Source organism: Hydrogenophaga sp. IBVHS1 (assembly GCF_002127265.1).
Taxonomy (GTDB): Bacteria; Pseudomonadota; Gammaproteobacteria; order Burkholderiales; family Burkholderiaceae_C; genus Hydrogenophaga.
On sequence record NZ_NFUU01000003.1, the window covers coordinates 278,900 to 335,595 of the forward strand.

48 protein-coding genes (1 of these 48 cut by a window edge) are annotated in these 56,696 nt (G+C 66.8%); 22 read left to right on the forward strand and 26 right to left on the reverse strand.

Features of this window, described 5'->3' with window-relative positions:
- The 4 genes from CAP37_RS19170 to CAP37_RS19185 all read right to left on the reverse strand — a co-directional run.
- On the reverse strand, window positions 1–6,438 hold the 5' portion of the coding sequence (locus CAP37_RS19170) for a DUF6603 domain-containing protein (RefSeq protein ID WP_086125972.1). The gene continues 4,278 nt to the left of window position 1, outside the view; 6,438 of the gene's 10,716 nt are visible here — the first part of the coding sequence; its start codon is at window positions 6,436–6,438; its stop codon lies off the left edge, out of view.
- Window positions 6,439–6,454: 16 nt separating this feature from the next.
- The gene (gene tssD, locus CAP37_RS19175) at window positions 6,455–6,946 is read right to left on the reverse strand and encodes a type VI secretion system tube protein TssD (RefSeq protein WP_086125975.1); all 492 of its coding nucleotides are present in this window, start codon (window positions 6,944–6,946) and stop codon (window positions 6,455–6,457) included.
- Window positions 6,947–6,979: 33 nt separating this feature from the next.
- On the reverse strand, window positions 6,980–7,597 hold the full coding sequence (locus CAP37_RS19180; protein WP_086125977.1) for a hypothetical protein: 618 nt from the start codon (window positions 7,595–7,597) through the stop codon (window positions 6,980–6,982).
- A 244-nt stretch (window positions 7,598–7,841) separates the two neighbouring features.
- Window positions 7,842–8,831 (reverse strand): MerR family transcriptional regulator, encoded by a 990-nt coding sequence (locus CAP37_RS19185; RefSeq protein WP_086125979.1) that lies wholly within the window; start codon window positions 8,829–8,831, stop codon window positions 7,842–7,844.
- A 43-nt stretch (window positions 8,832–8,874) separates the two neighbouring features.
- Between CAP37_RS19185 and CAP37_RS19190 the strand changes: the two genes are divergently transcribed.
- The 8 genes from CAP37_RS19190 to CAP37_RS19225 all read left to right on the forward strand — a co-directional run bounded on the left by CAP37_RS19190 (window position 8,875) and on the right by CAP37_RS19225 (window position 16,459).
- A complete protein-coding gene (locus tag CAP37_RS19190) occupies window positions 8,875–9,465 on the forward strand; it encodes a glutathione peroxidase (RefSeq protein ID WP_086125982.1) in 591 nt (196 codons plus the stop codon).
- 352 nt (window positions 9,466–9,817) lie between these two features.
- The gene (locus CAP37_RS19195) at window positions 9,818–11,182 is read left to right on the forward strand and encodes an NAD(P)/FAD-dependent oxidoreductase (protein WP_086127117.1); all 1,365 of its coding nucleotides are present in this window, start codon (window positions 9,818–9,820) and stop codon (window positions 11,180–11,182) included.
- Window positions 11,179–11,994 (forward strand): DUF1365 domain-containing protein, encoded by an 816-nt coding sequence (locus CAP37_RS19200; RefSeq protein WP_086125985.1) that lies wholly within the window; start codon window positions 11,179–11,181, stop codon window positions 11,992–11,994. Before CAP37_RS19195 ends, CAP37_RS19200 begins: the two co-directional genes overlap by 4 nt.
- Window positions 11,991–13,220 carry a cyclopropane-fatty-acyl-phospholipid synthase family protein gene (locus tag CAP37_RS19205; RefSeq protein WP_086125988.1) on the forward strand — a complete coding sequence of 410 codons (1,230 nt, stop codon included), beginning with the start codon at window positions 11,991–11,993 and terminating at the stop codon, window positions 13,218–13,220. Before CAP37_RS19200 ends, CAP37_RS19205 begins: the two co-directional genes overlap by 4 nt.
- 10 nt (window positions 13,221–13,230) lie before the next feature.
- The gene (locus tag CAP37_RS19210; RefSeq protein ID WP_086125990.1) at window positions 13,231–13,803 is read left to right on the forward strand and encodes a chalcone isomerase family protein; all 573 of its coding nucleotides are present in this window, start codon (window positions 13,231–13,233) and stop codon (window positions 13,801–13,803) included.
- Window positions 13,800–15,134, forward strand: a complete 1,335-nt coding sequence (locus CAP37_RS19215; protein WP_086125993.1) for an MFS transporter — start codon at window positions 13,800–13,802, stop codon at window positions 15,132–15,134. Before CAP37_RS19210 ends, CAP37_RS19215 begins: the two co-directional genes overlap by 4 nt.
- A 9-nt stretch (window positions 15,135–15,143) precedes the next feature.
- On the forward strand, window positions 15,144–15,683 hold the full coding sequence (locus CAP37_RS19220) for a DUF3833 domain-containing protein (protein WP_086125996.1): 540 nt from the start codon (window positions 15,144–15,146) through the stop codon (window positions 15,681–15,683).
- Window positions 15,680–16,459 (forward strand): SDR family oxidoreductase, encoded by a 780-nt coding sequence (locus CAP37_RS19225; protein ID WP_086125998.1) that lies wholly within the window; start codon window positions 15,680–15,682, stop codon window positions 16,457–16,459. Before CAP37_RS19220 ends, CAP37_RS19225 begins: the two co-directional genes overlap by 4 nt.
- A 3-nt stretch (window positions 16,460–16,462) precedes the next feature.
- On the opposite strand, the gene CAP37_RS19230 is transcribed toward CAP37_RS19225, so the two are convergent.
- Window positions 16,463–17,077 (reverse strand): glutathione S-transferase N-terminal domain-containing protein, encoded by a 615-nt coding sequence (locus tag CAP37_RS19230; protein ID WP_086126001.1) that lies wholly within the window; start codon window positions 17,075–17,077, stop codon window positions 16,463–16,465.
- Window positions 17,078–17,182: 105 nt separating this feature from the next.
- Here CAP37_RS19230 and purB point away from each other — a divergent pair, with 105 nt between their 5' ends.
- Complete coding sequence (gene purB / locus CAP37_RS19235; RefSeq protein ID WP_086126004.1) at window positions 17,183–18,610, forward strand: adenylosuccinate lyase; 1,428 nt, start codon at window positions 17,183–17,185, stop codon at window positions 18,608–18,610.
- 12 nt (window positions 18,611–18,622) lie between these two features.
- Here purB and CAP37_RS19240 read toward each other — a convergent pair whose 3' ends face one another.
- Entirely contained in the window at window positions 18,623–19,498 is an 876-nt protein-coding gene (locus CAP37_RS19240; protein WP_086126006.1) for a 2OG-Fe(II) oxygenase, read from the reverse strand.
- 156 nt (window positions 19,499–19,654) lie between these two features.
- Window positions 19,655–20,071 (reverse strand): DUF3717 domain-containing protein, encoded by a 417-nt coding sequence (locus tag CAP37_RS19245; protein WP_086126009.1) that lies wholly within the window; start codon window positions 20,069–20,071, stop codon window positions 19,655–19,657.
- Between the two features lie 357 nt (window positions 20,072–20,428).
- Between CAP37_RS19245 and CAP37_RS19250 the strand changes: the two genes are divergently transcribed.
- Together CAP37_RS19250 and CAP37_RS19255 are read left to right on the forward strand one after the other, a co-directional pair.
- A complete protein-coding gene (locus CAP37_RS19250; RefSeq protein ID WP_086126012.1) occupies window positions 20,429–21,181 on the forward strand; it encodes a TerC family protein in 753 nt (250 codons plus the stop codon).
- A 13-nt stretch (window positions 21,182–21,194) separates the two neighbouring features.
- Entirely contained in the window at window positions 21,195–21,545 is a 351-nt protein-coding gene (locus CAP37_RS19255; protein WP_086126015.1) for a phage holin family protein, read from the forward strand.
- Here the strand turns inward: CAP37_RS19255 and CAP37_RS19260 are convergent.
- Window positions 21,528–23,210, reverse strand: a complete 1,683-nt coding sequence (locus CAP37_RS19260) for a M48 family metalloprotease (protein ID WP_179190292.1) — start codon at window positions 23,208–23,210, stop codon at window positions 21,528–21,530. The genes CAP37_RS19255 and CAP37_RS19260 overlap by 18 nt on opposite strands.
- A 58-nt stretch (window positions 23,211–23,268) precedes the next feature.
- Here CAP37_RS19260 and moaC point away from each other — a divergent pair, with 58 nt between their 5' ends.
- Entirely contained in the window at window positions 23,269–23,763 is a 495-nt protein-coding gene (moaC, locus tag CAP37_RS19265) for a cyclic pyranopterin monophosphate synthase MoaC (RefSeq protein ID WP_086126017.1), read from the forward strand.
- Window positions 23,764–23,782: 19 nt separating this feature from the next.
- Here the strand turns inward: moaC and CAP37_RS19270 are convergent, their stop codons facing one another.
- From CAP37_RS19270 to sucC, 9 genes are all read right to left on the reverse strand, one after another.
- On the reverse strand, window positions 23,783–25,183 hold the full coding sequence (locus CAP37_RS19270) for a PglL family O-oligosaccharyltransferase (RefSeq protein ID WP_179190293.1): 1,401 nt from the start codon (window positions 25,181–25,183) through the stop codon (window positions 23,783–23,785).
- A 151-nt stretch (window positions 25,184–25,334) separates the two neighbouring features.
- Window positions 25,335–26,108, reverse strand: a complete 774-nt coding sequence (tfpZ, locus tag CAP37_RS19275) for a TfpX/TfpZ family type IV pilin accessory protein (RefSeq protein WP_306297839.1) — start codon at window positions 26,106–26,108, stop codon at window positions 25,335–25,337.
- Between the two features lie 59 nt (window positions 26,109–26,167).
- The gene (locus CAP37_RS19280; RefSeq protein ID WP_086126022.1) at window positions 26,168–26,671 is read right to left on the reverse strand and encodes a pilin; all 504 of its coding nucleotides are present in this window, start codon (window positions 26,669–26,671) and stop codon (window positions 26,168–26,170) included.
- Window positions 26,672–26,860: 189 nt separating this feature from the next.
- Complete coding sequence (locus CAP37_RS19285; protein ID WP_086126025.1) at window positions 26,861–27,664, reverse strand: 3',5'-cyclic-nucleotide phosphodiesterase; 804 nt, start codon at window positions 27,662–27,664, stop codon at window positions 26,861–26,863.
- Between the two features lie 270 nt (window positions 27,665–27,934).
- Complete coding sequence (locus CAP37_RS19290) at window positions 27,935–28,564, reverse strand: FHA domain-containing protein (protein WP_086126027.1); 630 nt, start codon at window positions 28,562–28,564, stop codon at window positions 27,935–27,937.
- Window positions 28,565–28,618: 54 nt separating this feature from the next.
- Complete coding sequence (locus tag CAP37_RS19295; RefSeq protein WP_086126029.1) at window positions 28,619–29,404, reverse strand: Stp1/IreP family PP2C-type Ser/Thr phosphatase; 786 nt, start codon at window positions 29,402–29,404, stop codon at window positions 28,619–28,621.
- A gap of 10 nt (window positions 29,405–29,414) precedes the next feature.
- Window positions 29,415–32,135: a CHASE2 domain-containing serine/threonine-protein kinase gene (locus tag CAP37_RS19300; protein ID WP_256927057.1), complete on the reverse strand. Its 2,721-nt coding sequence runs from the start codon at window positions 32,133–32,135 to the stop codon at window positions 29,415–29,417.
- Window positions 32,136–32,364: 229 nt separating this feature from the next.
- Window positions 32,365–33,258 (reverse strand): succinate--CoA ligase subunit alpha, encoded by an 894-nt coding sequence (gene sucD / locus CAP37_RS19305; RefSeq protein ID WP_086126034.1) that lies wholly within the window; start codon window positions 33,256–33,258, stop codon window positions 32,365–32,367.
- 9 nt (window positions 33,259–33,267) lie between these two features.
- Window positions 33,268–34,428 (reverse strand): ADP-forming succinate--CoA ligase subunit beta, encoded by a 1,161-nt coding sequence (sucC, locus tag CAP37_RS19310; protein WP_086126036.1) that lies wholly within the window; start codon window positions 34,426–34,428, stop codon window positions 33,268–33,270.
- A gap of 177 nt (window positions 34,429–34,605) precedes the next feature.
- Here sucC and argC point away from each other — a divergent pair, with 177 nt between their 5' ends.
- Both argC and CAP37_RS19320 read left to right on the forward strand, forming a co-directional pair.
- Window positions 34,606–35,517 carry an N-acetyl-gamma-glutamyl-phosphate reductase gene (argC, locus tag CAP37_RS19315; protein WP_086126039.1) on the forward strand — a complete coding sequence of 304 codons (912 nt, stop codon included), beginning with the start codon at window positions 34,606–34,608 and terminating at the stop codon, window positions 35,515–35,517.
- A 92-nt stretch (window positions 35,518–35,609) separates the two neighbouring features.
- Window positions 35,610–37,160 (forward strand): MFS transporter, encoded by a 1,551-nt coding sequence (locus CAP37_RS19320; protein ID WP_086126041.1) that lies wholly within the window; start codon window positions 35,610–35,612, stop codon window positions 37,158–37,160.
- On the opposite strand, the gene recX is transcribed toward CAP37_RS19320, so the two are convergent.
- Window positions 37,142–37,603 (reverse strand): recombination regulator RecX, encoded by a 462-nt coding sequence (gene recX / locus CAP37_RS19325; protein ID WP_086126044.1) that lies wholly within the window; start codon window positions 37,601–37,603, stop codon window positions 37,142–37,144. The genes CAP37_RS19320 and recX overlap by 19 nt on opposite strands.
- A 6-nt stretch (window positions 37,604–37,609) precedes the next feature.
- Complete coding sequence (gene recA / locus CAP37_RS19330) at window positions 37,610–38,728, reverse strand: recombinase RecA (protein ID WP_086126047.1); 1,119 nt, start codon at window positions 38,726–38,728, stop codon at window positions 37,610–37,612.
- Between the two features lie 135 nt (window positions 38,729–38,863).
- Here recA and CAP37_RS19335 point away from each other — a divergent pair, with 135 nt between their 5' ends.
- The 3 genes from CAP37_RS19335 (at window position 38,864) to CAP37_RS19345 (ending at window position 41,608) form a co-directional block, all read left to right on the forward strand.
- Window positions 38,864–39,352: a MarR family winged helix-turn-helix transcriptional regulator gene (locus CAP37_RS19335; RefSeq protein WP_086127123.1), complete on the forward strand. Its 489-nt coding sequence runs from the start codon at window positions 38,864–38,866 to the stop codon at window positions 39,350–39,352.
- Between the two features lie 95 nt (window positions 39,353–39,447).
- Window positions 39,448–40,122 carry a response regulator transcription factor gene (locus CAP37_RS19340; RefSeq protein ID WP_086126050.1) on the forward strand — a complete coding sequence of 225 codons (675 nt, stop codon included), beginning with the start codon at window positions 39,448–39,450 and terminating at the stop codon, window positions 40,120–40,122.
- 49 nt (window positions 40,123–40,171) lie between these two features.
- On the forward strand, window positions 40,172–41,608 hold the full coding sequence (locus CAP37_RS19345) for a sensor histidine kinase (RefSeq protein WP_086126053.1): 1,437 nt from the start codon (window positions 40,172–40,174) through the stop codon (window positions 41,606–41,608).
- 3 nt (window positions 41,609–41,611) lie between these two features.
- Here the strand turns inward: CAP37_RS19345 and CAP37_RS19350 are convergent, their stop codons facing one another.
- Complete coding sequence (locus CAP37_RS19350; protein ID WP_086126056.1) at window positions 41,612–42,268, reverse strand: glutathione S-transferase family protein; 657 nt, start codon at window positions 42,266–42,268, stop codon at window positions 41,612–41,614.
- A gap of 20 nt (window positions 42,269–42,288) precedes the next feature.
- The gene (locus CAP37_RS19355) at window positions 42,289–45,264 is read right to left on the reverse strand and encodes a DNA topoisomerase III (RefSeq protein WP_086126058.1); all 2,976 of its coding nucleotides are present in this window, start codon (window positions 45,262–45,264) and stop codon (window positions 42,289–42,291) included.
- A 97-nt stretch (window positions 45,265–45,361) separates the two neighbouring features.
- On the opposite strand from CAP37_RS19355, the gene CAP37_RS19360 reads away from it, so the two are divergent.
- The 3 genes from CAP37_RS19360 to CAP37_RS19370 all read left to right on the forward strand — a co-directional run bounded on the left by CAP37_RS19360 (window position 45,362) and on the right by CAP37_RS19370 (window position 47,553).
- Window positions 45,362–45,901 (forward strand): SET domain-containing protein, encoded by a 540-nt coding sequence (locus CAP37_RS19360; RefSeq protein WP_373271106.1) that lies wholly within the window; start codon window positions 45,362–45,364, stop codon window positions 45,899–45,901.
- Between the two features lie 96 nt (window positions 45,902–45,997).
- Entirely contained in the window at window positions 45,998–46,798 is an 801-nt protein-coding gene (locus tag CAP37_RS19365) for a biotin--[acetyl-CoA-carboxylase] ligase (RefSeq protein ID WP_086126060.1), read from the forward strand.
- On the forward strand, window positions 46,792–47,553 hold the full coding sequence (locus CAP37_RS19370; RefSeq protein WP_086126063.1) for an SPOR domain-containing protein: 762 nt from the start codon (window positions 46,792–46,794) through the stop codon (window positions 47,551–47,553). Before CAP37_RS19365 ends, CAP37_RS19370 begins: the two co-directional genes overlap by 7 nt.
- Here the strand turns inward: CAP37_RS19370 and CAP37_RS19375 are convergent.
- The 5 genes from CAP37_RS19375 to tkt all read right to left on the reverse strand — a co-directional run bounded on the left by CAP37_RS19375 (window position 47,550) and on the right by tkt (window position 54,333).
- Entirely contained in the window at window positions 47,550–49,487 is a 1,938-nt protein-coding gene (locus CAP37_RS19375) for a S8 family peptidase (protein WP_086126074.1), read from the reverse strand. The genes CAP37_RS19370 and CAP37_RS19375 overlap by 4 nt on opposite strands.
- A gap of 143 nt (window positions 49,488–49,630) precedes the next feature.
- A complete protein-coding gene (locus CAP37_RS19380) occupies window positions 49,631–50,530 on the reverse strand; it encodes an alpha/beta fold hydrolase (protein WP_086126077.1) in 900 nt (299 codons plus the stop codon).
- The gene (locus CAP37_RS19385; RefSeq protein ID WP_373271108.1) at window positions 50,527–51,063 is read right to left on the reverse strand and encodes a TetR/AcrR family transcriptional regulator; all 537 of its coding nucleotides are present in this window, start codon (window positions 51,061–51,063) and stop codon (window positions 50,527–50,529) included. Before CAP37_RS19385 ends, CAP37_RS19380 begins: the two co-directional genes overlap by 4 nt.
- A 150-nt stretch (window positions 51,064–51,213) precedes the next feature.
- A complete protein-coding gene (gene gap, locus CAP37_RS19390) occupies window positions 51,214–52,212 on the reverse strand; it encodes a type I glyceraldehyde-3-phosphate dehydrogenase (RefSeq protein ID WP_086126080.1) in 999 nt (332 codons plus the stop codon).
- Window positions 52,213–52,251: 39 nt separating this feature from the next.
- A complete protein-coding gene (tkt, locus tag CAP37_RS19395; protein WP_086126084.1) occupies window positions 52,252–54,333 on the reverse strand; it encodes a transketolase in 2,082 nt (693 codons plus the stop codon).
- A 144-nt stretch (window positions 54,334–54,477) separates the two neighbouring features.
- Here tkt and CAP37_RS19400 point away from each other — a divergent pair, with 144 nt between their 5' ends.
- Complete coding sequence (locus CAP37_RS19400; protein WP_306297840.1) at window positions 54,478–55,230, forward strand: nucleotidyltransferase family protein; 753 nt, start codon at window positions 54,478–54,480, stop codon at window positions 55,228–55,230.
- Between the two features lie 46 nt (window positions 55,231–55,276).
- Window positions 55,277–56,674, forward strand: coding sequence for an aminopeptidase P N-terminal domain-containing protein (locus CAP37_RS19405; RefSeq protein ID WP_086126087.1), 1,398 nt, complete (start codon window positions 55,277–55,279; stop codon window positions 56,672–56,674).
- The last annotated feature ends 22 nt before the right edge of the window (window positions 56,675–56,696 follow it).

Genomic DNA, 56,696 nt, shown 5'->3' on the forward strand with positions numbered 1-56,696 from the left:
GCCAAAGGCAAAGGCGGGCAGCACGTCGAGCCGGAAATCGGGCGAGCCCGGCACGTTGCCGATCGGGTAGAGCCACAGGCTCACCGCACCGGTGCCGATGGCCAGACCGATGGACGGGCGGATCGACACGCCGCCGGGCTCGATCACACCTTCGTCCACCGACGCACCGAGCGTCACCGTGACTTCGGGCGCGGGCGTGCCGGCGTCGTTCAGGCCCACCGCCAGTTCGCCCGTGAGCGTGACCGGGCCGAGGTCCACGTTGAGCTCCACGCCCAGGCCGATGCCGGCACCCGCGCGACCGAGCCCAAGCACCACGGGTGAACCCGGCGGGGCAAAGCGCAGTTCACCGCCCACCGCCGTGATGTGGGCACCGGCTGGAATGAACGCTGCGATGGCGCTCACCGAAGCCGGGGCGTTCGCGGCCGAGAAGCGGCCTCGCATCCAGAGCACCGGGTCGTCCACCAGCGTCTGCAGGCGCGCGGCGGTGTCGACCTGCAGCGCGGCGGCCGCGTTGCGCAGCTGCGTGACGAAAGCGGCCACCGACGCATCGCCCGAGGCCGAGAGCGCGCGCAGTGTGGCGTCGATCAGCGTGGGCAACAGCCGCTCGGCGAGCGCGCCCGCGGTGGACGCGTCGAAGCCGGCGAACGGCAGCAGTTGAATGGGCGCGCCTTCGGGACCCAACGCGAGCATGAAGGCGTCGTCGACCATGCCGGCTTGCACCACCAGGCTGCCCCACGGGCTGCCGGCGGGCAGCGGTGCGCCCAGACTCAGGCTGCCCCCGGCGCCAAAGCTGCCGGCCGCACTCCAGCCGAGTTCAAAGCTGCCGCCGAGCGTGACCCCGCCTTCGAGCGCGATGGGCGCGGTGGTCTCCAGCTGCAAACGCGCCTGCGGGGCCGAGACACCGCGCAGGCGCAGGTTGAGCGGCAGGTGCACGTCGCCCGCGCTGTCGGTGAGGCCGAAGGTGTTGAAGAGGTCGCGGGTGAGCGCGATCACGCGCGCCGGGTCCAGCTCCAGCCCGGTGCCGGCGGTGCGCGCGCGGAACAGCGTGGCCTCGGATTGCAGCCAGCCCAGTGGATCGGCCACCACGCGCGCCAGGTTGCGCACGCGCGCACGCTCACCGCCCACGGCGCGCGAAGCCAGCCCGAGGGCTTGCAACACACCGGCGAGTTCGGGCACGCGTGGCAGCACCACGCCATCGAGCAGCGCACTGGCCAGCGTGGTGAGCGTGAGGCGCGGCAGCAGATCGCCGAGCCGCGCGGGCAGGTCGGCGGGCAGGGGAACCAGCGGCAGCGCGGCGTAGGGGGCGGTGCGCGCGCCGTCGCTGAAGTCAACGGCCAGGCCCCACTGCGCGGTGGCCGCGCCCGCCGGCAGATCGATCGAAAGTCTGAGGCCGGTGGCCACCGCATCGGGCTGCACGCGCAGTGCGATCTGCGCGGCGCCCTGCGACAGTTCCAGCGCGAGGTCGCCGCCAAGCGTGAGCGCACCGGCGATGCGCGTGTCGAACCGCAGCGCCACTCGGCCCAGCGCCTGCACATACAGGGAGACGCCACCGCCGAGCGGCAACGCCACCTCCGACAGGCCCACGTCGTGAACGCCCAGCAGGTTGCGCAGGGCATTGAGCAAGGTCTGGCGGCGGGTGACATCGACCAGCAACGGGCGCACATTCGCCGTGAGCCAGGCCACGGGATCGCGCAGCAACGCCAGCCAGGCTGTCAGGCACGGCATGGCGCCACGCGCCGACGTTTCGAGCAAACCCACGGCCTGCAGCAGCGTGCGCAAGGCGCGCCAGACGGGCTCGTCGCTGGCCGATTCGAGCAGCAGGCGCGAGAGGTCGTTCGCCGTGAGGCCGAGCACCGTGCGCAGGTGTGCCACCAGCGTTTCGCGGCGCAACGCGTCGGGCCACACGGCGGCGAGTTCGCGCGCCAGCCAGGCCGGCGCATCGGCCAGCAGCGAAGCCCAGCCTTCGGGGTGGATGGCGTAGCCACCGCTGTCGTCGGCCGCGCCGTCCACGCGTTGCTTTAAAAGTTCGACGCTGGCGAGCAGCCGGGCGAGCGCCACCACGTTGGCGTCGCGCCCGCTGCCGCTGGTGAGTTGCGCCAGCAGCGCATCGAGTGCGGGCACCAGCAGGTCGTCGGGCACCCAGGGGCCGCCTTCCGTGAGGCGGCGCAGCGTGGCCAGCGGCGCCTGCACACCATCCACTGCCGCGTCCACCAGCCGCAACACCGGCACGATGCCGGCCTCGGTGATGTCGAAGCCCAGCTCGGCGCGGCGCACGCGCACCCGTGTGCTGGCACCGCCGACCAGCCAGCCTTCGCTGCGCCAGAGCTCGGCCTTGAGCACCAGGCGTGGCAGGCTGCGCGCGTGGGCGCCGGTGGCCACCTGCACACGCGCCAGGTCCAGCCGCGCGTGGGTGCGCAGCCGCAGCGTGCCTTCCGACGCCGGCACAGCCGGTGCGAGCGCCAGCCCGAAGCCGATGTGAGACACCGGTGCGCGCGCGGCCTGTGCGTCGCGCAACTGCTGCGCGCGCGCAGCGATGGACTCGCCGAGGTTGGCCGCCAGCGACGCCCCCGCGAGGCGCAAGCCGATCGCGTGGCCATCCACACCCGCCGGCAAGGCCAGGCCACCGACCGGCGCGAAGGCCTGCGCCGGCCAGAGCCAGGCCGCGCCATCGGGCGCGCGCTCGCGCACGAAACCCCAGAGCGCATCCAGCGCCTCGCGCAGGCTGCCCGCGAGCGGCGCGGAAGCACCCAGCCGCTGGAGCGCGCCGAGCGCTTCGGTCAACGGCGGGTTGGCCAGCCAGGGCAGCGGCGTGCCGATGTGGGGGGTGCCCACGGTGATGAGACCGCGCACCAGCGGCGCGATGCCTGCGCGCTGCAGGGCCGCTCGCGCGGCCAGCCCGCTGGCTGAGTGCGCCACCACCACGATGCGCTGGCCAGGTTGCGCCTGCGCGATGCGCTGCACGAGGCGCGCCACCTGCTCGGCCTGGCTGCTGACGCCCGCGGTCGCCTCCAGCGGCACGGCGCGTGCACCGGGTGCCAGGCCCGGTGCGTCGTTCCACACCGCGAGTTCGGCGGCGGTAAGGCGCGCCGTGCCCGCCAGGGGCGCCGTGCTCACGGCTTCGGGTGCCGTGCCGGCGATGCGGAAGCTGAACGTGGCGGTGCTGCCCCCCAGTGCACTTTGCACCGGCGCCCACGCGGCGTTGCTGGAAAACGGCGCGCCGAGCAGCAGCACCGGCGCGGTGCCGGCCGCGTCCCATGCCAGCACCTGGCGGCGAATCTCGGCCACCACCTCGGCCTCTGCCAGGGCGTGCACATGGCTGGCGGCCAGCGGTGCGGCGGGTGCGCTCCAGCCGCTGGCGGCGGGTGGCACCTGGCTGGCCGAGAGCACCAGGCCATCGCTGCCGCTCAGAAAATCTTCCAGCGCGGCGAGCCCGGTGCCCAGCGATGCGGGCAGCACACCCGAGAGGGCATCGGCGATGCCGGCGTCCAGGCGCGACAGCACGTCGAGAGCGGGCGCCAGTTGCGCCAGCGGCAGCGCACCGAGGTCTCGCAAGGCGGGTGCGAGCGTGGCGATGGCGGCCGCGAGTGCATCGCCTTCGGGCGGGCCTTCAGGGTCCAGCCACACGAGGCCTTGCACACCGCGTGCGCTGGCGGCGCGCAGGCCAATGGCATACGGTTGCTCGAAAGTGCCTGCGCCCTCAAGCGTGAAGGGAAGGTCTTCCAGACGCGGCAACGAGAGCGGCGCATCGCCATTGGCCTCGGGCGCGTCCGTGCTTTCCAGCGCAGGGTCGTGCGGGAAATCGCCCAGGCCGTTGCGCGCCTGCTCGAAGTCCAGCAGCTCGCCTTCGCGCGTTCGCGTGGGCGCCAGGCCTTGCAGCGCAAGCCCCAGCCAGCGCAGCAGCGGCAGCGCGTGGCGCGGGTTGGCAAGAATGGCCGCGACATGCGCGCGCAGCACGGGTGCGGGATTGGAGAAGAAGGCGCCCCAGTCGGCGGGCTGCAGGCGGGGAAAGTCGGCCGGCAGTGCGATGCCGGCCTCACCACCGCGCCAGGCCGGCAGCGCGATGCCAGGGTCTTCGGGCAACAGGCCGAGCAACGCCGACAGGCCAAAACCGGCCGGGCCACCGTGCTCCAGCATGAGGTGACCCAGCAGGTATTGCGCGAGCTCGGCCACCGCGTCGCGCGTGTTCGCGCCGAGCGCGCCGCCCAGGTCGGGCGCGTCCAGCGCCCAGCCGGTCATGCCGCTGTGGTCCAGCACCAGGTCGGGCAGCACCATGGCGCGACCGCCAGCGAGCCATCGCGCGCCGGGGGCGGTCAGGGCCACCCGCCACTGAGCCCCGCCCACCTGCCGCCATTCCAGCGCGGCGCCCAGGGCCTGTGCGCTGAGTTCAAGGCCACCCAGCGGCGGCGTCTGCAGCGCGCCGTGCAGGCGCAACTCGGCGCGCAACAGCGGCAACCAGGCCGCCTGTGCGGTGCCCGTGCCGGTGGGCGGCGCCAGATCCAGGTGCAGCAGTTCGGCCAGCACCGCAAACGACAGTTGCACCCCATCCACCTGCAGGCTGCGCGGCTCGAAGGCCGCCGCCAGCTTGACCTGCGGGCGGCCGGTGAGCAGGCCGGTTTCTGCGCGCAGCACCACAGCGCCCGCGTCGGTGGCGGCCAGCTCCAGCCGCCATGGATCGGCGGCGCTCCCGCTGCCCCGAAGCGGCAAGGCGCTCACGCCCTCGATGCGCAGCAGCTCGCCCAGCTCGGCCAGCAGATGGCGCCACGCGGGCACACCTGCCACCGGCGTGACCAGCGCACTCGCGTGGTAACGCCCGATGGCGCCGAGCGGGTCGCCGAGAAACTGCGCAATGAGGTCGACGCTGGTGAGCAGCGGAACGGGCCAGGCACCGGTGATGCCGGCTGGTGGCACCAGCCCGATCAGCGCCGCGATGCGCCGCCCGGCATGGGCGCCCCCATCGAGCAGGCCCAGGCCTTGTTCGATCTGCTGCTGGATCGCGTTGCCGACCACGGCGCCCAGGCCATCAATGACCGCATCGGCCGACGACAGGTCGAGCAGCGGCCAGCTGCCACGCGCGCACTCCACGCCGCGCAGCTGCAGCACGGGTGCGGGCTGACCATTGGCGTCCAGCCCGAAGCCGGCTTGCAGCGAACCGACGCGCAGGCGCGCCAGCGCGGCCAGCGGATCGCCGGCGCCGAAGGTGTGGTCCACCAGCGAACCGGTGCTGCTGGCCAGCGTAAGCCCGACCGACAGCGAGGGCAAGGCGCGCAGTGCGCCAGGGCCACCGATGGGAATGGCCACCACCTCGGCCGCGCCACCGAACACCAGCCGCAGCGGACCCGCGAGGGGAATGGGCATGGAGCCCGCGCGCAAACCGAGGTAGAGCAAACGCTGGCCACTGGCCTGCGTTTCCACCGCCGCCGTGACCAGCGCCTCGACCTCGGCCACGCGCACACCGACGCGCCAGGGATCGGGGCGCGTGCCCGCGCCCTCCACCGCAATGGGCACGGGCGCGCCGACACCGGCCACCAGCAGCTGCTGCCAGTGGCCGAGCCAGCCCACCATGGCACCCGGCGTGCCCACCAGCGCGAGGAACCAGTCGTCGAACACCGCCGTGCCGCGTGTGGGCAGATCTTCCCAGCGCAGGCGCGGGCGACCCGCCGGCGCACTGATGCCGAGCAAGGGCAGCAACTCGTCGACCACCGCCGCCGCACGGTCGGCGCCCGCGTCGCCTGCCGCGCGCAACTGCGCGGTGAACAGCGCCACGGCGGTTTCGATCCAGGCCGAGCCAGGGAGGTTGATGAGATCGGCCAGCGAGCGGTCGCGCGGCGCCGCCTCGCCCGGCAACTGCAGGCCGAGCAGCACCAGCGCCACATCGGGCGGGCGCTCGATGCCGGTGATGGAAATGCTGCCGCGCACGCCGCGAAACGCCAGGCCTGCGGTGCCGAAGCCGTTGCGCAGGGACACGTCGGCCGCCAGGCGCAGCGGCGCAGATTCGGAAGCGATCTCGACCCGCGTGCCCGGGCCGGTGCCGTCGGTGGAGAGCAGCGGCACGTGCGCCCACAGCGACACCACGAGGTCGCCTTCGGTCACGCTCCATTTCCAGCCGACGCCGACGAACAGGCGTCCTGTGGCGCTGCGCATGACGAGGAACAGGCCGGTGTCGCCATCGGGCCCCCGAATGGGAATCCAGCGGTCTTCGTCCCCGGCAGCGGGCAGGCCGAGCACCTCGCCATCGGTCTGGCCCATGAGCTGGCCCAGCAGTTCGATGACTTCTTCCTGCCGCTCGCTGAGCGCTCGCGCGAGTTCGGCGGCGGGGTCGCGCGCAAAGGCTTCGTTGAACTCGACGCTGTCGCCAGCACCCGCGCGCAGCAGGCCCGCCACCTCGCCGACCTGGCGAACGACCGGGTCGAGCGCATCGGAAGCGAAGCTGGCGGACATGGCGGGTGCGCCAGCTTCAGGCCGAGGTGTGAACGGTGTCGGTGTGCTCCACCGCGCCCGGCACATGCGTCCAGGTGATGGTGGCGAAGGTCAGCTCGACTTCCTCCATGGGTGCGAGCGTGGCCTGCGCGGGATCGAGCGTGTCGGGCAGGCGCAGCGTGCACTTGGTGATGCGCCCATCGGTGAAATCGAGCGTGAAGAAATGCTGAGCGCCGCCGGTGCCGGCGGGGTTGGGACGGAACCAGCGGAACGAGCCCGACACCACCTGGTTCTGCGACAGCGCCTGCCGCAGCAACGGCGTGGCGCGGTCCATGAGCTTGGTGAAGCGGATCGGTGCGTAGATGCGGCGCCCCGTGGGCAACAAGGTGGCGCGATCAAACGCGGTGGACACCTGCTGCTCGAGCGAGAGCACCTCGATGGTGTCGGCCCGGTCCATCGAAGTGACGCTGCTGTCGCCTTCGACGGTTTCGCCGGCGGCGGTGAGGGTGAGTGCGATGGTGTCGGCCATGGGATTGCTCCTGCGGTGGGTGACGGCGGCGGGTCAGCGGCGCACCAGTGGCACGCTGCCCAGATAGCGGCGATTGAGAATGGAAAGGTCGAGCGGTTGGTCGCCCGCGCGCACGTCGGCGTAGTAGTCGCGCAGTGCGGCGGTGGACACCGGCTCGGTGGCGATGAAGCTCAGCACCTTGCCCAGCGTGTAGACGCCAGCGACCACCAGCGGGGACTTGGCGCGCCGCCGGCCCAGCATCACCTGCCCGCAGCGCAGCAGCGCAAACCACACCAGCGACGTGACGGGTTCGGCCCAACGCGCGGCCAGCGTCGCGTCGCCGCGCGGGCGCGACTCGGCCACGGCGGTGAGGCTGGCTTCGTTGGGCGAACCGCCGATCTTGTAGGTCAGCAGCAGTTGTGCGTCACCGGTCTGGTCGGTGAAGACCGAGAGCTCGACGAACACGAAACCGGGCGCGTAGCGCACGCGGGTGCGGGCGGGGTTCACCAGCAACTCGCTTTCGGCATCGCGCCACACCACCGGCTGTTTGAGATCGGCTCCACCGAACTGGCTGGCCAGCAGGCCAGACGCGTCGGCCAGCGGCAGATCCATCACGAACAGCTGGGTCTTGGCCAGCGCGCGAAGTTTGCGGGTTTCGGGTGAGACAGGCATCAGCCGCTCCACGCAAAGGGCCGGTGACAGCGGCGGCGGATGGGCGACATGAGACCCCCCTCATGAAGCGGACCGCTCGGCGTGGCTGTTGGGCGCCACTGCCTGCGCTCCGTTTGGATGTGCCTGCTCGGGCACATGCCGTTTTTTGATCAGGCGCAGTATTGATCTCGCCGCCTTCCACAGGCAAGCGGGACATTGTGAGTTTTTGAAACGCCGGCGCTGCACGCGCCTGGCAGCCAGCCGGTCAGCGGGCCTCTTGCACGAGCACGCGCCAGAGGGCCACGGCAGTGGGAATGTCCTGCAACCGGGCCAGGTGCTGGAAGCCGGCCATCGAACGCGCCGGGCCGCGCGTCACGCTGCTGAGGGCCGGGCAACGGCCGCCAGTCCAGATCTTCACCTCCGGCAGCAGCCGGCTGCGCAACTGCTCCAGTGCGCCCAGCACATCGCGCGGGTTCTGTGCCGCGGTGAAGCCCAGCGCGACGATGTGGGCGCCACTGACCGACACCGCGTTCACGATGTCGGACAAGGGCGTCTGCACGCCCAGCGGCACCGTCTCGCAACCCTCGAGCGCCAGGAAACACTCCGCCATCAGCAAGCCCAGGCCATGTTCCTCGCCGGGCAGGGTGGTCAGCAGCACGCGTGGTGCGGCCATGGGACGCGCCAGATTCACTTGCGAGATCGCCTGCCGCAACATCGACTGCAGGACCTCGCTGTACAGGTGCTCCTGGTGCACCGCCAGGCGACCGGCCAGCCAGGCATCCCCCACCAGCTCGTTCATGGGCGCCACGCCTTCGAGCAGGAAGCGCGCGATGCCGTGCGCCTGCAGCATCTCGTCCATTGCTTGCCGCAGCGACCTGGCGTCGTACCGGTGCAGCATCTGCAACCAGACCTCGTGTTCCTCGTGCGCGGAAGGCGCTGGTGCCGCGGCCATCGCGCGACGGGCCCGGGTCTGAATCCGGCTCGGCGCGGGCTGCGTATTGAGTTCAAGCAGCGCCTCCAGCGGCAGCGGCACCACCTGGCCCGGCCGGTGGCCCGCGTCGATGAGGCGCCGGATATGGCGCAGCCTGGCCAGCTGGGCATCGTCGTAGCGTCGTTCGCCGAGTGGGTCGCGTTGAGGATCGGGAAAGCCGTAGCGCCGCTCCCAGACGCGCAGGGTGTCCTTGGACAAACCGGTGTCGCGCTCGATGTCGGCGATGGTGTACCAGTTGACGCTGCCAGAGCTTGAGTTTGTCATGGACAAATGTTTCAATGAACCCCGTCATTATGGAGTTGCCGGCATGAGAAAAGGACCATCCCCCACCGCCAGCGCCGGCATGCGGCGCTCGCTGGTGGCGGCCTTGATCGGTTTTGCGCTGTCCGGTGGGGTGCTGGCCGCCGAGCCCGGTTGCCCGGCGCTCCTGCAGCACCGGTTCGACCGCCTCCAGGATGAGAAGCCGCAGTCGCTGTGCCAGTACCGCGGCAAGGTGGTGCTCGTGGTGAACACCGCGAGCTTCTGCGGCTTCACCAGCCAGTATGAGGGGCTCGAGGCGCTCAACGCGAAGTACCAGTCGACCGGCCTGGTCGTGCTGGGCTTTCCGTCCAACGACTTCGGGCGTCAGGAGCCCGGCAGCAATGGGGCGATCGCCGAGTTTTGCGAGAACACCTTCGGCGTGAAATTCCCGATGTTCAGCAAGACCAGCGTGACCGGCTCCGCCGCCAATCCGTTCTACCGGCAGCTCGCGCAGCGCACCGGCGAGCGGCCGCAATGGAACTTCCACAAGTACCTGATTGCCCGCGACGGCGAGGCCGTGCGCAGCTACGGCAGCCGCGTCGAACCCAAAGACCCTGCCTTGTTGAGGGACATTGAAAAGTTTCTCTCGACTAAATAGTGACTAAGCAGTCACAATAAAACCCATCAGTATTTTCTGACACCCATGAACCCATTTTTCCCTCTTTGCCCACCGAACGCGCGCCCCAAAGCGACGCGACGCTGGAACTTTTGGCGGGCCATGGGTCTCCCAGCAAACAGATACCGTTTTGCACTGCGAAGCCTGTCGAGTCGTCAAGACCCGACTGAAATCCCGAGGCGCTTCTCCTCCTCCTCCCTCCCTCCCTGGTTCGTTTCGGGGCGCTTCGCAGTCTTTTGTACAAGTGGCCACCGCTCTGCGGTCAAGGCCTGAGGTCACGATGATGTACTCGGACCTCCAGCAGCCCCCCATGGCAGGGCATCCCCCGCGCCCGATCCGGGTGGCCATCGTCGGCTCCGGCATTGCCGGCCTCGCCGCCGCCCACACCCTGCATGGCCTCGCCGACCTCACGCTGTACGAGGCGGGCGAGTACTTCGGCGGCCACACGCACACCGTGGACGTGACGTTGCCCGACGGTCAGGGCACGCCCACCACGTTCGGTGTCGACACAGGTTTTCTGGTGCTCAACGAGCGCACCTACCCGAACCTGCTCGCGCTGTTCTCTTCGCTCGATGTGCCGATCGCGAAGTCGGACATGTCGTTCTCGGTGCAGGCCGACGGCGCTGGCCCCGGCGGGGGCACGCTGGAATGGAGTGGCAGCGACCTGTCTTCAGTGTTCGCGCAGCGGCGCAACCTGGCCAATCCGCGCTTCCTGCGCATGCTGGCCGATATCGTGCGCTTCAACCGGATCACCTCGCGCCTGGCCGCCAAGGGCGAGGATCTGGGCGAGCACAGCGCCCTGCTGCAGCCGCTGGGTGATTTCCTGCGCTCCCACCGTTTTTCGGACGAGTTCCGCGACTGGTATTTCCTGCCCATGATGGGCTGCATCTGGAGTTGCCCGACCGACCAGATGCTGGCGTTCCCGGTGGCCACCATGGTTCGCTTCTGCCACAACCACGGTCTGATCCAGATCACCAACCGACCGCAGTGGTACACGGTGGAAGGCGGTGCGCGGCAGTATGTCCAGAAGATCGTGGACCGCATCGCCGACCGCCGACTGGCCACGCCGGTGCGCCAGGTGCTGCGCGACCCGGAGGGTGTGCGCATCGTGACCGACGGCCAGGTGGAGCGGTTTGACGCGGTGGTGATGGCCTGCCACAGCGACCAGTCTCTGCGCTTGCTGGGCAACGGCGCGAGCCAGAACGAACGCGAGGTACTGGCCGCCATTCGCTACCAGCCCAACCGCGCCGTGCTGCACACCGACGCCTCCGTGCTGCCGGCCAACCCGCGCGCCTGGGCGGCCTGGAACTACCAGCGCGCGCCCCAGGCCAGCGTGGAATCGGCGCAGGTCTGCCTGCATTACCTCATCAACCGCCTGCAGCCGCTGCCCGTGACGCAACCCGTGGTGGTGTCGCTCAACCCGCAGCGCGAGATCGCGCCGACGCAGGTGCTCGGCGAGTACGAATACGACCACCCGGTGTTCGACCTCGCGGCGATCCGTGCGCAGGCGCGGGTGCCCGACATGCAGGGCCAGCGCCACACGTGGTTCGCGGGCGCCTGGACCGGCTACGGTTTTCACGAGGACGGGCTCAAATCGGGCCTGCGCGCGGCGCGCAGCATCATAGACACGCACGGCCTGGTGCCGATCGAACAGGCCGCGCAGGCGAGACGCCACGCGCTGCCCGGGGTGTTTGCATGAGCGCCGCAAAGGCGGTGGCGCAGATCGGTTTTGGTCAGGTGCGCCACACGCGCCACCGCCCGCGCCGCCACGCGTTCGCCTACGCCACGTACTTCCTCATGCTGCCAATGCGCAGCCTGCGCGCCGAAGGCAACGGAGACCTCGCGCGCAACCGCCGCGCGGCGCTGAGTTTTCACGACGCGGACCATGGCGACGGCCGCGCCGACAGCCTGGCCTGGCTCGACGACGTGCTGCGCGCGCACCGCATCGACGACGCGGTGGGTGAGGTGTGGCTTCACACCTACCCACGCGTGCTGGGCTACGCCTTCCTGCCCGTGAGTTTCTGGTACTGCCACCGCGCCGATGGGACTCTGCGCGCGGTGCTGGCCGAGGTGAACAACACGTTTGGCGAGCGCCACTGCTACCTGCTGGACGCGCCGCGCTATGGCCAGCCCTGCGAGGCCGACAAGGTGTTCCACGTTTCACCGTTCTGCCCGGTTCGTGGCCGCTACCGCTTCGTCTTCATGCGCGCACAGCTCCCCCTGCCGCGCACCGTGGCGCGCGTCGACTATTTCGACGATGGCGGCGACGCGCCGCTGCTCAACACCAGCGTGAGTGGCGAGCTGCTGCCGCTGAACGCACAGACGCTGCGCCGCGCGCTCTGGTCTTACCCGGCCATGACCTTCGGGGTGATCGCGCGCATCCACTGGCAGGCGCTGCGCCTGTGGATCAAGAGCGCGCCGTTTTTCCGCCAGCCGCCCGCTCCGGGCGATTTCGTCACCGCCGCCGTCTCGCCCGCGACCCCCGTGAACGCCGAACCCCGCCACCCATGAACTCCACCACCGCTTCCCGAAACCCCGCCGGCTTCGACCTGCCCCGCAACGCGCCGGCGGCCGCGCGCACCACGCTGCAACTGCTGCAGCGGCTGGTGCACGGCAGCCTCACCCTGCAGTTGCCGGACGGCACGGTGCAGCGCTTTGGCCAGGCCGATGGGCCACACGCCAGCATGAAGCTGCACAACTGGAACGTGTGCGGCGCCGCGCTGAAATCGGGCGACATCGGCTTCGCGGAAACCTACATAGATGGCGACTGGAGCACGCCCAACCTGACCACCCTGCTGTCGCTGATGGTGGCCAACCGGCGCGAGGTGGAAGACGTGATCTACGGCTCCTGGCTGGGCCGTTTTGCGTACCGCGTGCGCCATTTGCTCAACCGCAATTCGAAGGCCAACAGCCGCAAGAACATCCACGCCCACTACGACCTGGGCAATCCGTTCTACACGCTGTGGCTGGACGAAACCATGAACTACTCGTCGGCCTGGTTCGAGGAGCCGGGCCAGAGCATGGTGGCCGCGCAGCACGCCAAGGTGCGCCGCGCACTGCGCATGGCCGGCGTGCAGCCGGGCGACCGCGTGCTGGAGATCGGTTGTGGCTGGGGCGCGCTGGCCGAGAAGGCCACCACCGAGTTCGATGCCAGCGTGGTCGGCGTGACGCTGTCCACCGAGCAGCTCGGGTTCGCGCAGGAGCGCATGCAGAAGCTTGGCCGCGCAGACCGCGCCGATCTGCGCCTGCAGGATTACCGCGACATCAACGACGCGCCTTTCGATGCCATCTGCTCGATCGAGATGGTCGAGGCGGTGGGTCGTGCGTACTGGCCCACCTACTTTCAGAGCGTGCAGCGCCTGCTCAAACCGGGTGGTCGGGCCTGCGTCCAGAGCATCGTGATCGACGACGTGCACTTTGATCGCTACATCAAGGGCACCGACTTCATACAGCAGTACATCTTCCCCGGCGGCTGCCTGCCGTGCCCGCGCGAGTTCCGCGCGCAGGCCGCACTGGCGGGCCTGGAGGTGGTGGACGAATTCGCGTTCGGCCGCGACTACGCGCGCACGCTGGCCATCTGGCGCGAAAGTTTCCTGCACGAGAAAGACCGCGTGCTGCAGCTCGGCTTCGATCAGCGCTTCCTTCGCATCTGGGAGTTCTACCTCGCCTATTGCGAGGCGGCCTTCGAGCAAGGCAGCATCGACGTGGTGCAGTACACGCTGCGCAAACCCACCTGAGCCCGACACGATGCGCTCTCATCTCGTTGCAGCCTTCGCGCTGGGCACCTGCCTTCTGGCGCTGCCCGGTGGTTTTGTGCACGCGGTGCCTGGCGAAACCACCGTGGGCGCAGCGCTCAAGGACCAGCCAAAGCTGGGCACGGCGCGCCTGCGCGTCTGGGGCTTCGAGGTCTATGACGCCAGCCTGTACGCGGCGCCAGGCTTCGACGCGCAGCGTTTCACCGAGCAACGCTTCGGCCTGGAGCTGAACTACCTGCGCAGCTTCAAGGGACCCGACATCGCCGAACGCTCGATCGAGGAAATGCGCGGGCTGGCCACCATTGATCCCGCTCAGGCCGAGCGCTGGTTGAAAGCGATGAGTGCCCTGTTCCCCGATGTGCAACGCGGCGACCGCATCACCGGTGTGCATGTGCCCGGTGCTGGCGCGCGCTTCTATCTCAATGGCCAGTGGCTCGGCGAAGTCGCGGACGAGGCCTTCTCGCGCCTGTTCTTTGGTATCTGGCTGTCGCCGAAGACCTCGCAACCGGGCATGCGACGCACGCTGATCGAGGCCTCAGGCACCGCCTCGCGGCCGGCCTCATGAGCGCGGCGCTGCAGGAGCCGGCCGCCCGCTTCATTGGCCCTGGCGCCTGGCGCCACGGCGTGCGCTACGGTCTGCTCGGCCTGCCACTGGCGTTCGTCGCGCTGCCGCTGTATGTGATCCTGCCCAACCACTACGCGCGCGAGTTCGGCGCGCCGCTGGCTTTGCTGGGCGCGGTGCTGCTGGCCGCGCGCCTGGTCGATGCCGTGCTCGACCCCTGGATCGGCCGCTGGTGCGACCGCCTCTCGGCGCGCTCGGTCGCCGTCCTGATGGTGGCCACCGGCACCGCAGCGGTCGTGCTCGCGCTGGGGCTGTGGGGCCTGCTGTTTCCGCCAGCGGCGGTGCGCTCGGCCGGCACCACGGCGCTGCTCACCTGGGCCGGCCTGTTGATGGCCGTGACCTACACCGCCTACAGCGTGGTCGCCGTCGCGCACCAGGCCTGGGGCGCTCGCCTGGGTGGCAACGAGGCCCAGCGCAGCCGCGTGGTGGCCTGGCGTGAAGGGCTTTCCCTGCTGGGCGTGCTGATCGCCGCAGTGCTGCCCGGCACGCTCGGCCTCGGCACGACAGTGGCCACCTTCGCGGTGCTGCTGGCGCTGGGCTGGTGGGCATGGAGCGGTTCGACAGCACCACGCGCCCAGGTGATCGAGGGAATCCCGCCATCGGCGGGCCCATCGCCACTGCGCCAGGGCGCCTTCCTGCGTCTGCTGGCGGTGTTCGTGCTCAACGGCACGGCCAGCGCGGTGCCCGCCACACTGGTGCTGTTCTTTGTGCAGGACCGCTTGCAGGCCTCGCCTTCGGTCGAGCCGGCGTTCCTGGCCACCTACTTTCTGTGTGCCGCGCTCTCGATTCCCCTGTGGGTGCGCGTGGTGGGCCGCCTGGGCCTTGGGCGCACCTGGCTGGTCGGCATGGCGCTGGCCGTGGCGGTGTTCGTGTGGGCCGCCACGCTGGGCACCGGCGATGTGTGGCTGTTCCTCATTGTCTGCGCACTTTCCGGCGTGGCCCTGGGCACCGACCTCACCCTGCCCAGCGCCATGCTGGCCGGCCTCATCGGTCAACTCGGCGAACGCGGTCAGCGCGAGGGCGCCTACTTCGGCTGGTGGAGCTTTGCCGCCAAGCTCAACCTGGCGCTGGCCGCCGGCCTGGCCTTGCCGCTGCTGGCGTGGTTCGGCTACGTGCCCGGCGCGCGCGACGAAGCCGCGCTGCAGACCCTCACCATCGCTTACTGCCTGCTGCCCTGCGTGCTCAAGCTGCTTGCCAGCGGCGCGCTCTATGCGCTCGTCATCCGGCCGCAGCAGCGGCTGGCCCTGGCGACGTCCCCCGTGACCACTTCCTGAAAGAAATCCATGCAAAGACGTCTGCTGCTGGCTGCCGGCATCGCCTCCGTCGCCACCCTCTCAGGCTGCGCCGGGCCACAGGTGTCGCAATACGCCAGCGAGAAGCCACTGCTCGATCTGCGCACCTACTTCAATGGCACGCTCGATGCCTACGGCGTCTTCACCGACCGCTCCGGCGCGGTGGTGAAGCGCTTCACGGTGGTGATGCGTTGCAGCTGGAACGGAGACGACGGTGTGCTCGACGAAGACTTCACCTACTCGGACGGCACCACCCAGAAGCGCATCTGGCGCATGAAACACCTGGGCAATGGGCAATTCACCGGCACCGCCGACGACGTGGTGGGTGTGGCGCGCGGCGAGCAGCGCGGCAACGCCTTTCGCTGGGGCTACACCTTGCTGCTGCCGGTCGACGGAAAGACCTACGAGGTGCAATTCGACGACTGGATGTACCTGATGAATGAACGCGTGATGCTGAACAAGGCCGAGATGAGCAAGTTCGGATTCAAGCTGGGCGAGGTCACTCTGTCCTTTGTGAAGCGCGCGCCATGAACCCACCCATCCGAGACTGGCGCGGCCTGCGCGTGTGGCTGGTCGGTGCCTCCAGCGGCATCGGCGAGGCGACCGCTTCGGCCCTGCACGCGCGCGGTGCGCAGGTGCTGGTGTCGGCGCGCCAGGCCGGCGCGCTGCAGGCCTTTGTGGCCGCGCACCCGCCGCGCGAAGGCGCGCTCGCACAAGCCTGGCCGCTGGACGTGACCGACGCCCAGGCCGTCGCGCAGACCGCGAGCGAGATCCTCGCGCAGGGCCCGCTCGACATGGTGGTGTACTGCGCCGGCCACTACCGGGAAATGCGCGCCAGCGCCATGGACATGGCCGACCTGCGGCGCCACCTCGACATCAACTACGTTGGCGCGCTGAACGTGTTGCACGCGGTGCTGCCGGCGCTGATCGCACGCGGCGAGGGCCACATCAGTCTCATCAGCAGCGTGGCAGGTTTTCGCGGGCTGCCCAAGAGCCTGGCCTACGGACCGACGAAGGCGGCACTCACGAACCTGGCGGAAACGCTCTACCTCGACCTGCACCCCGTCGGACTGGGCGTGAGCGTGGTGCACCCCGGCTTTGTGCAGACGCCCCTCACCGCGCAGAACCAGTTCACCATGCCCGCGCTCATCACACCCGAACAGGCGGCACTGGCCATGATCACGGACTGGGGACGGGGCGCGTTCGACATCCACTACCCCAAGCGCTTCACGCGCTGGATGAAGCTGCTGCGCCTGCTGCCCTACCGAGCCTATTTCCCGGCGGTTCGGCGCTTCACCGGGCTGTGAAACTCAGTTGGGCTTGCTGTCGATGAAGCTCTGGCGCTGATTGAGTTTGTCGGCCAGGCGCGCCAGGTTCGGGTACGTGGCGCGCCAGTCGATCACCGGGAAGCGGAAGTCCAGGTAACCCAGCGCGCAACCCACGGCCACATCGGACAGGCTGAAGTGAATGCCGGAGCAGAAGGGCTTTTCGCCCAGGCCCTGGCTCATGGACTTGAGGCTGGCTTCGATCTTGCCGAGCTGGCGGTCGGTCCAGGCCTGGCTTCGCTGTGCGTCGGTGCGCCCCGGCCATGTGGTCTCCAGGCGCGCGAGCACGGCGGCGTCGAGCAAGCCATCGGCCAGGGCTTCCCAGGTCTTGACCTCGGCGCGTTCGCGGCCTTGCGTGGGAATGAGCTTGCCCACGGGCGAGAGCGTGTCGAGGTATTCGACGATCACGCGCGAATCAAACACGGCTTCGCCACCTTCCATCACCAGGCAAGGCACCTTGCCCAGCGGGTTGGAGGTGCCGATCTGGGTGTCGGCCGACCACACGTCTTCCAGAATGAAGTGGTAATCCAGCTTCTTCTCGGCCATGACGACGCGCACTTTGCGCACGTAGGGGCTGGCGATGGCACCAATGAGTTTCATGAGGAGTGGGGAAGTCGGTTGGACGCGGGAAGGCAATTCTAGCCAGCCAGCGCGCGCTTCGTGCCGACAGGCTCATCGCACGGCGTGCCCTCCTACAATCGCCGGATGCGCCCGACCACCCCCTCTCCCGCCGCCTCCGCTCCGCCCGCCTCGGGCTCGCTGAGCACCATCTCCGCCCTGTCTCCACTCGACGGCCGTTATGCCGCCCGCCTGGCACCCCTGCGCCCCTTCATGAGCGAGCAGGGCTACATGCACCGCCGCGTGCAGGTCGAGATCGCCTGGTTCATCGCCTTGTCCGACGCCGGGCTGGCCGAGTTCAAACCCCTTTCTCCCGGCGCCCGCACCTACCTGCTGGGCCTGGTGAAGAACTTCAGCGAAGCCGATGGACAGGCCATCAAGGACATCGAGAAGGTCACCAACCACGACGTGAAAGCGGTGGAGTACTGGATCAAGTCGCGCTTCGAGGCGCGCCCGGAGCTGGAGAAAGCCGCCGAGTTCGTGCACTTCGCGTGCACCAGCGAAGACATCAACAACACCAGCCACGCGCTGCAGCTCAAAGGCGGGCGCGACGCGGTGCTGCTGCCGGCGCTGGATGCGGTGATCGCCAAGCTGCGCGAGATGGCGCACACCCATGCGGCCGTGCCCATGCTCAGCCGCACGCACGGCCAGACCGCCAGCCCCACCACAGTGGGCAAGGAGATCGCCAACGTGGTGGTGCGCCTGGTGGCTGCGCGCGAGAAGATCACCAGCGTGAAGCTGATGGGCAAGATGAACGGCGCCGTGGGCAACTACAACGCCCACCTGAGCGCCTGGCCGGATTTCGACTGGGAGGCGTTCAGCCGCAACGTGATCGAGTCACCCGAGCCGCTGGGCCTCGGGCTGACTTTCCAGCCCTACAGCATCCAGATCGAGCCGCACGACTACATGGCCGAGCTGTTCGACGCGGTGGCGCGCACCAACACCATCCTGATCGACCTCTCGCGCGACATCTGGGGCTATGTGAGCCTGGGCTATTTCAAGCAGCGACTGAAAGCCGGCGAGATCGGCTCAAGCACGATGCCGCACAAGGTCAACCCGATCGATTTCGAGAACGCCGAAGGCAACCTGGGCCTGGCCAACGCGCTGCTGCGCCACCTGTCCGAGAAGCTGCCGGTCTCGCGCTGGCAGCGCGACCTGACCGACTCCACCGTGCTGCGCAACATGGGTGTGGCGCTGGGCTACGCGGTGCTGGCCTACCACTCGCTGGGCGTGGGTCTGGGCAAACTGGAAATCAACGAAGAGGCCATTGCCGCCGACCTCGACGCCTCGTGGGAAGTGCTGGCCGAACCGATCCAGACCGTGATGCGGCGCTACGGCGTATCCGGCGCCTACGAAAAGCTCAAGGAAGTGACACGCGGCAAGACCGTGACCGCCGAAGCCCTGCATGCGCTGATCCGTGGGCTGGAGATTCCCGAGGCGGAAAAGGACCGTCTGCTGGCCATGACGCCGGGCAGCTACGTGGGCAAGGCCACCGAACTGGCGCGCCGCGTCTAGAGGCCCGGTGCCTCAGGCAGGAGGACGCAACCGGTTGCGGATCCTGAAGAACAGACGTGCCAGCTTCGGCGGCAGCCAGTCGCGCAGGTGCTCATCCGTGCGGAATCGCCTCGCTTCGGCGTGCACCTCCGCCGAATCGTTGGGCCGCGCGTAGTACATGGTGCTGTGGCTCGGCACCTCTTTGTAGATGTTTCGCGAACTGGTGTAGTAGTAGAGCGCAATCGAACGCCGTTTGATGTGGTCCGGCGTCTTCAGGGGATCGGGATGACCGTGGTAGCTGTCTGCGTCGGTGCTGAACACCACGCAACGGTTCAGAAGCGGGAACACCCTGGAGTGGCACGTCGTCATCTTGCGGTCCCACAGCTCCAGCGCCCCGCCCCACTCTTCGTTCCAGTCCGGGTTCAGGTAGATCAGGAGATTGAGGCGCCGCTCCAGGTGCAGGGTCTCGTTGATGCGGAAGTCGGCGTGAACACCGAGCAGTCCCCCGGTGCTGATTTCGTGGAACCCGCCGCCCTCGAAATACGGATCGGGAATCAGGCCTTCAATACCGGTGAGGCCCTGCAGGAATTGCAGCACGGGCTTGGAGTTCAGAAACGCGAACAGTGCCTGCGCGTCCTTGCTGCAGTCGTACGGCAGGATTTGCCGCTTGTGGTGTCCGCCGTAGTTGATGTCGAACACCCGATCCGACTTCAAGGGTTCAGCCGGAAAGTTGTCGAGCGCCTGCTGCAGCACTGGCTGCGGAAGAATGCCGTCCAGCACGATGTGAGGAAAGGGTTCGGCCGACCGGTATTCCTGCGCCAGCATCTCGCCCGTGGCGCGGGCCTCGACGGGATCCATGCTCAAAGCGCCGTCCTGGCTGACCGGCAAGGTGAGTTCGAAGAGGTTCATGGAGCAACATTCCCTTACAAGAGGGTCGGATGATATCGAACCCAACGCGCAGGCACCCCCTGCCTGCTGAGGCTTTCTGTGCAATGTGATACGAAAGTGGCCAGTGAGTCGGTCGGCATGCCCTGTCAGCCGCGCGCCCGATCCGCACCAACCGGCTCAACCGCCCGGGGTTTCCAGCGCTCGCTCGGCGTAACGGTTGAAGCGCCACGCATCGTCTTCGATCGTGATGCGGCGCCAGCTTCCCCGCTTCTCGGCCGGCGTCATTTCGGTCCAGCGCTGCACCTCGTCGAACGTTCGGCCACATCCCTTGCAGACCGCGTCGCCCTGGCTGGTGGAGCAGATGGCGATGCAGGGCGTGTCGGGGGTGGTTTCATACCAGGCCAGCCAGGCCGCGCGGGCTGCAGCAGGCAAGGTGGCTTCGTCGGCCTCGGTCTCGTGGAAATACACCAGAAGGGCATACACCTCGGCCAGCGCACGCAGCTCCTTGCACAAAGACACGCCATCCGGCGAGGGTGAGCGCTCACGCCAGTGGTTGATGGCGGCTTCAATGTCGGTGATGTGGATGCCGGGCATGGGGTGTGGATCATAGCCAGTCGCGCTCCGGGCCTGTGGGAACTGCTTACCCAAAGCCCCGGCCTTCGGCAGGCGTGGGCCGCTACAATCGCGGGTCTCGAAGGGGAGTAGCTCTCCGTTGCGGATCAGAAGGGCCTTTTGGCCCCACCCGATCCGGACCATCGGGTTGTCGTCAACACGAAGCGCTTGCTTCCGGCGGCCCGGGCCAGGCGAACTCCAACGCCAGGCGAGCAAGACCTTTGATGGGCTCCCCACGGCCGATCAAGGCATGTCCGTCCCCCTTCGCCAGCGCTGCAGCGCTGTCGCGGGTGGGTGGTGCAGTGCCTTGCGGTTACCGCTTGCAACAACGAGGAATTTATGGATTTCCTGACATCGCCCGCGTTCTGGGTCGCGCTCGGACAGATCATCATCATCGACATCCTGCTCGGCGGCGACAACGCGGTGGTGATCGCGCTGGCCTGCCGCAAGCTGCCGCCGGCTCAGCGCACCAAAGGCATCATTTACGGCACTGCGGGTGCCATCGTGCTGCGGGTGATCCTGATTGCCTTCGCCATGACGCTGTTGACCGTGCCCTTCATCAAGCTGGTCGGCGCCATCCTGCTGGTGTGGATCGGTGTGAAGTTGCTGGCCCCCGATGAAGATGGACACGCGAATGTACAAGGCAGCGACAAGCTGCTGGCCGCCATCAAGACCATCATCGTGGCCGACCTCGTGATGAGCGTGGACAACGTGATCGCCATCGCGGGCGCTGCTCAGAATGCCGGCGAGCACTCGTTCCTGCTGGTGGTGCTGGGCCTGCTGATCTCCATCCCGATCATCGTCTGGGGCAGCACCATCGTCATCAAGCTCATGGCGCGCTTCCCCATGATCATCACGCTGGGCGGCATGCTGCTGGGCTGGATCGCCGGCGGCATGCTGGTCACCGACCCGGCGTTCGTGAACCCCGACAAGTGGCTCTGGATGCCCAAACTGGGCACCCTCGACGAGAAGGGCATGGCCGATATTTCTGCCACGCTGTACTGGACCGCGCACGTCGTTGGCGCGCTGCTGGTGCTGGCTCTGGGCAAGTGGGTCGCCTCGCGCCGCCCGCCGGTCACCCACGAAGTCTGAAGTCGAGCACGGCATGAAACTGATCCTGACCTGGCTGCTCGCCGCCTGTGCCTTGCTGGTGGTGGCCTACCTCTACCCGGGGGTGCAGGTGCAGAGCTTCACCTCGGCCCTGATCGCGGCGGCGGTCATTGGCCTGTTCAACGCCGTGCTGCGTCCCATCCTGGTGATCCTCACCTTGCCGGTGACGCTCATCACGCTGGGCCTGTTCCTGTTCGTGATCAACGCTTTGCTGTTCTGGGCCGCGGCGAGCGTGCTGGACGGCTTCCAGGTCAGTGGCTTTGTGGCCGCGCTGCTGGGCTCGCTGATCTACTCGGTGCTCATGCTCGTGGTGAACACCGCCCTGCGTTCAGTCCTCGCGCGTTGATTCGCGCAACAACACTTCCACTTCACGCCGCCGCGCGTCCACGATCGCCAGCTCCATGCCGTCGGTGCGCTGCGCGGCGGGCAGTCCCTGCGCGGCCCTGAGGCGTTCGGCCGCGCCGCTGTAGTCGAGCTGCGCCGCATGCGCCTCGGCATCGGCGCGGATGGCGCGCAGCGTCTGCCCCTGCGCCGCGTGCGCACGGGACAAGGTCTGCCACGCCATCGCGTCGCGCGGATGCAATGCCACCCAGGCCTGCAGACGCGCCACGGCACGCTCGGGCTGCCCGGTGGCAATGGCGGCCTGCGCGCCGTAGATGGCGCTCGCGCGTGTGGTGCCGGCCAGCGCCTGATCGCGCAACTCGGCCAGCAGGCTGGCCTGATCCGCTGCGGGGGACGCGCCCGCAGCGGAACCCGGTTTCGGCGCCAGCAACAGCTCCAGCAACAGCGCGTCCACCGTGGGGCGCGCCTCCGCGGGCACGGACGTGCGCAGGCGCTGGGCCAGGTTGAGCGCCTGCTCGCGCTGGCCCAGTCGGTGCGCCGAGAGCGCGGCTGCGTAGCGCTCCCCGGGTGTGGCGCCAGAAGCATGGCCCTGCGTCAACCAGGCCCTCATGCGGTCGGGTCCGTTTTCTGCCAGCACCCTCGCTCGCGAGGCCATCAGGCTGTGCAACACCGTACCGGATGACAGTGCCATCGGCGCGCCGCCCGCTGCCGCTGAGCCCGGTTTTGGCAGGTCCAGCCGCAGCGCACCGCCTGCGGGGGCGCTGGCCGCAGGTGCCTGCCCGGGAGCCCCCGCAGCGGCGGGCGCCACGGGACCAGCCGGCAGGCGCGCGCGCATGTCGGCGATGCGTTCACCGGTCAAGGGGTGGCTGCGCAGGTACGGGAAAGAGCCGTCGTCGTTGTGGCGCGAGGCCTGCTGGAGGCGATCGAACATGGTGACGAATCCGTACCCATCGAAGCCGGCGCCAGTGAGCACGCCATAACCTACACGATCGGCCTCGCGCTCCATGTCGCGCGAGAAATTGAGTTGCGACTGCGCGGCTGCTGCGGTGCCGCCCGCGATGGCCGCACCGGCCGCCTGAGAGTTGGAGCCGGCGGCCAGCGCCGCCAGAATCATGGCGCCCACCATCCAGGGCGCCATGCGTTCGTCTCGCGACACCATGCGGGCGATGTGCCGCTGCGAGACATGGCTGAGCTCGTGCGCCAGCACCGAGGCCAGCTCTTCCGGCCGTTCGGTCACGGCCACCAGCCCCAGGTGCACGCCGAGGTAACCACCGGGCAATGCAAAGGCGTTCACCCGCCGATCGCGCGAGATCATCAGCTCCCAGGCAAGGCGTTCACTCAGTTCGGGTGGCACGTCGCCACGATCGCGTGCAGCACCCAGCAAGGGTTGCCAGAGCGACTGGAGATAGTCGACCAGCACCGGGTCATCGAGGTAGTCAGGGTCGCGGTAAATGCCACGCGCGATGCGGTCGCCCATGCGGCGTTCGGCCGAAAGCGTCATGCCCTGACCATCGCCCAGGCTGGGCAGGCTGCTCACCGATAGTCGGTCAGCGCCCGACTGCGCAGCGACCGGCGGCAGCGCGCTCAGAAGAAGGGACAAGGCGAGCAGGCCCGGGCCGATCGTACGGCGCTGGCGCGGCAGCGCTCGAGACTTGGGAATTGCAGGCATCCCCGTATGATGCCGCCAAGTCCGAACGGTTCTGTAAAGCACCCGAAACAAGTCCTCCATGCCCGAAACAACTCCCCCAGGACCACTGACTCACTTCGACGCGCAGGGCCAGGCCCACATGGTCGACGTGGCCGCCAAAGCCCACACGCACCGGGTGGCCGTAGCCGTTGGCCAGATCACCATGCTGCCGGCCACGCTGGCACTCATTCAGAGCGGCACGGCGAAAAAGGGCGATGTGCTCGGCATTGCGCGCATCGCCGGCATCCAGGCCGCCAAGAAGACCAGCGATCTCATTCCCTTGTGCCATCCGATCGGCCTCACGCGTGTGGCGGTGGAGTTCGAGGTCGATGCCAGCACGCACAGCGTGCACTGCCGCGCCACCACCGAATGCACCGGCCAGACCGGCGTAGAAATGGAAGCCCTCACCGCCACCAGCGTGGCCCTGCTCACCATCTACGACATGTGCAAGGCGGTGGACCGGGGGATGTTGATTTCGGGGGTGAGGTTGCTGGAGAAGCGGGGCGGGAAGAGTGGGGATTTTGTGGCGGGTTGAGCCCCCGCTGTCCGCGCCTTCAGCGGTTGGCGGCCGCCGCCTTCTGGAGTTCGATCCACTCAGCGTACTGCTTGGGCCAAGCCGCCTTGTAGCGCGCAACATGCAGTTCGACCAGATCCGATCTGCCCAACAAAGCGGCCGATTCGATCACCCGACGGATGACTCTAGAGTCGGGTGCGACGTGCAGGGAGGCCAGCGATCCCTGGAGGATGAGTTCGGCGTTCTCCGGTTTCAACTCCATCGCCACGATCTGCGCGATGAGCACATGCGATTTGAACAACACCGTGTCGCGGGCCTTGTTGAATGTGTCTTCGCGGTAGCGCTCCATCCGCATGTGATCTGGCAGGTACAACTGGCTGACTTTCACATAGTCCCAGGCCACGAAGGACAACATCGCCAGCAGCAGCCCCGAAACCATGACGCGACCGCGCACCGATGGACCCGCTTCAGCGCCAGCCGCACCCGCGCCCTGGTGCCACACTTGGTAGATCTGCCAGGCGGCGAGCAAGGCCATCAACTGGAACACACCAAACCAGAGCGGGTACTCCAGCAGGCTGTGGACGCCCAGAAGGACCAACACCCCCCAGCAAAGACGCTCCATCGGGTGGGTGGCGGCCCAGGGCTTGAGCTTGAAGAGGGCCCATGCAAACAGCAGCCCGAAGACCGCTGCCACGGGAATGCCCAGGGTGACAGCGAACTGCAATGGCAGGTTGTGCGCGTTCGAGAGCTTCTCGCAGAACCTCTGGTCCCCAAAGTCGGTGATGTAGTGCGCGTACAGCAACTCGCCCGGTCCCCACCCAGTCCACGGCTTCATGGCGATGAGATCGACCATGTTGGCCCAGAGCAGTCGGCGGCTGTGACAGCCCACGTTCTCACCGAATCGCCCCAACAGGTTGCGATCGATGACGATTCCACGGGTCACCCACGCCAGCCAGGGCAAGCTGTTGGCCGCCAGGGTGTAGACAGCCCAACCCAGCACCAGAACGAGAAGCACACGGCGCCATTGGCGGGCGTGCCAGTAGAGCAACATGCAGGAGATGGCCACCAGATGGACTATGCCGGTGCGGGAAGCGGTCGCAGCCAGCGCCACCAACAAGAGTCCCACCATCCAGACGGCATGCACGGTGGCGAGGCGGCGCTTGATCACCAGGCACCACACACACAGCAAGCCCACAGCCAGAAGCGAGGCCAGCATGTTGAGCTGGTGCACATTCGCCGTGACGTAGCCCGGGATGGTGGGGGCGACCCAGGGATAGAGACCATTTTCCAGGTCGAAGTACTGCATCAAGGCGAGGATCGAACTGCCCATTGCCGCGAGCAGCCAGCCCGAGGCGATCGCCAGTCCGGCCTGATCGCGTGTCGCAGGCAGGAAAACAATGAGCAAGGCGCCCATTGTCCACGCAAAAAGGTCGGGCCACATGGCAGATAGCGGGCCTAATAGCAGGGGCCAAAACCAGGGCAGCGAAACGAGAACAGCGCACAAAACCACCAACGCATGCGCCGATGCCTTCGATGGGGGGAATTCAAGGGTGTGTGCGGTCATTCCGGAAAGGTCTTGTGCGGTGAAGTACTTACCAGCCGTCGAGGTGGAGATACGCGAAAGGCTGACTGTCGGAGCGACGAATCAGAGCCACCCAGTCGGTGATTTCTTCGCGCACCAGCGGTAGATAGCCGACGTCTTCATCTTTCAGGCCAGCCTCGGCCAAGGCCGCCTCAAGCTCAGCCAGGTGTGTGGGGTTCTTCTGTCGCAGCAAGGCCAGCGGCTGGAGGGCTAGCTGCACTGCGGAGGCCTGCTGTTCGTATGGCCTCCAGCGTGCCGGACGGAAAGCAGGGTGCAACCCTTGGAGGGAAAGCTGCAGGCTGGACAGGTAGTCCGGATCGGTGGACCGAGACAGTTGGACGCCGAGCACGCGCGGTCCACGAAAACCGGGTGAGTCCACCCCCGAGGGGGCTTCCTGCAATCGACTCTCGTCAATGTCAAGCGCTTGAACCAGTCGAAAACGGTCGCCTTCGAAGGCCACAAAGACAGGTCGTGCCGCCGCCACCTGGTTCAGTCCATAGGCCAACGCAGTCAGTTGGGTGAAGACGATCAGCGCAAGGTCCAGGCGCCATTTGAAACGCGACTTGGCTGGATCAAACAGCACCAGCGTCAGCACGGGACCGCAGACCACGTCAACAGCCATCAGGATGAGAAACAGCGTGCGGCCACCGGTGAGCTCGTGAAACGGGGTTGGATACCACACCCCGAAGACCAGCCAGGCCACAGATGCAGCGACCAGCATGCTCAACGCAAGGTGAGCCAGCGCCGCACGCGCGGCCGACCGTATGCGAGCCGTCCAAGCCATCTTCAGAACCTCTCCAAAAAAAAGAGCGCCGAAGCGCTCTTTTTAAGCTGCGCAAGAGTTTACTTGCACTCAGAAGGAGCAAAGCGCGCAGGCAGATCGCCAGCGGTTGCACCCGTGAAGCTACCAGCCACCGCGCCGGCTGCCATGCAGCGCCAAGCCACCGACTGCGCGGGGGGCGTAAACGTGGCGGTGCCAGTGGGCAGGGCGCTACCAGCAGGCGCGTGGGGCGTAATGCGCAGGGTACCGTTGCCTGCCGCTGCCGTCGTGTCAACAACGATCACACCGGTGTCAGCCTCAATCACGACACTGTCCACGTTACGAGTGCCTGCGGGCGGGGTGTAGCCTGTCGCATAGCCAGAAGCAGAGCCTTGCGGATTGCCCGAAGACAACACGTCCTGCACGTTGACCTTCGCAGCCGAAGCAGCGACCAGACCTTCCGACACGCGGGCGCGGACGGTGTAGTCCTGATAGGCGGGCAGCGCAACGGCGGCCAGGATACCGATGATGGCCACCACGATCATCAGTTCGATCAGGGTGAAACCTTTTTGCAGGGAACGCTTCATGGGGAACTCCTTGGAGACAGGGGGTTGGGTTGGGAACGCCTTCTTATCAGCAGACGCCGTGCCAACTTGAACTGCGGGGTGTTCTGCGGTCTATTTCACGCTTTGAACGGCGCATGTGACCATTTGTGGTCACTCACCCCGCCGGGAGCCGACATTTTTTGTCACCCTCCACCCTCTGGACAGGTTTTGTCACAGGTCGAAGGTCTGGCCGGCGCTGAGCCAGCGGATGTCGTGGCGCGATTGTTCGTCGGGACGAGGTGCTTCGTCGAAGCGGCGAATCTCTTCCATGATCAGCCCGGTTTCGGCGGGCTTGGTGTGGGTGATGTAGATGGGGTAGCGCCGGTCGGGGCCGATCTGTTCCAGTTCATCGGCCAGCATCTGGGGGGCCAGGTGCAGGCTGCGCAAGGCCAGCGCCTGCTCGCGGTCGCTGAACGCGGTCTCGATCACCAGCAGCGCAACCGTCATCTGGTTCACGCGCTCCCAGAAAGCCGGATTGCGCCCGGTGTCACCGCTGAAAACCCAGTGACCCGATTCGGTGGCGGCGGCAAAACCCACCGCGGGCACGGTGTGCACGGCCGGCAGCACTTCCACCGATTTGCCACCGACTTGCAATACCTCGCCCACAGCAATCGGCACGAAGCGCATGAGCGGCGCCTCGGTGCTGGGAATGGCGGAGAAGTCGGGCCAGATCAGGTTGTTGAAAATGTGCACCTTGAGCGCGGCAATCGTGCCGGGCAGGGCGTGCACCTTCAAGGGCCCCGCGCCACCGGCCAGCCGGCGCGCAGCGATGGCGTCGAGCATGAGAGGCAATGCCGCAATGTGATCCAGGTGCGAGTGCGTGAGCAGCACATGGTCCACCCGAGCCATCTCGTCGAGCGTCAGGTCGCCCACGCCAGTGCCGGCGTCGATCAGGACGTTGTCGTCGAGCAGGAACGAGGTGGTGCGGCAGCCTTGGGCAATGGCTCCAGAACACCCCAGAACGCGAACCCTCATCGGCAGCTTTGACTTTCGGCACCGCAGGTGGGCCGGCGCATGAGTTTTGGAAACGTGGCTGGCTTCAAGCCAACCGCCTGCCGAAGGCTACCCGTTCGCAGGCCCGCCGGTAAAGGACTTTTTGCTCACTTGGAGCCACCGTTGCAGCCAGCTACAAATGCCAGGAAAGAAGGGGAGTCAGGTCGAGAATGCCGCGGAACTGGCTCTGCCAGGCCGCAGGCATTGCCCCCTGGGGGGGTGACGCGCCGAAGGCGCGGCGCGGGGGGGAACTCAATGAACCACGAACTGCATCTGCGTACCGGCAAGTTCGAGCAAGTCGCCGTGGTGCAGATTGACGGCATCGGTGCCGATGGGGCTGCCGTTGATGGTGGGCTTGAGCGTGCCCTCGACCAGCGCCACCACATAACCATGGGGACGGCGCGTGATCGCGGCCACCGCCACGCCAGGCTTGCCGATGGTGGTGACCACCTTGACCAGCGGGACCTCACGCCCGGCCGCCGTGCCGGACATCACCTTGATGGCCGCGTTGCCGAGCGGGGCCGAGGGCGCCTCACTCGCGCCGACGACAGCGCCGGCATTGATCACCATGGTCTTCTCGTAGCTCTCGCTGGCGCCTTCGTGTGCGAACTTGATCTTGTACTTGCCGATCTCGACGGTGTCGCCGTTCTGCAACTGTTGCTTCTTGATCGCCTTGCCGTTGACGTAGGTACCGTTGGTGCTGTTGAGGTCTTCCAGGAACACGTCCGAGCCCGACATCTGCATGACGGCGTGCTCGCCACTGACCGCCAGGTTGTCGATCACGATGTCGTTGTAGGGACGGCGGCCGAGCGTGGTGCGGTCTTTCGTGAGCTGCACTTCCTTGATGACGACACCGTCGATGGAAACGATCATTTTCGGCATGGCCGACTCCTGTGGAACCTGTTGGACGAATTCTGGAATGCTGAAAAACTGGTCTTACTTTCCGAGCATGCGGGACAACAAGCCCTTGCGCACTGGCCGGGAGCGAGCATACGCCAGTATCACAGAAATGTTGTCGCGACCACCGCAGTCATTCGCACCATCCACCAGCGCGTGACCCTTTTCTTCGAGCGTGCCCGCAGTGACGAGGATGGCGGCAATGCGCTCGTCGCTCATCATGTCGCTCAGGCCGTCCGAGCAGAACAGATAGAGATCGTCTTCCTCGACGCGGTACTCGTTGACTTCCAGCAACACGGTGTCTTCGACACCCAGTGCGCGTGTCACCAGGTTCTTGTGCGTGGCGTACTGGGCCTGCTCGAGCGAGATGAGCCCGGCATCGATCTGCTCCTGCAGCAAGGAGTGATCGCGCGTGATCTGCATGAAGTTGCCTTCACGCATCCGGTAGCAGCGCGAGTCGCCCACGTGGCCGATCATGGCGCGCTCGCCATGAAAGACGCCCATGACGAGTGTGGTGCCCATGCCGGAATACTGCGGGTTCGAATTGGCCGCGTTGAAGATGGAGCGGTTGGCGTTGTCGATGCAGATTTCCATGGCCCGCTTGAGCTCGCGGCCACTGGCCTCGTGCCCCCCTTCGGACATCCAACGCCCGAGCTCGGTGCGGATGAAGGACGTGGCCATCGCGCTGGCCACTTCGCCCGCGTTGTAGCCGCCCATGCCATCGGCCAGCACGGCGATCTGGTTCTCGGGATCGAGCGACACGGAGTCCTCGTTGTTGTCCCTGATCAACCCCGGATCCGTCAGACAGAAGTACTCAAAAATCATGTTGTTGGTCTTATATACGGATATCGGGACTGTCTGTTTCCGGCCTCAAAGCCGACTGGGATGTTGCTTCAACTACCGTGGAAAATGTCACGTCTTCGTCTTCCACGCCAACTTGGGAAGACGTCGTTCCGGGACGCTCACGGACGGTCTGCAAAAACACCTCTTCATGCCCTCCTGCCAGCTTCTCCGGAAGCGCCCTCACACCCTGCAGTTCTGCGGCCAGTTCGCCACCGGTCTGGTAACGCTGGCTCGGTGATTTCGCCAAGGCCCGGCTCAGTATATCGGCCAGCTGGGGAGACAATTCAGGACGTAAATCACACACTCGGCGGGGTTCCTGATTGGCGATCTGGTACATCAGGGCGGCCATGGAATCGCCACGCAGCGGAAGCTCCCCGGTGAGCATCTGATACAGCATCACGCCCAGGGAGTACAGATCGGAACGACCATCTACATGCTGCCCGGACAACTGCTCGGGCGACATGAAACTCGGCGTGCCCAGCACCATGCCTGTTTTGGTCCGGCTCGACGTGGTGATGCGCGCGATGCCGAAGTCGGTCACCTTCACTGAGCCGGTGGCCGCGTCGTACATCACGTTGGCGGGCTTGATGTCGCGGTGCACCACTTCCTGGCTGTGCGCGTGATCCAGCGCGAGCGCCACACGTTCGCCAATCTCCAGCACCGTGTTTACCGGCAGCAACTGGCCAGGCCGGGTGTGTTCCATCAGGTCACGGCCCTGCAGGAACTCCATGGCAATGTAGGCCAGGTCCTGCTCTTCACCGGCATCGAAAATGGTGACGATGTGGGGGTGTTGCAGCCGCCCGGCGGTTTCCGCTTCGCGGAAAAAGCGTTCGCGCGCTTCGGTCAGTTCGGCTCCCTCGAACTCAGCGCTCAAGGCCAGGGTCTTGATGGCGACCGTTCGGCCGATCTTGGGATCTCGGCCCAGGTAGACGATGCCCATGGCGCCCTTGCCAAGTTCCTTTTCGATCTGGTAGCGGCCCAGCATGGGCTTTTCCACGCCATCTTTGTGGAGCAGCAGCGTGCCGCCCGGGTGCGATGAGCCAGCCCCCAGCACCACCGTTTCCGACAAGTTCCGCGCGCGCTTCAGACGCGTCTGGACATCCGTGTCGTTGCGGTCCAGCCGCGCCATGTGTTCGTACACGGACTCGGCCTTGTTGAACTGGCGCTTGCGCTCGAAATCCAGCGCCAGGTGCTTGAGGTTTTCCATCAATGCCTCGCTGTGAGGCACACGGCGCAGGCGGTCGAAAGCCATGTCGAGCTGGCCCTGACTCTGCAGGGTCAGCGCCATCTGGCGATTGGTCTCGGCCCACTCCTCGTCGGACTTGAGCTTGCCGGCTTCGGTGACCAGAAAGCGCCGTGTGGTGAGCGCAAGGTGTCCGATGAGCAGCAAGGCCGCCGGAAACACCAGCTGCAGCCAGATCGCTGAACCAGCGAGCAACTGGTACTGCACACCGAGCAGCAGCACGAACAGGGCGCCGGTCACACCCGCACCGGCGCGGGCCGAGAGGCGCGGCAGCACCGCCACGATATAGGCCGTGACCAGCAACAAAATACCCAGCACCGCCAGGCCACCCCAGGCCGGTTGCTCGATGAAATGTCCGCTGAGGATGCTCGAGGTGATGTGCGCCAGGATGGTGGCAGGCGACATGGCGGCTGAGACCGGCGTGGTGAACAGCGTGCCCACACCGGCCGCGGTGGCGCCGATGATGACGATCTTGCCGGTGTACTTTGACGCCGGGATGCGGCCTGAGCTCACGTCGTAGAACGAGTCCACGGAGAACGCCGGTCTTCCGTCGCGTTCGGGGTAGAACTGCGGCAGCAGTCGCGCCGAGGTGTCGGTGGGGATCGTGGTCGGACCCAGCTGGACTCCCCGGCCGGGCAGCGGACGGATGTCCGAAGCGCCCAGGTTCAGGCTGTGCGCGGCCGTGGCCAACCCCATTGAGGGCACGGCCACGCCATCGAACTGAACCAGCAGCGGCTCCTGGCGCACGGCCCCATCGATGTCGGGGAACTGGTTCAGGTGGGCCACCGCGTGAGCGGCTTCGCCAATGGCGGACAGCGGTTGTTGTGTGCGCTGCGCGGGCACGCCGAAGGCGGTGTCATCGGCCACGGCGCTGCGCCGGGCGAAATCGGGCAGTGGCTCGTCAGGCCGGCCCAGTGGCTGCCCGAGGCTGAACACCGAAGGCACGATCACATTGCCGGCACGAGCGATGCTGCTCACCAGGCGCGCATCGGAATCCAGTTGCTGCTCGGCTTCGCCAATGAAGCGCAGCAGCTGCTCGCGAGAGCGATCTCCCAGATCGTTCAGCAGCGGCGTGCCGATGGCCGAGCCGTCGATGTGGCCCCGCATTTCGCGCAGCAGGGTCAGCCCACGATCGGTCTGCGGCTCGAAGAAGAAAGCGGTGTGAGCCACCGTGCGCGCCTTGGCTGCGCTGAGCTGATCGATCAACTGGGCATGAACATCTCGCGGCCACGGCCAGCGACCAATGTTGGCGATGCTGTCGTCGTCGATGGCGATGACGGCGATCTGGTCACTGGGGACACGGTCCGTGTCGGTGCTGGCCAGATCGTAAAAACGCCGCTCCAGCCCGCTGAACAGGTCGGTGGTGGCGTGCAGCGCAAACACCGCCATCACGATGCACAAGCCCATCACGGCATCGGATCGCCAGATCCGGCCAAGGCCTTGTTTCGATTTCGGTTTGCTGCTGGACACGTGAGCCATTTTCCGGGTTGATTCGCCTGCTGATCGCCGCAAACTGCCCGAAGGTCAGTGATACGCGCACCAAAGGACATCCGGCCAGAGCCGGTGACCAAGGAGTTGCATTCTGTTTCAGGCGTTTGGGCACAAGCAAGGTCCTTTGTGGGATTCCCGCCGAAAACCGGCCGCAGGCGAAAAAAAAGGCAACGCAAGCGTTGCCCTTGTCACGGTGCGGGTGACTGCTTCAGAGCAGCGCCTTGAGCAGCTTGGCCAGCTCGGAGAAGTTCCGCGTGACGGTGAAGCCGGACTCTTCCATGATGGCCAGCTTGGCATCGGCCGTGTCGGCACCACCGGAAATCAGCGCGCCGGCATGGCCCATGCGCTTGCCGGGAGGCGCGGTCACGCCCGCGATGAAGCCGACCACGGGCTTCTTCATGTTGGCCTTGCACCAGCGGGCGGCATCGGCTTCGTCCGGGCCGCCAATTTCACCGATCATGATCACGGCATCGGTGTCGGGATCGTCGTTGAAGGCCTGCATCACGTCGATGTGCTTCAGGCCGTTGATGGGGTCGCCACCGATGCCGACCGCGCTGGACTGGCCCAGGCCGATTTCGGTCAGTTGCGCCACGGCTTCATAGGTCAGTGTGCCGGAGCGGCTGACCACGCCAATGCGGCCCTTGCGGTGGATGTGACCCGGCATGATGCCGATCTTGATCTCGTCGGGGGTGATCAGGCCGGGGCAGTTGGGGCCGAGCAGCAGCGTTTTCTTGCCGCCGGCCGCTTCCTTGGCCTTCATCTTGTTGCGCACCTCCAGCATGTCCCGCACCGGGATGCCTTCGGTGATGCAGATTGCCATGTCCAGGTCGGCCTCGACAGCTTCCCAGATCGCGGCGGCAGCACCCGGAGGCGGCACGTAGATCACGGACACCGTGGCACCGGTCTGGCTGGCGGCTTCCTTGACCGATGCGTAGATCGGGATGTTGAAGATCGACTCGCCGGCCTTCTTCGGGTTCACGCCGGCCACGAAGGCGTTCTTGCCGTTCGCGTAGTCCTGGCACTTTTCAGTGTGGAACTGACCGGTCTTGCCGGTGATGCCTTGCGTGATGACCTTGGTGTCTTTGTTGATGTAGATCGACATGGGGGCTCCTTACTTGACCGAGGCCACGACTTTTTGGGCCGCTTCGGCCATGGTGTCGGCGCTGATGATGGGCAGGCCGGAATCGACCAGCATCTTCTTGCCCTCGACTTCGTTCGTGCCCTTCATTCGCACCACCAGAGGCACCTGCAGGTTCACGGCCTTGCAGGCTGCGATCACGCCGGTGGCGATGGTGTCGCACTTCATGATGCCGCCGAAGATGTTGACCAGAATGGCCTTCACGTTCTTGTTCTTCAGCATGATCTTGAAAGCTTCGGTCACCTTCTCGGGGGTAGCGCCGCCGCCCACGTCGAGGAAGTTGGCCGGCTCGCCGCCAAACAGCTTGATGGTGTCCATGGTCGCCATGGCCAGACCGGCGCCATTGACCAGGCAGCCGATGTTGCCGTCCAGGCTGATGTAGGCGAGGTCGAACTTGGAAGCCTCGACTTCGGCCGGGTCTTCTTCATCCAGGTCGCGCAACGCCACGATTTCCGGGTGGCGGAACAGCGCGTTGCTGTCGAAGTTGAACTTGGAGTCCAGGGCAATGATGTTGCCCTTGCCGTCGCGGTTCAGGGGGTTGATTTCCACCAGCGCCGCGTCGGTGTCCATGTAGCACTTGTAGAGCTTCTGGCAGACGTCGATGAACTGCGCCTGCGAATCGACGGGCATGCCGATGGCGGCGGCAATCTTCTTGCCCTGGGCTTCGTTCATGCCGGTCAGCGGGTCGATGAACTCGGTGATGATCTTCTCGGGCGTGGCGTGGGCCACTTCCTCGATGTCCATGCCGCCTTCGCTGGAGGCGATGAAAGCCACCTTCTGCGTGGCGCGGTCGGTCACCACCGACAGGTAGTACTCTTTCTGGATGTCCGCGCCGTCTTCAATATAGAGGCGCCGAACTTTCTGGCCTTCCGGGCCGGTCTGGTGGGTCTTGAGCTGCATGCCCAGGATTTCGCCGGCGAGACGCTTGACGTCATCGACCGACTTGGCCACCTTCACGCCACCCCCCTTGCCACGGCCACCGGCGTGGATCTGGGCCTTGACCACCCACACCGGGCCGCCAAGTTTCTGGGCGGCTTCCACCGCCTCCTGCACCGTGAACGCTGCGATGCCGCGCGGCACCGGTACACCAAACTGGCGCAGGATGTCCTTGCCTTGGTATTCGTGGATCTTCATGAGGGGATCTCTCAGGAATGGGTCAATGGGTGTCGGCCGGCAGCGAGGCTGGCCGAGATGCGGTCGCTCAAAACAGCAACCGGGGACTGTATCATGGTGCAACGCACCAAAAGCGAGCAGCACAGCCCGCGATTTTGGGACCTCCTCCTGAATCCACACTGACAAGGCAGAGCAGCCATGGCCAAGGTTTTCATCGACGGCGAAGCAGGCACCACCGGGCTGCAGATTCGCGAACGCCTGCAGGGCATGCCCGGTGTGGAAGTGGTGAGCATTGCGCCCGAACGCCGCAAGGACCCGGCCGCGAAACGCGAGCTGATGGCGCAGGTGGACCTGGTCATCCTCTGCCTGCACGACGACGCGGCGCGCGAATCGGTCGCCATGATCGACGCCCTGCCGGGCAGGAAGCCCAAGATCATCGACGCCTCCACCGCGCACCGCACCGCGACCGGCTGGGTGTTCGGTTTCCCTGAACTCGCTGCCGGTCAGCGCGACGCCGTGGTGAAGGCCGACCGGGTGGCCAACCCGGGGTGTTACGCCACCGGCGCCATCGCCATGCTGCGGCCTCTGGTCGACGCCGGCGTGCTGCCCACTGACCACCCAGTCTGTCTGCCGGCTGTGAGCGGTTACTCCGGTGGTGGGCGCTCCATGATCGAGGCCTACGAGAAAAACGCCGCGCCGGCCTTCGAGCTGTACGCGCTGGGTCTGAAGCACAAGCACATTCCCGAGATCCTGGCCTACAGCGGATTGAAACGCAGGCCGATCTTCCTGCCCGCCGTGGGCAATTTCGCGCAAGGCATGCTGGTGCAATTGCCACTGCACCTGGACACGTTGCCCGGCTCGCCCTCCGCCACGGATCTGCAATCCGTTTATGAGGCGCACTACGCCGGCGCGGAATGGGTGAGCGTGAAGCCGGCCACGGACGACGGCAAGCTCGACGCCCTGGCACTCAACGACACCAACCAGCTGGAGATCCGCGTGTTCGGCAACGCGCAAGAGCGCCATGCCGTGGTGGTGGCCCGGCTGGACAACCTGGGCAAAGGTGCGAGCGGCGCGGCCGTGCAGAACCTGAAGTTGATGCTGGGCCTGTAAGAAGGTCGAAAAGCGCCCCCTTCGTTCGTCGTGGAACCGAGGGCGCTGCGCAAGGTTGGGCGCCACACACGCCGAACCCCGGGAGACTTCGCATGACTTCAGAACAACCGCCGGTCGAAATCGCACCGGCGAAGGCCACCCGCCGCGAATGGGTGGCACTGGCCGTGATCGCCCTGCCCTGTCTGGTCTACGCCATGGACCTCACGGTGCTCAACCTCGCCCTGCCCGCGATCAGCGCCGACCTGCGGCCCAGCGCCTCGCAACTGCTCTGGATCATCGATATCTATGGCTTCATGGTGGCGGGCCTGCTCATCAGCATGGGCACGCTGGGCGACAAGCTCGGCCGTCGCCGCCTGCTGCTGATCGGAGCGGCCGCATTTGCGGCGGCTTCGGTGGCGGCGGCGTTGTCCACGACCGCGCACGCTCTCATCGCCACGCGCGCGCTGCTGGGCATCGCGGGGGCCACGCTGGCGCCATCCACGCTCTCGCTCATTTCCAACATGTTCCGCGACGAGCGCGAGCGGCGCGTGGCCATCGGCATCTGGATCTCCAGCTACTCGGTGGGCGGCGCGATCGGCCCGCTGGTGGGCGGTGTGATCCTGCAGTATTTCGCCTGGCCCGCCATCTTCTGGGCTGCGGTGCCTGTCATGTTGCTGCTGCTGGTGCTGGGCCCATTCCTGCTGCCCGAGTACCGCGATGCCAAGGCCGGTCGGCTCGATTTCGGCAGTGTGGCCTTGTCGCTCACGGCGGTGCTCGGTGGCGTGTTTGCGCTCAAGCAGGCGGCCGAAGGCCAGCTGGGCTGGCTGACGTGGTTCGCGGCAGCCCTCGGGCTGACCGCTGGCGTTGCCTTCATGCGCAGGCAAAGACGCATCGACTACCCGTTGCTCGACCTCAAGCTCTTCGGCCAGCCGCGCTTCGCCGCCGCCATTTGCACCTACGCACTGACCTCGTTTGCGATGTTCGGCGTCTACATCTTCATTTCCCAGCACTTGCAACTGGTGCTGGGACTCTCGCCTCTGGTGGCGGGCCTGTGCACCGTGCCGTGGGCTCTGTCCTTCGTGGTGGGCTCCATGATCACGCCCGCCTTCGCGCAGCGCTTCTCCGCCCCCATGACGATGGTGACCGGGTTGGCGGTTGCTGCCTTGGGTTTTGCCGGCATGGCGCTGGTGGACGGTCCGCACGGATTGATCGCGCTGATCGTGGGCATGACGCTCATGGGCATCGGCATGGCACCGGTGTTCACCCTCGGCAACGACATCGTGATCAGCTCGGCTCCCCCCGAGCGCGCAGGTGCCGCCTCAGCGCTGTCAGAAACCAGCTCCGAGCTCTCGGGTGCGCTGGGCATCGCGGTGTTCGGCAGTCTGGCCACCAGCCTCTACCGCAACGGCATGGCAGGCCAGTTGCCCGCAGGTTTGCCTGCCGAAGCGGTGTCGGAAACCTTCACGCTGGGCGGCGCGCTCACGGTCGCCGAGAGCCTGCCCGCGCCGTTGGCCGAGGCGCTGCGGCTCGCCGCCCGCGCGGCGTTCGTCGACGGGCTGCAGGCTGCGGCCGTGCTGGGCACCGGCATCATGGTGTTCAGCGGCTGGCTGGCCTGGCGCATGCTGCGCACGCCTGCCGCGCGGGTTCAGGCGTCGTCGTCCTGAGTCGCAACACCCCGGACCACACGCCTCACCACCTCGGCACCGAAGCCCCGGCCGAGCAGGAACCGCATCTGCTTGCCGTGTTCGGCCCCGTCTCGCGGTGGTTGCCCGAACTTCTTGCGCCAGACTTCCATGGCGCGTGCCTCCTCGGAACCCTGCAGACCAGCGACCGCCTCGGCCACAGCCTGCGGGTCCAGACCCTTGGCCTGAAGCTCCTGGCGCACACGGGCCGCGCCCAGGCGGCTCGAGCGTCGATTCACCACCGATTCGATCACCCGCTGCTCGCTGATGAAGCCTCTGGCTTCGAGTTCGTCCAGCGCCTTGTTCAGTTCCCCGGGCTCGGTTTCGTGCGCGGCCAGCTTGCGCTGCAGTTCGGCCCGCGAATGCTCGCGGCCGGACAGAAGGCGCAGCGCACGGCCCTTCAGGGAAATCTGATCGAATCCCACTTTGCCTTATTCGGCCACGGGTGCGGTGTCGACATCCTTCGCCTTCGAGGCTTTCTCAGCCTTGCCCGGCTTGGCGGCGGGCGCGGGCGGCTCGTCCACCGGCAGCAGCGGCACACCCAGCTCGGTGCGCACCTTGTTCTCGATCTCCACGCGCAACTCGGGGTTCTCGCGCAGGAATTCGCGCGAGTTGTCGCGGCCCTGGCCGATCTTCTCGCCGTTGTAGGCGTACCAGGCGCCCGACTTTTCCACCACGCGGTGCAGCGCGCCCAGATCAAGAATCTCGCCCTCGCGGCTGATGCCCTCGCCAAACAGGATGTCGAACTCGGCGGTCTTGAAGGGCGGTGCGACCTTGTTCTTCACCACCTTGACCTTGGTCTCGTTGCCGATCGCCTCTTCGCCCTTCTTGATCGTGCCGGTGCGGCGGATGTCCAGCCGGACCGAGGCGTAGAACTTCAGCGCGTTGCCGCCGGTGGTGGTCTCGGGACTGCCGAACATCACGCCGATCTTCATGCGGATCTGGTTGATGAAGATGACCATGCAGTTGGTCTTCTTGATGTGCGCGGTGAGCTTGCGCAGCGCCTGGCTCATCAGGCGCGCCTGCAGGCCGGGCAGCGAATCGCCCATTTCGCCTTCGAGTTCGGCCTTGGGCGTGAGCGCCGCCACCGAGTCGACCACGATGAGGTCGACTGCACCGGAGCGCACCAGGCTGTCGACGATTTCGAGTGCCTGTTCACCGGTATCGGGCTGGGAAATGAGCAGGTCCTGCAGGTTCACGCCGAGCTTCTGCGCGTACTGGATGTCCAGCGCGTGCTCGGCGTCGACGAACGCGCACTGGCCACCGAGCTTCTGCATCTCGGAGATCACCTGCAGGGTGAGCGTGGTCTTGCCCGAGGATTCCGGACCATAGATTTCCACCACCCGGCCACGCGGCAGGCCGCCAACGCCCAGGGCAATGTCCAGCCCCAGCGAGCCGGTGGACACCACCTGGATGTCTTCGATCACCTCGCCTTCGCCGAGCCGCATGATGGTGCCCTTGCCGAACTGCTTCTCGATCTGGGCCAGCGCGACCTGCAATGCCTTGGCTTTTTCGCTGTTGAGGGGGTTGTTCTTGACGGCTGCGTCCATGGAGGGCTCCTGAGCGGGTTGTAGGGTTCGCATGGCCTGTGTGGTTGTGTACAGGCTGGATGCTTGAACAGCAGTTTACAGGTGGGTTGGCACGACTTCATCGATTATTTGGTCAGTTTGCCTTACCATCTGGCCATGCCCGAAACTGAAGCCACTCCACCCCTGCCCGACGACCGCTGGCGCGTAGGCCACCTCGGCCGCCTGCTGGGCCAGGCGATGCGACGCTTCGACGAGCGCGTGCTTCACCTGATGGCGCACGATGCCAACGTGCCCCTGGCGCTGTCCCACCTGGCAGCGCGCGCGCAGGTCGGCGCCGCCCACATCCACATCACGCGGCACCTGGGCCTGAACGGTTCGCGCCTGACCGAGCTGGCGCGGCAGGCGGGCATGAGCAAACAGGCCATGGGCGATCTGGTCACGCAATGCGAGGCCTGGGGGCTGGTGCAGCGCGAACCCGACGCGCACGACGCGCGGGCGCGCCGCATTGTGTTCACTGCCACCGGCCTGCTGTGGCTGGAGGGGTTTCGTCAGGCGGTGGCGCAGGCCGAAGCCGAGTTCCGCCACCAGGTGGGCGAGGACGTCGCCACGGTGGTGGCACTGGGACTCGAGGCATACGGGACTTGACGCAGATCACGCTTCGGCGCGCACCGGCCTCTAGAATCGGATCGCTCGCGAACAGCGGCGCGGCGCCCCCACAAGAGCGCCATCTGGAGACAACCATGCGCATCCTCATTGCTGAAGACGATCAGGTTCTGGCCGACGGACTGATGCGCAGCCTGCGCGCCGCCGGTGCCGCGGTGGACCATGTGGCCAGCGGCAACGAAGCCGACGCGGCGCTGCTCACCAACAACGAGTTCGACCTGCTGATTCTGGATCTGGGCTTGCCCAAACTGCACGGCCTGGAGGTGCTCAAGCGCCTGCGCTCGCGCGGCTCTACGTTGCCCGTGCTCATCCTCACGGCGGCCGACAGCATCGAGGAGCGCGTCAAGGGACTGGACTACGGCGCCGACGACTACATGGCCAAACCGTTTTCGCTGCAGGAGCTCGAAGCGCGTGTGCGGGCGCTGGCGCGCCGCGGCATGGGCGGCTCCACCAACACCATCCGCCACGGCCCGCTGGAGTACGACCAGGCGGGCCGCGTGGCCACCATCGACGGCAAGATGGTGGAACTCTCCGCGCGGGAGCTCGGCCTGCTGGAAGTGCTGCTGCAGCGCGCGGGCCGCCTCGTGAGCAAGGACCAGCTGGTCGAGCGCCTGTGCGAATGGGGCGAAGAGGTGAGCAACAACGCCATCGAGGTTTACATCCACCGACTGCGCAAGAAGATCGAGAAGGGGCCCATCCGCATCGCCACCGTGCGTGGCCTGGGCTACTGCCTTGAGAAAATCGCCGGCTGAGAGCCGCTCGATCAGCGAACCGCTTCCTCCGGTGGAAGGCCGGGGACCCATGTCGTTCGGCCTGTTCCAGCGCGAACAGCGCAGCCTGTTCGGCGAACTGCTCGACTGGATGCTCACGCCGCTGCTGCTGCTGTGGCCCCTGTCGCTGGCGCTCACCTGGTTCGTGGCCCAGGGCATTGCGAGCAAGCCGTTCGACCGCGCGCTCGAGTTCAATCTGCAGGTGCTCACGCGGCTGGTGGTGCTGGAGGATGAGCGCATTGTCTTCAAGCTCGATGCGCAGGCGCGCGATTTGCTGCGCGCGGACAACGGTGATCTCGTGTACTACCAGGTGCTCGACCCGCGTGGCGAACTCATCAGCGGGGAGATCGACTTTCCGTCTCCGCGCGACGAAGCCCTGCCCGAGCCCGGGCGCGTGCTGTTGCGGGACGACCTGTTGCGCGGCGACGAAGTGCGCGTGGCTTACACCTGGCTCGCGCGCAACGACAGCGAGCGGCTTGTGCTCATGCAGATGGCCGAAACCAAGGGCAAGCGCTCCACCCTGGCCACGGAAATCATCAAGGGCGTGATGGTGCCGCAGTTCGTCATCCTGCCGCTGGCGGTGCTGCTGGTGTGGCTGGCGCTGGTGCGCGGCATCCGCCCGCTCAACGACCTCGAGCAACGCATCCGCGCGCGCAAGCCCGACGACCTGAGTCCCATCGAAGACTCCTTCGTACCGCAGGAGGTGGCGCCACTGGTGTCGTCGATCAACGACCTGCTCAGTCGCCTGAAGGTCTCGCTCACGACACAGAAGCGCTTTCTGGCCGATGCGGCGCACCAGCTGAAAACGCCGCTCGCGGGTCTGCGCATGCAGGCCGAACTGGCGCAGCGCGAGATCGATCCCGTGGAAATCCGGGGCTCGCTGCAGCAGATTGCGCGCTCCAGCACGCGCGCCACCCACACGGTCAATCAGTTGCTCGCACTGGCGCGGGCCGAAACCACCGGTCGCTCGCTGCCCAACGAAAACATCGAGCTCTCGCGGCTGGTGCGCGGGGTGGTGCAGGAGTCGGTGCCGCGCGCGCTGGAGCACGGCATCGACCTCGGCTTCGAGGGACCGGAAGAGACACCCGAGAACTGCCTGATCGTCGGCAACCCCACGCTCCTGCAGGAGATGGTGCGCAACCTGGTGGACAACGCCATCAACTACACCGGGCGGGGCGGTGTGGTCACGGTGCGGGTGCTGCTCGACCGCTTCAGTGGCGTGCAGGTGCTGCAAGTGGAAGACGACGGCCCGGGCATTCCGGAGAACGAGCGCGCCTTTGTGCTGCAGCCGTTCTACCGAGCGCTGGGCACCAACGTGGACGGCTCGGGACTGGGGCTGGCCATCGTGCAGGAGATCGCACAGCAGCACGGGGCCACGGTGAGCATGGAAGATGCGCACGCCGAACGCAGCCCGCGCGGCTTGCGCGCCTCTGTGCGGTTCACGCCGATGCGCCCCACCCAGGAATGACGCTCAGGCCGCTGCTGCTGGCTTGTAGACGTTGAGCTGCAGCCGCTCGCGCTCGATCGCTCGGGCCACGGCGGGCAACGCGGCAAAACGTTGCACCAGTGACCAGGTGGCGGGCAGGCTGGTGGGATCGATCCCGGCATAACCGCCCCAGCGCAACAGCGTGAGCGCATAAGCGTCCAGCGCGCCGGGGCGCTCGCCCATGAGCCAGGGCGAGGCCTTCAGCGCCAGCGCCTCGATTTCGCCCAGCAGGCCCCGGTAGGACTGCGTGGCAAAGGCGCGGACGCCGGCCTTCACCGCTTCATCGTCGCTGTACTTCTCTGGCATGAAGACATGCGTGAAAGTCGGATGCACGGTGTTGTTCATCCAGGCCAGCGTCTGCAGCGCGCGCGTTCTTGGCGCCCCGGCGGCGGGCAGGATGCCGGCCTGCGGAAACTTCGCGTCCAGGTGCAGCACGATCGCGACGATCTGGGTCACCACCTCACCATCGTCGACCAGCACCGGCACCTGACCGCGCGGGTTGAGCGCGAGGTATTCGGGGCTGCGCTGCTCGCCTTTGTGCAGCTTGACCATGGAAGGCTCGAACTCCGCCCCGGCCAGTTCCAGCATCGAGTGCGGCACAAAAGAACAGGCCCCGGGGGCGAAATGCAGCTTCAGGCTCATGGGTAATCCTCCGAAAAAAATCAGCTCAGATGCTGGCCGACGATGCCGGCAATCTCGAACATCGTCACCTGGTCCTTGCCGAACACTGGCAGCAGTTTCGCGTCGGCATTCACGCGGCGCTTGTCCTTGGCGTCCTGCAAGCCGTTGGCCTTGATGTAATCCCACAGCTTCTTCACCACCTCGGGGCGAGAAACGGCGCCATCGCCGATCACGGCGGCCAGTGCGGCGCTGGGCTGCTTGCCGGTGGCAGCGGTGGTCTTGCGCGGCGTCTTGGGTTTCGGTGTCTTGGCGGCCACCGCTTTCTTCGCCGCTGGCGCCTTTTTGGCGGGCGCGGCTTTCGCAGCGCCCTTTTTCGCCGGGGTCGATCTGGCTGGCGCACCGGCCGCCGTCTTGCGCGGCGGGAACTTGGAAGGCGCGAACTCGAAGTTCACCTTGCCGGCTTCCTTGTCCCAGGCCAGAAAGGCCTTGAACGCGCGGCGTGTGCGCATGGAGACGAACTTGTCGAGCAGGTCGGTCTTGCCGGTTTCCAGCAGCTTGCTCATCTGCTCGCGCGCCACCGGCTGCTGCAGGATGATCTTGCCGCTCTTGAAGTCGCAGGTGGGCGTGGGCTGGGCCAGCGTGGGCACGGCGCGCTCACACACGTAGTTGCTGCCGTGCTCGTGCACCGCACCGCCGCACTTGGGGCACGTGCCCAGCGATTCGCTGCCGGTGAAGTCCACCAGCTCGCCGGTTTCTTCCCCCTTCTTGTCGTCGCCGAAGTCGAACTCAAGCTTCCAGTTCTTGTCTTCGTCGTTGAACTTGATGACGATCTCGGCCACGAAGGGCCAGCCCGCTTTGGAGCGGAAGCCTTCGAGCGGACCGATCTTCTTGTCGCGCAACAGCTGTTCGGCCTCTTCGGGCTCGAACGTGCGACCCGCCGGCGACTTCCCAAACGAAAAGCCACAGCCCTCGCTGTTGCCATCGGGGCCGGTGCAGCCGTAGCGGCGGTAGTTCTCCTTGACCACGCCGCCGCAGTTCGGGCAGGGCTTGGACAGCGTGGCGTAGTTGCCCGGAATGGTGTCGCGGTCGTATTCCTTGGCCTTCTTCACCATGCGCTCGGTCATGGCGGCGATCTCGCCCATGAAGGCAGCGCGGCTCAGCTTGCCGTGTTCCATCTGCGCCAGCTTGTATTCCCATTCGCCCGTGAGTTCGGCTTTGGAGAGTTCTTCCACGCCCAGGCCCCGCAGCAGCGTCATGAGCTGGAACGCCTTGGCGGTCGGGATGATCTCGCGGCCTTCGCGGAACATGTACTTTTCCGTCAGCAGGCCTTCGATGATGGCCGCGCGTGTCGCTGGCGTGCCCAGGCCCTTCTCCTGCATGGCTTCACGCAGCTCGTCGTCGTCCACCAGCTTGCCCGCGCCTTCCATGGCGCCGAGCAGCGTGGCTTCTGAATAGCGCGCCGGCGGCTTGGTCTTCAGGCCCTTGGGCTCCACCGACTCGGTGCGCACGGTCTCGCCTTCGCGCACCGGCACCAGGTTCTGGCCCTTGTCGCCCTCTTTGGCGTCGGTCACGTCTTCGGCGGCTTCCTTGCCGTACACGGCCATCCAGCCCGGCTTCACGAGCACCTTGCCTTCGGTCTTGAAGTGGTGGTTGAGCACAGAGCTGATGCGCGTCGTGACGGTGAACTCCGCACTCGGGAAGAACACCGCCAGAAAGCGGCGCACCACCAGGTCGTACAGCTTCTGCTCGGCATCGCTCAGGCCGCTGGGCGCCTGCAGCGTGGGAATGATGGCGAAGTGATCCGACACCTTGCTGTTGTCGAAGATGCGCTTGCTGGGGCGGATGTAGTTGTTGTTGAGCGCCGTGAGCGCGTGGGGCGCCAGGTGCTTCATGCCACTGCTGGCCAGCATTTCGAAAGTTTCCTTGACCGTGGGCAGGTAGTCCTCGGGCAGGGCACGGGAGTCGGTGCGGGGGTAGGTCAGGGCCTTGTGGCGTTCGTACAGGCTCTGTGCCAGCTGCAGCGTGGTCTTGGCCGAAAAGCCGAAGCGGCCGTTGGCTTCGCGCTGCAGGCTGGTCAGGTCGTACAACAGACCGCTGGCCTGGGTCGTGGGCTTGCTTTCTTCCTTCACGCTCGCGGCCTTGCTGCGAACCGCCTCGGCAATCGCCAGCGCCTCGCGCTGGCTCCAGACGCGGTCGGCGCGCAACTCGGCGTCGGCGTCGTCGCCGGTGGGCTTCTTGAAGTTGGGGTCGAACCACTTGCCCGGGTACTCGCCTGCCTCGGCCAGGAAGCTGGCGTGGATTTCCCAATAGTCGCGGCTTCTGTGCGCTCGAATCTTCTCTTCCCGCTCCACCACGATGGACAGCGTGGGCGTCTGCACCCGGCCGACCGTGGTGAGGAAAAAGCCGCCGTCGCGCGAGTTGAACGCCGTCATGGCGCGCGTGCCGTTGATGCCGACCATCCAGTCGGCTTCAGACCGGCTGCGCGCGGCGTCGGCCAGACCCAGCATCTGCTCGTTGGTGCGCAGGTGCTCGAAGCCATCGCGGATGGCCGCCGGGGTCATGGACTGCAGCCACAGGCGCTGCACCGGTTTGCCCAGGCTCGCGTAGCTGCCGTTCTTCAGACCCCCGGCGTATTGCTCGATCAACCGGAAGATGAGCTCACCCTCGCGGCCCGCGTCGCAGGCATTGATCAGGCGCGCCACGTCCTTGCGCTTGACCAGCCTGACCACCGCCGACAGGCGCGACTTGGTCTTGTCGATCGGCTTGAGTTCGAAATAGGGGGGCAACACGGGCAGGTGGGCGAAGCTCCACTTGCCGCGCTTCACATCGAATTCTTCGGGCGCGGCAATCTCGACCAGGTGACCCACGGCGGAGGTGACGACGTACTTGTCGTTCTCAAAGTGATCATCGTGTTTGTCGAACTTGCCCGCCACGGGGGTGAGCGCGCGCACGATGTCCTGGGCCACGGATGGCTTCTCGGCAATGACCAGCGTTTTCGCAAAACCTTCGGTTTTCATCTCTACAATCGGCTTTCCACGCGCGTGTACACGCGCACATGGGCACGCGCACACTCGCGCGCACCTGCATGAAACAACCTTACCAAATATTTCGGCCGTGACGAAAAGCCCCCGCCAGACGCAGCCGCGCCTCAAATCTTCCCCTCGCGCCAAGACGGCCGCACCCGCCAGCCGCCGCATCCAGACCCGGCGCTCGGGCGTCCATGGCAAGGGGGTCTATGCAGTGGTCGATCTGGCCGAAGGCGAGGCGCTTATTGAATACGTGGGCGAGATCATCACGTGGGACGAAGCGCTGCGCCGCCACCCGCACGACCCCAGCGACCCGAACCACACCTTCTATTTCCATGTGGACGAAGAGCATGTGATCGACGCGAAGGTGGGCGGCAACTCGGCGCGCTGGATCAACCACAGCTGCGATCCCAATTGCGAGGCCGACGTGGAAGAGGGGCGCGTGTTCATCAAGGCGCTGCGCAACATCGAGGCCGGCGAAGAACTGTTCTACGACTACGGACTGGTGATCGACGAGCCGTACACGCCCAAGCTGAAGGCGGAATACCCCTGCTGGTGCGGTGCGAAAAAGTGCCGCGGCACGTTGCTGGCACCCAAGCGCGCCGGCCGCGCATCGAAGCTCGGCTGAACATGGCCGCCCCCACGCTCCGCCGCTTCGCGGGTCGCTGCCCCCCAAGGGGGCTGATCCGCCTTGGGGCGGCCCGGCGGCGGATCGTTCTGCGCTATGTCTGACCTGCTCTCCCAGGCCGAAACGATCTGGCAGCACGTGGTCTGCACGCTACCCGGCTTCACCGTCGAGGTGCTGCCCAGCATCGATTCCACCAACAGCGAGCTCATGCGCCGCGCCCGGACCGGCCTGATGGAGCCGGTGCTGCTGGTGGCGGAGGAGCAGACCGCCGGGCGCGGGCGCGTGGGCAAGGCATGGCACAGCCGCCGTGGCCAGTCGCTCACGTTCTCGCTGGCGTTGCCGATGGCGCCGGCCAGCTGGTCGGGCCTGTCGCTGGCGGTGGGCGTGAGCCTCGCAAACAGCCTGCACCCGGATGTGCGGCTGAAATGGCCCAACGACCTCTGGCTGCACGAACGCAAGCTCGGCGGCATTCTGGTGGAGACCGCCAGCACCGGCGACACCACACAAGGTCTGCGCATGGTGGTGATCGGCATCGGCTTGAACGTGGCGCGGCCGGACGCGGAAGCAGTGGCCAGTCTGGGTGATGTGCCTTCTGCAATGCCGGCCATGGCGCCGGCCGGGCTGGCCGAAATTCTGGTGGGCGTGACGGCCGGCGAGGTGCTGGCCATGGTGGCTCCGGCGCTGGCGCAGGATCTGCGCGCCTTCGAGAGCCAGGGCTTTGCGGCCTTTGCCCAGCGTTTTGCCCAGCGCGACGCGCTTCGAGGCCGAAGTTTGCTGCTCTCCGATGGCACTCGCGGTACCGGCTGCGGTGTGGGCGAAGACGGCGCGCTGCAGGTGCTGACCGAGCACGGCATGCGCAGCGTCACCAGCGCGGAAGTGAGCGTGCGGCCGTGCTGAAGTGGACCATCTGGATCCTGGTGCTGGCCAACGCGGGTTACTTCGCCTGGACGCAGGGCTACCTCGACGGGCTGGGCCTGGCCCCGCAGGAGCAACGCGAGCCGCGGCGCCTGCAGGAGCAGGTCAAACCCGAGCAGTTGCGCCTGCTCAACGGACCGCGCGCCCAAGCCGAGCCAGGAGCCACCACCCCTCCTTCGGCCGCTCCCATTGCACCTGCACCGGCTGCGCCAGTGGCCGTGCTCCCGACCCCTGCCGCTCCTGCGGTGCCGGCTCCGGCTCCGCTCCCCGAAGGCGACGGCCCGCGCAGCTGCTGGCAGGCCGGCGGCTTCACCGAATCGCAAACCGAGCTGTTGCGCGCCGAGCTGGCGCTGCTGGGCTTGCCGCCCACCCGCTGGCAACTCAACGAGGTGCGCAGCGCGGGGCGCTGGATCGTCTACATGGGCCGCTACGACAACGAGGCCCAGCTTGAACGCAAGAAGGCCGAGCTGCGCGGCATCGGCGTGAGTTTCCGTGAGGTCTCGGGCAACGGCCTGGCGCCGGGGCTGGCATTGGGCACCTATTCCAGCGAAGCCGCAGCGCAGCAAGCCCTGCAACAGGCCGAACGCGGCAGCGTGCGCACCGCCAAGGTGGTCCAGGAGCGAGCGGAAGCCGTGAGCTACACGCTGCGTTTGCCGGCCATCACCGCCAGCCAGCGGGCCGCCGTGGACGGCCTGGGCGATGCAATGGCCGGGAAGACGCTGCGCGCCTGCAACTAGGCAGAACGCCCCGAAGAGCGGCCTGCGGAAACCGCCCTGCGCTGCGACACGATCACGCCCAGCACCCAGGCCCAGAGGGTGAGACCCCAGAAAAGGCTGCTGGAGCCACCACCGCCTGAAGGCGGCGGCGGCATGGCCGCAATCACCTGCACCGTGTCGGTCCCGGTGCGTCCAAGGTCATCGACCACCGTGAGACGAAACGCATAGGTGCCCTCTGTGGCGAGCGTGGTGCCGGCCAGGGAGGTGGAGGCGTTCGCCAGGGCCACCGGAGAGCCCCCGGCTTGTTGCCACTGGTGGCTGACGATGGTCGAGCCCCCGATGGCCACACTCTGGCGGCCGTCCAGCGAGATCATGCTGCCGGGTTCGACCGTACCCAGGGCCACGATCACCGCGGCCGGGCCGGCGGCGAGCTGCAGCGAGCGCTCGGCATCCAGCAGGCCGGCACCGCAGGTGCTGGTGGTGCAATTGCAGATGCCGGGGTGCGTGGCGCTGCAGGTGCTGCGGCCGCCATCGAATGCGTGCGCGCGCGCGCCGGTTTTCATGCGCTCGATGAGCTGCGCGGGATTGAGCGCGGGGTTGATGCCGAGCATGAGGCTGGCCACGCCCGCAGCCTGTGGCGCGGAAAAGCTGGTGCCCTGCTTGTAGCCGTAGGAGTTGCCCGCCGGGATGGTGGAACCGCTGTTGTCGGTGGAGACGAGGAAATTGTTCGGGCTGAAATCGGTGGAGCCTCCCGGAGCGACCAACGCCACCTGAGAGCCGAAATTCGAATAGGAAGCCTTGGCGCCATCCTTGCGCACGGCGCCAACCGCCATCACACGCCCGCAATCGGCCGGGCGCGTCAGGGCCGGATTGCCCTGCGGCAGGCCGTTCCCGGCGGCCACCACCACCAAAGCGCCTTCAGCGGTCACCGCATCAATGGTGTCCTGATAAGCCTGCGAGCAGGGCGCGTCGCCACCAAAACTGAGGTTGATGACCTTCGCCGGCGTGCTGTTGGCCGGCACACCGGCCACTGGCAGACCAGCGGCCCAGCGCAGCCCGTCGAGCAGATCCGACACCAGCGCGCCGCATTTGCCCGATACGCGAACCGGCAGCACGCTGGCGCCCCAGTTCAAGCCCACCACACCCGCCGCGTTGTTGGAGGCGGCGGCGATCTGCCCGGCAATGAAGGTGCCGTGCCAGGCACTGGGCACAGCATTGCAGAACTGGAAGACGCCCTGACCCGCCTCACCGGCAGACACCCAGTCACCCGGATCGCTGGCGTCGGCATCGCGGCCACCACCATCGTTTGCAATGGCGACCTCGCTCACCAGGTCGTAACCCGGGAGCAGGCGTCCTGCCAGATCGGGGTGATCGAAACGCACGCCGCTGTCGACCACCGCCACCACCACCGGGCTGCCATTGCGGATGGCCCAGGCCGGAGGCAAATTCAGGCCGGAGAGGTTGGTGATGTTGTCGGGTGGCAGCAGGTGCCACTGGAGGCCGTAAAGCGTGTCGTCGGGCGCTCCCTGCGCAAGCTGCTGTCGCGGCACCAGCACATCGGGTTCGACCCAGGCCACTTCGGGATGCAGGCGCAGGCGGCGCAAAGCGCGGTCGAGTGCCTGACCTTTGAGCGGGCGGTCGAAGCGCAGCAGGTGCGCATTGCCTGCCTCACCCGTTCCCGCCAGGTCCACGCCAGATTCCTTGGCCAGCCGGGCCACACGCTCCCGATCCCGGCGCGCCGCGCGTTCCCAGGCCTTGCGGGCGCGTTCACGGTCGGAGACCCAGGGGCCGCGATCGGCGTGGCGCGGCGTTGATTCTTCGCCAATGTCCTTGAAGCCGAGGATCAGGCCCGTGGCCATCACGGGCTCTTGCGCAGACCGGGCTGCGACCGGCAGAGTGGTCATGCCCAGCTGCACCACGAAGCCCAACAGGCATGTCGAGAGGAGTCGTCTCATTACGTTTTTTTAGCATGAGCCGATCGACCGGCATGCAAAGGGGGTGGGGTATCGCGGGTTATTCTGACATGGCACCCCCGTGGCGTATGTGCGTTTCGCCTCCCATGGCGTGCACTTTCATGGCCGGCGCAACGGCCGGTGCATCAGCCGGGGCGGGCAAGCGCGGTCGGTCGCTGCGCCTCGAACCAGTCGAGCGCCTCGTTCCAGAGCGGCAGGGCCTTGGGCCGAAAGTAGCCCATGTGGCCGATCGGGCCGAGCCCGTTGCGACGGGAATCGATGGTGACGGCACGAACCGCCGCGTTGCGGTAGCCAGCCATGAATGCATCGCGGGAGGCTGGTGGCGCCCAGGCGTCGTCCAGCGCATTGGCCGCCACGATCGGAAAGCGCACGTCGTCAAACCGCTCGGTGGTGGACTGCATGTGGGGATCGTCGAAGAAGTAGCGCGGGAAGCCACACCAGTGGCGCCACTGGCGGTAGACATCCAGCGGCAGGTCTTCTCCCATGCCGAGCCGGCTCCAGGGCAGATAACCGGCGAGGCGCGTCCACACCGGCCCGAGCACGCGCCACATAAAGAGCACGCGCAGGCGCTCCAGTGGCGGCATCCAGCCGTGCCAGCCGGCACCGGTGGCAAAGGTGTACGCGCCGTCCACCCAGTCGTGCCGGGGCAGCAAGCCCAGGGCGTGGCCGCCGTAAGAGTGGCCCACCAGGTAGAGCGGCATGCCGTCCTGACGCATGGCCTGCACGGCAGCGGCCAGATCAAGCCGGCCCCAGTCGAGGTAATCCATGCGGAAGCCCTTGAGAGAAGGCGGGGCCGACCGGCCGATACCACGGTAGTCGAGCGTGAGCACGTCGAAGCCGCGCCGGGCGGCATGTTCCGCGAACCGTTTGTAGAAGCCCTGCGGCACCCCCGTGGCGCCACCGACCACCAAGTGCGCTCGTGCAGGCCCGGCACTCCGGTAGCGCAGCGCCGCCAGTTCGTAACCATCAGCGGCAGTGAGGGTGAGGCGCTCGGCCCGCACGGGCAACTCGGGGGTGGGGTTCATTTGGTTGCTCCATGGGAACGGCCCGCAAGCAGGGTGAGCAATGCCTGCGTGGCCTGGTGGATGGGTTCGACGCTCTGCGCCACGCGGGCCTGCAGCAGGCCGCCTTCGTAGGTGGCCACGATCAGGGCCGCCAGACCACGGGCTTGGTCCGACGGTTCGCCGGCTTGGGCGAGCGCCAGCGCGATGCGCTCGCGCAGGCGAGCGAAGGCCTGGTTGAGCGCGGCGCGCAACGCAGGGTCGTCCGGTGTGGACTCCAGCGCCACAGTGGCCAGCGGACAGCCGGATTCAAACCCGGTGTCCTGCAGGCGTGCAGTGGCACCCGCCATCCACCGGCGCGTGGCCTCGATCGGGTCGGGCGTGGTGGCCAGCAAGGCATCGAGCCCGCGCAGCATGCGGTCCACCACCGCGTCGATCGCAGCCACCGCCAGCTCGGTCTTGCCGCCCGGAAAGTGGTGGTAGAGCACGCCCTTGGGCGCGCCCGCCTGGGCCAGCAGTTCGGTCAGGCCGATGCCGTGCAGACCGCGCCTTCGCAGCGCGTCGTCATGGCGGCGATCAGGCGTTCGCGGGTGCCGGGGGTCGGGACTTCGTTCATGAGGTGAAATCTATAGACCGGTCGGTCTAGTGTCAAGTCCAGACACAAAAAAAGCGCCCGAAGGCGCTCTTTCTCGACGGTCAGCGTGTGCTCACTTGGCCACGACGCGAACCATCTCAAGGCACTTGTTGGAGTAACCCCATTCGTTGTCGTACCAGCTCACCACCTTGATGAAGGTCTTGTCCAGCGCAATGCCCGCGTCGGCGTCGAAGATGGAGGTGCGGGTGTCGCCGCGGAAATCGGTGGCCACGACCTTGTCTTCGGTGTAGCCCAGCACGCCCTTGAGCGCGCCTTCGGCCTGGGCCTTCATCTCGGCCTTGATCTCTTCGTAGCTGGCTTCCTTTTCCAGCTCCACCGTGAGGTCGACCACCGACACGTCGCTGGTCGGCACCCGGAAGCTCATGCCGGTGAGCTTCTTGTTGAGCTCGGGAATCACCACGCCCACGGCCTTGGCCGCGCCGGTGCTGCTGGGAATGATGTTCTCCAGAATGCCGCGGCCGCCGCGCCAGTCCTTGTTGCTCGGGCCGTCCACGGTCTTCTGCGTGGCGGTGGCGGCGTGCACGGTGGTCATCAGCCCGCGCTTGATGCCCCACTTGTCGTTGAGCACCTTGGCGATGGGCGCCAGGCAGTTGGTGGTGCACGACGCGTTGGAAATGATGGCTTCACCCTTGTAGGTCTTGTCGTTGACGCCGAAGACGAACATGGGCGTGTCGTCCTTGGAGGGGGCGGAGAGGATAACCTTCTTCGCGCCAGCGTCCAGGTGCTTCTGCGCCGTGACCTTGTCCAGGAACAGGCCGGTGGATTCGATCACGACCTCGGCACCGACGTCGGCCCACTTCAGGTTGGCGGGATCGCGTTCCTGGGTCAGGCGGATCTTCTTGCCGTTGACGATCAGGGTATTGCCTTCCACCGAGACGCTGCCCTTGAAGCGGCCGTGCACGCTGTCGTACTGCAGCATGTAGGCCAGGTAGTCGGGCTCGAGCAGGTCGTTGATGGCCACGACTTCGATGTCGCTGAAGTTCTGCAGGGCACTGCGCAGCACGTTGCGGCCGATTCGGCCGAAGCCGTTGATGCCGATCTTGATCGTCATTTCTTGTCTCTCCAAGGGTTTCAAAAAAAGGTCACGAACTCACTTGGCCAGCACGGCGCGCACCGTGTCCGCCACGTTTTCAGGGGTGAAGCCGAAGTGCTTGAACAGCACCGGCGCAGGAGCCGATTCGCCATAGGTGTCCAGGCCCACCACGGCGGCCACGCCGTATTTCCACCAACCGTCGGTGGAGCCCATTTCCACCGCAACGCGCGGCAGGCCGGCCGGCAGCACCGAGGCCTTGTAGGCTGCGTCCTGACGGTCGAAGGTGGTGGTGCTGGGCACGGACACCACGCGCACAGCGATCTGGTGTTCCCGCGCCAGCAGCTCTTGCGCTTTCAGCGCCAGCTGCACTTCGGAACCCGTGGCGATGATCACCGCCTGCGCTTTTTTCTTCATGCCGACCTCGGCCGGCTCGGCGAGCACATAGGCGCCTTTGCTGATCTCGCCCAGATCGCTCTTGGGCGCGTAGGGCAGGTTCTGGCGGCTGAGCAACATGGCCGTGGGGCGCGTCGTGTTCTGCAGCGCCACCGCCCACGCTACGGCTGTCTCGGCGGTGTCGGCCGGACGCCAGACATCCAGGTTGGGGATCAGGCGCAGGCTGGCGGCGTGTTCGATGGACTGGTGCGTCGGACCGTCTTCACCGAGGCCGATGGAGTCGTGCGTGAACACATGGATGACACGCTGCTTCATCAGTGCGGCCATGCGGATGGCATTGCGGCTGTAGTCGCTGAAGGTGAGGAAGGTGCCGCCGTAAGGAATGAAGCCACCGTGCAGCGCCACGCCGTTCATGATGGCGGCCATGCCGAATTCGCGCACGCCGTAATTGATGTGGCGACCGCCCTGGCCCTGTTCGTTCTTCACCACCTCGCCGGCGAGGTTGAAGCGCAACGCTGGCGTGGCCTTGGTGTTGGTGAGGTTGGAGCCGGTGAGGTCGGCGGAGCCGCCCAGCATCTCGGGCAGCGCGGCGGTGAAGGTCTCGAGCGCGAGCTGGCTGGCCTTGCGGCTGGCCACGGTTTCGGCCTTGGTGTGGGCGGTCACGACCGCATCCACCGCCACCTGGGCAAAATTCTTCGGCAGCTCGCCCTTCATGCGGCGGGTGAACTCTTTGGCGAGCTCGGGGAAAGCGGTCTTGTAGGCTGCAAACGTGGCGTTCCAGGCGGCTTCCGAAGCCTTGCCCGCTTCCCTGGCGTCCCAGGCGGCATACACGTCCTGCGGCACTTCGAAAGGTTTGTGCATCCAGCCGAGCGCTTCGCGGGTGAGCTGAATTTCGTCGGAACCCAGCGGCTCTCCATGCGCCTTGGCGGTGTTGGCGCGGTTGGGGCTGCCCTTGCCGATGGCCGTCTTGCAGATGATCAGCGTGGGGGCGTCGGCCTTGTTCTTCGCATCGGCGATCGCACGGTCCACTGCGTCGGTGTCGTGGCCGTCGATCGGGCCGATCACGTTCCAGCCGTAGGCCGCGAAGCGCAGCGCCGTGTTGTCGATGAACCAGGGCGTGACCTGACCGTCGATGGAGATGCCGTTGTCGTCGTACAGCGCAACCAGCTTGTTGAGCTTCCACGCGCCAGCCAGCGCGCAGGCCTCGTGGCTGATGCCTTCCATCAGGCAACCGTCGCCCAGGAACACATACGTGTGGTGGTCAACGATGGTGTGACCGGGGCGGTTGAACTCTGCGGCCAGCAGCTTTTCGGCCAGCGCCATGCCCACCGCGTTGGTCACGCCCTGGCCGAGCGGGCCAGTGGTGGTTTCCACGCCGGGGGTGATGCCCACCTCCGGATGGCCGGCGGTCTTGCTGTGCAACTGGCGGAAGTTTTTCAGTTCGCCGATGGGCAGCTTGTAGCCGGTGAGATGCAACAGCGCGTAGATCAGCATCGACCCATGGCCATTGGAGAGCACGAAACGGTCCCGGTTGGGCCACTGGGGGTTGGTCGGGTTGTGGCGCAAATGGCGTCCCCACAGCGCCACCGCCATGTCCGCCATGCCCATGGGCGCACCCGGGTGGCCCGAGTTGGCCTGCTGCACCGCGTCCATGGCGAGGGCGCGAATGGCGTTGGCCTGGGTCTGGGGCGTCACGGCCGAGGCGGCAGAAGCGGAGCGGGTGGGGGTGCTGGCAGCGTCGGACATGGTGGGGTGGGTAGTGAAGGGGGTGGAATTGCGTGGCAGCGCAAAACCCGTGATTTTATCGGGCTGTCCGGCCCCACCTCGCCCCGGAATCCGGCCGTCGTGCGCTCTCGCGCACATAATTCCGCACCTGCACCACACAGCCTCATGCCTCGCCTCCCAGCCGAACCGCCCGCCGCCGCCCCGATCGCGGCCATGATCCTTGCCGCCGGACGCGGCATGCGCATGCGCCCGCTCACCGACACGCAGCCCAAGCCCTTGCTGCCGGTGCACGGCAAGCCCTTGATGCAGTGGCCCCTGGAAGCGTTGCACGCCGGCGGTTTCGATCGCGTGGTGGTCAACACCGCCTGGCTGGGCGAACAGATCGACGATTTCTGCACGAACTGGCAAGCCGGACATGCCGGCACCGAGGTGACCGTTTCACGCGAGGGGCAGGATTTCGGCTACGCACTGGAAACCGCCGGCGGCATCGCCCGGGCGCTGCCGCTGCTGGGCGACGTGTTCTGGGTGCTGGCGGGCGACGTTTACGTGCCGGGTTTTGTTTTCGCGCCCGCGAGCGTGGTGCGCTTTTTGGCCAGCCCCATGCTCGCGCACCTCTGGCTGGTGCCCAACCCGCCCCACAACCCGCGTGGCGACTTCGGCCTGAGCGCCGAGGGCCTGGCCCTGAACCACGCCGAGACCCGCTACACCTACAGCACGATCGGCCTGTACCGGCGTGAACTGTTCGAGCCGCCCTGGTGCGAGATCCTGCCGGGAAATCCACAAGGCACGGCCGAACCGCTGGCGCCGCTGCTGCGCCGGGCGATGGACGCGGGCCTGGTGAGCGCCGAGCTGTATTCGGGGCCCTGGGTGGACGTGGGCACCCCCGAACGCCTGGCCGAGCTCAACGCTGAAGCCTGAAGCCCCAATACGGCCAGAAAGCGCCAAAACCCCGACAATGGCGCGCATGGACGCCACCACCCACACCCAGCTCTACGCCGAACGCCGCGCCCGCGTGGCAGCCCAACTGGGCGCCGGCGGCATCGCCATCGTGCCCACCGCCCTGGAGCGGCCGCGCAACCGTGACAGCGACTTCCTCTACCGGCACGACAGCTACTTCTACTACCTCACCGGTTTCACCGAGCCCAACGCCTGGCTGGTGATCACGGCCGAGGGCAGCACCACGCTGTTCTGCCAACCCAAGGACCTGGAGCGCGAGATCTGGGACGGCATCCGTCTGGGGCCAGTGGCCGCACCTGAGAGCCTGGGTGTGAGCGAGGCGCATGCCGTGACCGAGCTGGACCAGCGCCTGCCCAGGCTGCTGGAGAACCGCCACACCGTGTGGTACCCGTTTGCCACGCACGAGGGCCTGGAGAGCCGCATCAACGGCTGGCTGCAGCCGGTGCGCGCACGGGTGCGCTACGGTGCGCTGTGCCCCGAGTCGCAGCGCGACCTGTGTGGTCTGCTGGATGAAATGCGGCTGGTGAAGGACACGTTTGAGCAGGCCACCATGCGCCGCGCCGCACAGATCAGCGCGCAGGCCCACATTCGCGCCATGCAGCGCAGCGCGGCCATGCTCCGTGCGGGCCAGGACGTGCGCGAGTACCACCTGGACGCGGAACTGCTGCACTGCTTCCGCGAGCACGGTTCGCAATACCCGGCCTACGGCAGCATCGTCGCCGCCGGTGCCAACGCCTGCGTGCTGCACTACCGCGCCGACACCGCACCCATCCGCAGCGGCGAGCTGGTGCTGATCGACGCCGGCTGCGAGCTCGATGGCTACGCCAGCGACATCACGCGCACCTTCCCGGCCAACGGAAAGTTCACCGGCCCACAGCGCACGCTTTACGACCTGGTGCTGGCCAGCCAGGACGCCGCCGTGGCCGCCACGAAGGCCGGCGCCCGCTTCGTCGATCCGCACGAGGCCACGGTGGCCGTGCTCGCCCAGGGCCTGCTCGATGTGGGCCTGCTGGACAAGAACAAGGTGGGCAGCGCACAGGACGTGATTGCCAACCGAGCCTACTTCCCGTTCTACATGCACCGCACCGGCCACTGGCTGGGCATGGACGTGCACGACTGCGGCAGCTATGTGGAGCCGTCCGAGCTGGGTACGGTGAGCGAGCGCAAGGACCCGCTGAGTGGCGAGATCATCAAGGACCGCCCCAGCCGCTTGCTGCGACCGGGCATGGTGCTCACCATCGAACCGGGTCTCTACGTGCGACCCGGCGAAGGCGTGCCCGAGCAGTTCTGGAACATCGGCATCCGCATCGAAGACGACGCCATCGTGACGCCGACGGGCTGCGAGCTGATCTCACGCGACGTGCCGGTCAAGGCCGACGAGATCGAAGCGCTCATGCGCGGCTAAGGGCGAATAGCCCTTTCAGAAA

Excerpts from the sequence above, each read along its gene's own strand:
- CAP37_RS19240 (WP_086126006.1), bottom strand. The coding sequence starts at position 19,498 with ATGAACCTCTTCGAACTCACCTTGCCGGTCAGCCAGGACGGCGCTTTG.
- CAP37_RS19205 (WP_086125988.1), top strand. The coding sequence starts at position 11,991 with ATGAACTCCACCACCGCTTCCCGAAACCCCGCCGGCTTCGACCTGCCC.
- CAP37_RS19210 (WP_086125990.1), top strand. The coding sequence starts at position 13,231 with ATGCGCTCTCATCTCGTTGCAGCCTTCGCGCTGGGCACCTGCCTTCTG.
- tssD (WP_086125975.1), bottom strand. The coding sequence starts at position 6,946 with ATGGCCGACACCATCGCACTCACCCTCACCGCCGCCGGCGAAACCGTC.
- CAP37_RS19280 (WP_086126022.1), bottom strand. The coding sequence starts at position 26,671 with ATGAAGCGTTCCCTGCAAAAAGGTTTCACCCTGATCGAACTGATGATC.
- CAP37_RS19270 (WP_179190293.1), bottom strand. The coding sequence starts at position 25,183 with ATGTGGCCCGACCTTTTTGCGTGGACAATGGGCGCCTTGCTCATTGTT.
- CAP37_RS19250 (WP_086126012.1), top strand. The coding sequence starts at position 20,429 with ATGGATTTCCTGACATCGCCCGCGTTCTGGGTCGCGCTCGGACAGATC.
- CAP37_RS19295 (WP_086126029.1), bottom strand. The coding sequence starts at position 29,404 with ATGATTTTTGAGTACTTCTGTCTGACGGATCCGGGGTTGATCAGGGAC.
- CAP37_RS19260 (WP_179190292.1), bottom strand. The coding sequence starts at position 23,210 with ATGCCTGCAATTCCCAAGTCTCGAGCGCTGCCGCGCCAGCGCCGTACG.
- recA (WP_086126047.1), bottom strand. The coding sequence starts at position 38,728 with ATGGACGCAGCCGTCAAGAACAACCCCCTCAACAGCGAAAAAGCCAAG.
- CAP37_RS19230 (WP_086126001.1), bottom strand. The coding sequence starts at position 17,077 with ATGAAACTCATTGGTGCCATCGCCAGCCCCTACGTGCGCAAAGTGCGC.
- sucC (WP_086126036.1), bottom strand. The coding sequence starts at position 34,428 with ATGAAGATCCACGAATACCAAGGCAAGGACATCCTGCGCCAGTTTGGT.
- moaC (WP_086126017.1), top strand. The coding sequence starts at position 23,269 with ATGCCCGAAACAACTCCCCCAGGACCACTGACTCACTTCGACGCGCAG.
- CAP37_RS19380 (WP_086126077.1), bottom strand. The coding sequence starts at position 50,530 with ATGAACCCCACCCCCGAGTTGCCCGTGCGGGCCGAGCGCCTCACCCTC.
- CAP37_RS19215 (WP_086125993.1), top strand. The coding sequence starts at position 13,800 with ATGAGCGCGGCGCTGCAGGAGCCGGCCGCCCGCTTCATTGGCCCTGGC.
- CAP37_RS19345 (WP_086126053.1), top strand. The coding sequence starts at position 40,172 with ATGTCGTTCGGCCTGTTCCAGCGCGAACAGCGCAGCCTGTTCGGCGAA.
- CAP37_RS19180 (WP_086125977.1), bottom strand. The coding sequence starts at position 7,597 with ATGCCTGTCTCACCCGAAACCCGCAAACTTCGCGCGCTGGCCAAGACC.
- sucD (WP_086126034.1), bottom strand. The coding sequence starts at position 33,258 with ATGTCGATCTACATCAACAAAGACACCAAGGTCATCACGCAAGGCATC.
- CAP37_RS19285 (WP_086126025.1), bottom strand. The coding sequence starts at position 27,664 with ATGAGGGTTCGCGTTCTGGGGTGTTCTGGAGCCATTGCCCAAGGCTGC.
- CAP37_RS19365 (WP_086126060.1), top strand. The coding sequence starts at position 45,998 with ATGTCTGACCTGCTCTCCCAGGCCGAAACGATCTGGCAGCACGTGGTC.
- CAP37_RS19335 (WP_086127123.1), top strand. The coding sequence starts at position 38,864 with ATGCCCGAAACTGAAGCCACTCCACCCCTGCCCGACGACCGCTGGCGC.
- CAP37_RS19255 (WP_086126015.1), top strand. The coding sequence starts at position 21,195 with ATGAAACTGATCCTGACCTGGCTGCTCGCCGCCTGTGCCTTGCTGGTG.
- CAP37_RS19320 (WP_086126041.1), top strand. The coding sequence starts at position 35,610 with ATGACTTCAGAACAACCGCCGGTCGAAATCGCACCGGCGAAGGCCACC.
- argC (WP_086126039.1), top strand. The coding sequence starts at position 34,606 with ATGGCCAAGGTTTTCATCGACGGCGAAGCAGGCACCACCGGGCTGCAG.
- tfpZ (WP_306297839.1), bottom strand. The coding sequence starts at position 26,108 with ATGGCTTGGACGGCTCGCATACGGTCGGCCGCGCGTGCGGCGCTGGCT.
- CAP37_RS19200 (WP_086125985.1), top strand. The coding sequence starts at position 11,179 with ATGAGCGCCGCAAAGGCGGTGGCGCAGATCGGTTTTGGTCAGGTGCGC.
- CAP37_RS19405 (WP_086126087.1), top strand. The coding sequence starts at position 55,277 with ATGGACGCCACCACCCACACCCAGCTCTACGCCGAACGCCGCGCCCGC.
- CAP37_RS19220 (WP_086125996.1), top strand. The coding sequence starts at position 15,144 with ATGCAAAGACGTCTGCTGCTGGCTGCCGGCATCGCCTCCGTCGCCACC.
- CAP37_RS19225 (WP_086125998.1), top strand. The coding sequence starts at position 15,680 with ATGAACCCACCCATCCGAGACTGGCGCGGCCTGCGCGTGTGGCTGGTC.
- CAP37_RS19245 (WP_086126009.1), bottom strand. The coding sequence starts at position 20,071 with ATGCCCGGCATCCACATCACCGACATTGAAGCCGCCATCAACCACTGG.
- CAP37_RS19190 (WP_086125982.1), top strand. The coding sequence starts at position 8,875 with ATGAGAAAAGGACCATCCCCCACCGCCAGCGCCGGCATGCGGCGCTCG.
- tkt (WP_086126084.1), bottom strand. The coding sequence starts at position 54,333 with ATGTCCGACGCTGCCAGCACCCCCACCCGCTCCGCTTCTGCCGCCTCG.
- gap (WP_086126080.1), bottom strand. The coding sequence starts at position 52,212 with ATGACGATCAAGATCGGCATCAACGGCTTCGGCCGAATCGGCCGCAAC.
- CAP37_RS19350 (WP_086126056.1), bottom strand. The coding sequence starts at position 42,268 with ATGAGCCTGAAGCTGCATTTCGCCCCCGGGGCCTGTTCTTTTGTGCCG.
- purB (WP_086126004.1), top strand. The coding sequence starts at position 17,183 with ATGCGCCCGACCACCCCCTCTCCCGCCGCCTCCGCTCCGCCCGCCTCG.
- CAP37_RS19400 (WP_306297840.1), top strand. The coding sequence starts at position 54,478 with ATGCCTCGCCTCCCAGCCGAACCGCCCGCCGCCGCCCCGATCGCGGCC.
- CAP37_RS19185 (WP_086125979.1), bottom strand. The coding sequence starts at position 8,831 with ATGACAAACTCAAGCTCTGGCAGCGTCAACTGGTACACCATCGCCGAC.
- CAP37_RS19375 (WP_086126074.1), bottom strand. The coding sequence starts at position 49,487 with ATGAGACGACTCCTCTCGACATGCCTGTTGGGCTTCGTGGTGCAGCTG.
- CAP37_RS19290 (WP_086126027.1), bottom strand. The coding sequence starts at position 28,564 with ATGCCGAAAATGATCGTTTCCATCGACGGTGTCGTCATCAAGGAAGTG.
- CAP37_RS19340 (WP_086126050.1), top strand. The coding sequence starts at position 39,448 with ATGCGCATCCTCATTGCTGAAGACGATCAGGTTCTGGCCGACGGACTG.
- CAP37_RS19355 (WP_086126058.1), bottom strand. The coding sequence starts at position 45,264 with ATGAAAACCGAAGGTTTTGCGAAAACGCTGGTCATTGCCGAGAAGCCA.